The 57,671-nt window shown below is 42.7% G+C and carries 58 protein-coding genes and 3 riboswitches (2 of these 61 cut by a window edge); of the genes, 39 read left to right on the forward strand and 19 right to left on the reverse strand.

Annotated features, from left to right (window positions below; translation table 11 throughout):
* Positions 1-241: the end of an ABC transporter permease gene (locus CU633_RS13320; protein WP_101661087.1), read on the forward strand. It extends 704 nt beyond the left edge of the window; 241 of the gene's 945 nt are visible here — the last part of the coding sequence; its start codon lies off the left edge, out of view; its stop codon occupies positions 239-241.
* Positions 242-347: 106 nt separating this feature from the next.
* Here CU633_RS13320 and CU633_RS13325 read toward each other — a convergent pair whose 3' ends face one another.
* Positions 348-1,562 (reverse strand): MFS transporter, encoded by a 1,215-nt coding sequence (locus CU633_RS13325; protein WP_101661088.1) that lies wholly within the window; start codon positions 1,560-1,562, stop codon positions 348-350.
* A 327-nt stretch (positions 1,563-1,889) separates the two neighbouring features.
* Here CU633_RS13325 and CU633_RS13330 point away from each other — a divergent pair, with 327 nt between their 5' ends.
* The 4 genes from CU633_RS13330 to CU633_RS13340 all read left to right on the forward strand — a co-directional run bounded on the left by CU633_RS13330 (position 1,890) and on the right by CU633_RS13340 (position 5,447).
* On the forward strand, positions 1,890-3,152 hold the full coding sequence (locus tag CU633_RS13330) for a S8 family peptidase (protein ID WP_101661089.1): 1,263 nt from the start codon (positions 1,890-1,892) through the stop codon (positions 3,150-3,152).
* Between the two features lie 240 nt (positions 3,153-3,392).
* Entirely contained in the window at positions 3,393-4,613 is a 1,221-nt protein-coding gene (locus CU633_RS13335; RefSeq protein WP_101661090.1) for a helix-turn-helix transcriptional regulator, read from the forward strand.
* Positions 4,614-4,627: 14 nt separating this feature from the next.
* A complete protein-coding gene (locus tag CU633_RS22875; RefSeq protein ID WP_180954960.1) occupies positions 4,628-4,774 on the forward strand; it encodes a hypothetical protein in 147 nt (48 codons plus the stop codon).
* A gap of 202 nt (positions 4,775-4,976) precedes the next feature.
* Positions 4,977-5,059, forward strand: a riboswitch (cyclic di-GMP riboswitch).
* Positions 5,060-5,195: 136 nt separating this feature from the next.
* The gene (locus CU633_RS13340; protein ID WP_257958743.1) at positions 5,196-5,447 is read left to right on the forward strand and encodes a hypothetical protein; all 252 of its coding nucleotides are present in this window, start codon (positions 5,196-5,198) and stop codon (positions 5,445-5,447) included.
* Between the two features lie 72 nt (positions 5,448-5,519).
* Here the strand turns inward: CU633_RS13340 and CU633_RS13345 are convergent, their stop codons facing one another.
* Positions 5,520-6,497 (reverse strand): LacI family DNA-binding transcriptional regulator, encoded by a 978-nt coding sequence (locus tag CU633_RS13345; RefSeq protein ID WP_101661091.1) that lies wholly within the window; start codon positions 6,495-6,497, stop codon positions 5,520-5,522.
* A gap of 333 nt (positions 6,498-6,830) precedes the next feature.
* Between CU633_RS13345 and CU633_RS13350 the strand changes: the two genes are divergently transcribed.
* The 8 genes from CU633_RS13350 to CU633_RS13380 all read left to right on the forward strand — a co-directional run bounded on the left by CU633_RS13350 (position 6,831) and on the right by CU633_RS13380 (position 15,880).
* The gene (locus tag CU633_RS13350) at positions 6,831-8,696 is read left to right on the forward strand and encodes a GAF domain-containing sensor histidine kinase (protein WP_101661092.1); all 1,866 of its coding nucleotides are present in this window, start codon (positions 6,831-6,833) and stop codon (positions 8,694-8,696) included.
* Complete coding sequence (locus CU633_RS13355) at positions 8,671-9,318, forward strand: response regulator (RefSeq protein WP_101661093.1); 648 nt, start codon at positions 8,671-8,673, stop codon at positions 9,316-9,318. Before CU633_RS13350 ends, CU633_RS13355 begins: the two co-directional genes overlap by 26 nt.
* Positions 9,319-9,593: 275 nt before the next feature.
* On the forward strand, positions 9,594-11,018 hold the full coding sequence (locus CU633_RS13360) for a S8 family serine peptidase (RefSeq protein ID WP_101661094.1): 1,425 nt from the start codon (positions 9,594-9,596) through the stop codon (positions 11,016-11,018).
* Between the two features lie 220 nt (positions 11,019-11,238).
* Entirely contained in the window at positions 11,239-13,713 is a 2,475-nt protein-coding gene (locus CU633_RS13365) for a S8 family serine peptidase (protein ID WP_101661095.1), read from the forward strand.
* Positions 13,714-13,825: 112 nt separating this feature from the next.
* Complete coding sequence (locus CU633_RS13370) at positions 13,826-14,611, forward strand: AraC family transcriptional regulator (protein WP_308314761.1); 786 nt, start codon at positions 13,826-13,828, stop codon at positions 14,609-14,611.
* 55 nt (positions 14,612-14,666) lie between these two features.
* The gene (locus tag CU633_RS13375) at positions 14,667-14,921 is read left to right on the forward strand and encodes a VOC family protein (RefSeq protein WP_101661097.1); all 255 of its coding nucleotides are present in this window, start codon (positions 14,667-14,669) and stop codon (positions 14,919-14,921) included.
* Positions 14,893-15,021, forward strand: coding sequence for a VOC family protein (locus CU633_RS23650; RefSeq protein WP_374703373.1), 129 nt, complete (start codon positions 14,893-14,895; stop codon positions 15,019-15,021). Before CU633_RS13375 ends, CU633_RS23650 begins: the two co-directional genes overlap by 29 nt.
* 427 nt (positions 15,022-15,448) lie before the next feature.
* A complete protein-coding gene (locus tag CU633_RS13380; RefSeq protein WP_101661098.1) occupies positions 15,449-15,880 on the forward strand; it encodes a VOC family protein in 432 nt (143 codons plus the stop codon).
* Between the two features lie 267 nt (positions 15,881-16,147).
* Here CU633_RS13380 and CU633_RS13385 read toward each other — a convergent pair whose 3' ends face one another.
* Positions 16,148-17,065, reverse strand: a complete 918-nt coding sequence (locus CU633_RS13385) for a DMT family transporter (RefSeq protein ID WP_180954961.1) — start codon at positions 17,063-17,065, stop codon at positions 16,148-16,150.
* A gap of 165 nt (positions 17,066-17,230) precedes the next feature.
* Here CU633_RS13385 and shc point away from each other — a divergent pair, with 165 nt between their 5' ends.
* The 6 genes from shc (at position 17,231) to CU633_RS13415 (ending at position 22,942) form a co-directional block, all read left to right on the forward strand.
* Positions 17,231-19,126 (forward strand): squalene--hopene cyclase, encoded by a 1,896-nt coding sequence (gene shc / locus CU633_RS13390; RefSeq protein WP_101661099.1) that lies wholly within the window; start codon positions 17,231-17,233, stop codon positions 19,124-19,126.
* Positions 19,127-19,421: 295 nt separating this feature from the next.
* The gene (locus tag CU633_RS13395) at positions 19,422-19,766 is read left to right on the forward strand and encodes a lmo0954 family membrane protein (protein ID WP_101661100.1); all 345 of its coding nucleotides are present in this window, start codon (positions 19,422-19,424) and stop codon (positions 19,764-19,766) included.
* A 21-nt stretch (positions 19,767-19,787) separates the two neighbouring features.
* Positions 19,788-20,435, forward strand: coding sequence for a PspA/IM30 family protein (locus CU633_RS13400; protein WP_101661101.1), 648 nt, complete (start codon positions 19,788-19,790; stop codon positions 20,433-20,435).
* A gap of 101 nt (positions 20,436-20,536) precedes the next feature.
* Positions 20,537-21,277: a cell wall-active antibiotics response protein LiaF gene (gene liaF / locus CU633_RS13405; protein ID WP_101661102.1), complete on the forward strand. Its 741-nt coding sequence runs from the start codon at positions 20,537-20,539 to the stop codon at positions 21,275-21,277.
* Positions 21,274-22,317: a sensor histidine kinase gene (locus tag CU633_RS13410; RefSeq protein WP_101661103.1), complete on the forward strand. Its 1,044-nt coding sequence runs from the start codon at positions 21,274-21,276 to the stop codon at positions 22,315-22,317. Before liaF ends, CU633_RS13410 begins: the two co-directional genes overlap by 4 nt.
* Entirely contained in the window at positions 22,310-22,942 is a 633-nt protein-coding gene (locus CU633_RS13415; protein WP_101661104.1) for a response regulator transcription factor, read from the forward strand. Before CU633_RS13410 ends, CU633_RS13415 begins: the two co-directional genes overlap by 8 nt.
* A gap of 73 nt (positions 22,943-23,015) precedes the next feature.
* Here CU633_RS13415 and CU633_RS13420 read toward each other — a convergent pair whose 3' ends face one another.
* Positions 23,016-24,509 (reverse strand): peptide MFS transporter, encoded by a 1,494-nt coding sequence (locus tag CU633_RS13420; protein WP_101661105.1) that lies wholly within the window; start codon positions 24,507-24,509, stop codon positions 23,016-23,018.
* A gap of 221 nt (positions 24,510-24,730) precedes the next feature.
* On the opposite strand from CU633_RS13420, the gene CU633_RS13425 reads away from it, so the two are divergent.
* Both CU633_RS13425 and CU633_RS13430 read left to right on the forward strand, forming a co-directional pair.
* Positions 24,731-26,062 carry a polysaccharide biosynthesis protein gene (locus CU633_RS13425; protein ID WP_101661106.1) on the forward strand — a complete coding sequence of 444 codons (1,332 nt, stop codon included), beginning with the start codon at positions 24,731-24,733 and terminating at the stop codon, positions 26,060-26,062.
* 165 nt (positions 26,063-26,227) lie between these two features.
* Entirely contained in the window at positions 26,228-26,746 is a 519-nt protein-coding gene (locus tag CU633_RS13430) for an RNA polymerase sigma factor (protein WP_101661107.1), read from the forward strand.
* A 38-nt stretch (positions 26,747-26,784) separates the two neighbouring features.
* Here the strand turns inward: CU633_RS13430 and CU633_RS13435 are convergent, their stop codons facing one another.
* Both CU633_RS13435 and CU633_RS13440 read right to left on the reverse strand, forming a co-directional pair.
* A complete protein-coding gene (locus tag CU633_RS13435; protein ID WP_101661108.1) occupies positions 26,785-27,492 on the reverse strand; it encodes a TrkA C-terminal domain-containing protein in 708 nt (235 codons plus the stop codon).
* A 156-nt stretch (positions 27,493-27,648) separates the two neighbouring features.
* On the reverse strand, positions 27,649-27,921 hold the full coding sequence (locus CU633_RS13440; RefSeq protein WP_101661109.1) for a hypothetical protein: 273 nt from the start codon (positions 27,919-27,921) through the stop codon (positions 27,649-27,651).
* Between the two features lie 279 nt (positions 27,922-28,200).
* On the opposite strand from CU633_RS13440, the gene CU633_RS13445 reads away from it, so the two are divergent.
* Entirely contained in the window at positions 28,201-29,142 is a 942-nt protein-coding gene (locus tag CU633_RS13445; protein ID WP_101661110.1) for a magnesium transporter CorA family protein, read from the forward strand.
* Between the two features lie 92 nt (positions 29,143-29,234).
* Here the strand turns inward: CU633_RS13445 and CU633_RS13450 are convergent, their stop codons facing one another.
* From CU633_RS13450 to mscL, 4 genes are all read right to left on the reverse strand, one after another.
* Positions 29,235-30,923 carry an HD domain-containing phosphohydrolase gene (locus CU633_RS13450; RefSeq protein ID WP_101661111.1) on the reverse strand — a complete coding sequence of 563 codons (1,689 nt, stop codon included), beginning with the start codon at positions 30,921-30,923 and terminating at the stop codon, positions 29,235-29,237.
* 158 nt (positions 30,924-31,081) lie between these two features.
* A complete protein-coding gene (locus CU633_RS13455; protein ID WP_101661112.1) occupies positions 31,082-31,576 on the reverse strand; it encodes a helix-turn-helix domain-containing protein in 495 nt (164 codons plus the stop codon).
* Between the two features lie 379 nt (positions 31,577-31,955).
* Positions 31,956-32,043: riboswitch (cyclic di-GMP riboswitch) on the reverse strand.
* Between the two features lie 922 nt (positions 32,044-32,965).
* Positions 32,966-33,109: a hypothetical protein gene (locus tag CU633_RS22880; RefSeq protein ID WP_180954963.1), complete on the reverse strand. Its 144-nt coding sequence runs from the start codon at positions 33,107-33,109 to the stop codon at positions 32,966-32,968.
* 79 nt (positions 33,110-33,188) lie between these two features.
* Positions 33,189-33,578, reverse strand: coding sequence for a large-conductance mechanosensitive channel protein MscL (gene mscL, locus CU633_RS13460; RefSeq protein ID WP_101661113.1), 390 nt, complete (start codon positions 33,576-33,578; stop codon positions 33,189-33,191).
* A 298-nt stretch (positions 33,579-33,876) separates the two neighbouring features.
* Here mscL and queF point away from each other — a divergent pair, with 298 nt between their 5' ends.
* Positions 33,877-34,374, forward strand: coding sequence for a preQ(1) synthase (gene queF / locus CU633_RS13465; RefSeq protein WP_101661114.1), 498 nt, complete (start codon positions 33,877-33,879; stop codon positions 34,372-34,374).
* Between the two features lie 92 nt (positions 34,375-34,466).
* Here the strand turns inward: queF and CU633_RS13470 are convergent, their stop codons facing one another.
* Positions 34,467-34,739 (reverse strand): acylphosphatase, encoded by a 273-nt coding sequence (locus CU633_RS13470; protein WP_101661115.1) that lies wholly within the window; start codon positions 34,737-34,739, stop codon positions 34,467-34,469.
* Positions 34,740-34,876: 137 nt separating this feature from the next.
* Positions 34,877-36,109, reverse strand: coding sequence for an aminopeptidase (locus CU633_RS13475; protein ID WP_101661116.1), 1,233 nt, complete (start codon positions 36,107-36,109; stop codon positions 34,877-34,879).
* A gap of 237 nt (positions 36,110-36,346) precedes the next feature.
* On the opposite strand from CU633_RS13475, the gene CU633_RS13480 reads away from it, so the two are divergent.
* Positions 36,347-37,699, forward strand: a complete 1,353-nt coding sequence (locus CU633_RS13480; protein WP_101661117.1) for a hypothetical protein — start codon at positions 36,347-36,349, stop codon at positions 37,697-37,699.
* A gap of 38 nt (positions 37,700-37,737) precedes the next feature.
* On the opposite strand, the gene CU633_RS13485 is transcribed toward CU633_RS13480, so the two are convergent.
* Positions 37,738-39,828 carry a DNA topoisomerase III gene (locus CU633_RS13485; RefSeq protein WP_101661118.1) on the reverse strand — a complete coding sequence of 697 codons (2,091 nt, stop codon included), beginning with the start codon at positions 39,826-39,828 and terminating at the stop codon, positions 37,738-37,740.
* A gap of 603 nt (positions 39,829-40,431) precedes the next feature.
* Between CU633_RS13485 and hutH the strand changes: the two genes are divergently transcribed.
* Positions 40,432-41,949, forward strand: coding sequence for a histidine ammonia-lyase (gene hutH, locus CU633_RS13490; RefSeq protein ID WP_101661119.1), 1,518 nt, complete (start codon positions 40,432-40,434; stop codon positions 41,947-41,949).
* 29 nt (positions 41,950-41,978) lie between these two features.
* Here the strand turns inward: hutH and CU633_RS22885 are convergent, their stop codons facing one another.
* Entirely contained in the window at positions 41,979-42,134 is a 156-nt protein-coding gene (locus CU633_RS22885) for a hypothetical protein (protein ID WP_180954964.1), read from the reverse strand.
* Positions 42,135-42,251: 117 nt separating this feature from the next.
* On the opposite strand from CU633_RS22885, the gene CU633_RS23350 reads away from it, so the two are divergent.
* Both CU633_RS23350 and CU633_RS13510 read left to right on the forward strand, forming a co-directional pair.
* Positions 42,252-42,863, forward strand: coding sequence for a peroxiredoxin (locus tag CU633_RS23350; RefSeq protein ID WP_257958755.1), 612 nt, complete (start codon positions 42,252-42,254; stop codon positions 42,861-42,863).
* Positions 42,864-43,016: 153 nt separating this feature from the next.
* Positions 43,017-43,391 carry a DnaJ family domain-containing protein gene (locus tag CU633_RS13510; RefSeq protein WP_101661123.1) on the forward strand — a complete coding sequence of 125 codons (375 nt, stop codon included), beginning with the start codon at positions 43,017-43,019 and terminating at the stop codon, positions 43,389-43,391.
* A gap of 84 nt (positions 43,392-43,475) precedes the next feature.
* Here the strand turns inward: CU633_RS13510 and CU633_RS13515 are convergent, their stop codons facing one another.
* Positions 43,476-43,856: a hypothetical protein gene (locus CU633_RS13515; protein WP_101661124.1), complete on the reverse strand. Its 381-nt coding sequence runs from the start codon at positions 43,854-43,856 to the stop codon at positions 43,476-43,478.
* Positions 43,857-43,944: 88 nt separating this feature from the next.
* Here CU633_RS13515 and CU633_RS13520 point away from each other — a divergent pair, with 88 nt between their 5' ends.
* The 6 genes from CU633_RS13520 (at position 43,945) to CU633_RS13545 (ending at position 48,530) form a co-directional block, all read left to right on the forward strand.
* Positions 43,945-44,190, forward strand: coding sequence for a hypothetical protein (locus CU633_RS13520; RefSeq protein ID WP_101661125.1), 246 nt, complete (start codon positions 43,945-43,947; stop codon positions 44,188-44,190).
* A gap of 40 nt (positions 44,191-44,230) precedes the next feature.
* Positions 44,231-45,025 (forward strand): flagellar motor stator protein MotA, encoded by a 795-nt coding sequence (gene motA / locus CU633_RS13525; protein ID WP_101661126.1) that lies wholly within the window; start codon positions 44,231-44,233, stop codon positions 45,023-45,025.
* Positions 45,018-45,782, forward strand: coding sequence for a flagellar motor protein MotB (motB, locus tag CU633_RS13530; protein ID WP_101661127.1), 765 nt, complete (start codon positions 45,018-45,020; stop codon positions 45,780-45,782). The genes motA and motB overlap by 8 nt, the downstream gene beginning before the upstream one ends.
* 114 nt (positions 45,783-45,896) lie before the next feature.
* Entirely contained in the window at positions 45,897-46,994 is a 1,098-nt protein-coding gene (locus CU633_RS13535; protein ID WP_101661128.1) for a carbohydrate kinase, read from the forward strand.
* 15 nt (positions 46,995-47,009) lie between these two features.
* Complete coding sequence (locus CU633_RS13540) at positions 47,010-47,921, forward strand: pseudouridine-5'-phosphate glycosidase (RefSeq protein ID WP_101661129.1); 912 nt, start codon at positions 47,010-47,012, stop codon at positions 47,919-47,921.
* A 333-nt stretch (positions 47,922-48,254) separates the two neighbouring features.
* A riboswitch (cyclic di-GMP riboswitch) is annotated at positions 48,255-48,350 on the forward strand.
* A 30-nt stretch (positions 48,351-48,380) separates the two neighbouring features.
* Positions 48,381-48,530: an anti-repressor SinI family protein gene (locus tag CU633_RS13545; RefSeq protein WP_257958758.1), complete on the forward strand. Its 150-nt coding sequence runs from the start codon at positions 48,381-48,383 to the stop codon at positions 48,528-48,530.
* 113 nt (positions 48,531-48,643) lie between these two features.
* On the opposite strand, the gene CU633_RS13550 is transcribed toward CU633_RS13545, so the two are convergent.
* Positions 48,644-48,964 carry a helix-turn-helix domain-containing protein gene (locus CU633_RS13550; RefSeq protein ID WP_101661131.1) on the reverse strand — a complete coding sequence of 107 codons (321 nt, stop codon included), beginning with the start codon at positions 48,962-48,964 and terminating at the stop codon, positions 48,644-48,646.
* A gap of 304 nt (positions 48,965-49,268) precedes the next feature.
* Here CU633_RS13550 and CU633_RS13555 point away from each other — a divergent pair, with 304 nt between their 5' ends.
* Both CU633_RS13555 and map read left to right on the forward strand, forming a co-directional pair.
* Positions 49,269-49,784, forward strand: a complete 516-nt coding sequence (locus CU633_RS13555) for a type 1 glutamine amidotransferase domain-containing protein (protein WP_101661132.1) — start codon at positions 49,269-49,271, stop codon at positions 49,782-49,784.
* Between the two features lie 134 nt (positions 49,785-49,918).
* Positions 49,919-50,680 (forward strand): type I methionyl aminopeptidase, encoded by a 762-nt coding sequence (map, locus tag CU633_RS13560; protein WP_101661133.1) that lies wholly within the window; start codon positions 49,919-49,921, stop codon positions 50,678-50,680.
* Positions 50,681-50,754: 74 nt separating this feature from the next.
* Here the strand turns inward: map and CU633_RS13565 are convergent, their stop codons facing one another.
* On the reverse strand, positions 50,755-50,982 hold the full coding sequence (locus CU633_RS13565; RefSeq protein WP_101661134.1) for a DUF1128 domain-containing protein: 228 nt from the start codon (positions 50,980-50,982) through the stop codon (positions 50,755-50,757).
* Between the two features lie 361 nt (positions 50,983-51,343).
* Here CU633_RS13565 and CU633_RS13570 point away from each other — a divergent pair, with 361 nt between their 5' ends.
* Positions 51,344-51,748, forward strand: coding sequence for a YtxH domain-containing protein (locus CU633_RS13570; protein WP_180954965.1), 405 nt, complete (start codon positions 51,344-51,346; stop codon positions 51,746-51,748).
* Between the two features lie 25 nt (positions 51,749-51,773).
* Positions 51,774-52,589, forward strand: a complete 816-nt coding sequence (locus CU633_RS13575) for a YihY/virulence factor BrkB family protein (protein WP_257958759.1) — start codon at positions 51,774-51,776, stop codon at positions 52,587-52,589.
* A gap of 89 nt (positions 52,590-52,678) precedes the next feature.
* Here CU633_RS13575 and CU633_RS13580 read toward each other — a convergent pair whose 3' ends face one another.
* Together CU633_RS13580 and CU633_RS13585 are read right to left on the reverse strand one after the other, a co-directional pair.
* Complete coding sequence (locus CU633_RS13580; RefSeq protein ID WP_101661148.1) at positions 52,679-54,601, reverse strand: heavy metal translocating P-type ATPase; 1,923 nt, start codon at positions 54,599-54,601, stop codon at positions 52,679-52,681.
* A gap of 217 nt (positions 54,602-54,818) precedes the next feature.
* On the reverse strand, positions 54,819-56,009 hold the full coding sequence (locus CU633_RS13585; protein ID WP_101661136.1) for an MFS transporter: 1,191 nt from the start codon (positions 56,007-56,009) through the stop codon (positions 54,819-54,821).
* Between the two features lie 166 nt (positions 56,010-56,175).
* On the opposite strand from CU633_RS13585, the gene CU633_RS13590 reads away from it, so the two are divergent.
* Together CU633_RS13590 and CU633_RS13595 are read left to right on the forward strand one after the other, a co-directional pair.
* Entirely contained in the window at positions 56,176-56,559 is a 384-nt protein-coding gene (locus tag CU633_RS13590; RefSeq protein WP_101661137.1) for an OsmC family protein, read from the forward strand.
* Between the two features lie 390 nt (positions 56,560-56,949).
* A protein-coding gene (locus CU633_RS13595) for a YfkD famly protein (protein ID WP_101661138.1) crosses the window boundary here: on the forward strand, positions 56,950-57,671 show its 5' portion. It continues 100 nt past the right edge of the window; only the first 722 of its 822 coding nucleotides appear in the window; it begins with the start codon at positions 56,950-56,952; the stop codon falls past the right edge of the window.

Below are 57,671 nucleotides of genomic sequence, written 5' to 3' on the forward strand. Positions count from 1 at the left end.
CGGAATTTTTGTGTTGTTCTTTTCTTCATCGATCGGTGGGATCCTGATCGTTCTTGCCGGAAAATATGAATGGGTCAAATTCTTGATCTTCCCGCATTTGGATTTAACGATATACACCCTTCAGGATACGATTTTGGACAATATCACACTGCCAATATCACTGGCAATTCTCGCCGTTTATTACGTGATTTTCTTGGTGATCACATTTGCCTTTTTCCAGAAACGGGATATAAGTATATAACCATATAGTAAAAGCCGGCTCCTGATTTTGGGCCGGTTTTTACTATCATAGTGAAAGGCCAAATCACACACGATTTGGCCTTCATTTTGAAACTCTATAAAGTTCTTTATTCCCTGACTGGCTCCGGATGTGCCAGACCCCGGCTGCGGTCCTTCCAGCTTAACAGCATGAAAAAGCTCATCAACAGGATGATCGCTCCTGCCACATAAGGATAGTCGATATTGACATCAAACAAAATCCCGGCAAGAGCAGGGCCAAGCATATTTCCGATACTCATATACATATTGTTCATCCCGGCCACAAAGCCTTGTTCGTTTCCGGCCATTTTCGACAGCAATGTATTCAGGGCAGGCCGGACGAGCGATGTGGCTGTGAAGAATATGAGAGTGACAGCCAATATAGACCAGAAAGAACCAGCAAACAGAAGCAACAGCATGGACACCGCGGAGATCAGGAATGTCCAGTACATGACGTTCCTTTCGCCAAACCTGGTCAGCATAATATCAACAAATACAGATTGGATAATAACACCTATTAATGCCCCGATCGTAATGATGATTGAAATATCTTTAGGGGTAAACCCGAATTTATCATCAACATAAAGCCCGAAAATTGCTTCAAAGTTGGCAAGTCCGAATGTCATCGTAAAAATCAGGATGAGCAGCATAAAATAAGGTGCTTTAAACGATTTTCTCAGTTGTTTAAGCATGCTCTCTTTTTCGCGAACCGCAGATCTGGCCTTTTGCTGTTCTTCAATTGGCAATGTTTCCGGTAAAAAGAACAGCGATAAAACAGTCGCAATGCCGGCAATAACGGTTGCTGTATAAAAAGGAACTCTTATGCCAATTTCAGCAAGGAACCCGCCAATTCCGGGGCCAATGACAAATCCCAGTGACATGCAGGCACCGAGTAAACCCATCCCTTTTCCCCGTTCTCTTTCTGTTGTGATGTCGGCTACGTACGCCATCATCGGCGGAACCATAAAGGCAGCTCCTACACCGCCAAGAAGCCTCGAGACAAACAGCATCCAAATCTCTGTACCGACTGCAAAAATCAGCTGTGAAATCGTGAAGGCAGCAAGTCCGACGATGATCGGAAGTCTCCGTCCGTATTTATCCGACATTTCCCCGGCTAACGGAGAGAACAGGAATTGGGTTAATGCAAAAACGGCAACCAAATAACCCATAGCCTGGCCGCCGACACCAAATTCATCAAGAAACATTGGCAATACAGGGATGATTAACCCGATACCAACCATGGCGATAAACATATTAATCATTAAAAGCGCCAGCGGTGTCCGATTTTCTTTTAACGATGACATCTATTTCCCCCTTTTCAATGTTGATTCATTTATTTTTTGTTATCGAAACAAAAAAATCCAATTATTAATTTAACGATGACCAGACAGTCACATCAAACAATTTTACTATGCCTGATTGCATTTTTCAAGAAGATTTTGATTGGAAGACCGCTTCGAATTGTTCTGACGTCCGATTAGATTAAGGAAATATTTAGAAAATACTCGGTTCGACAAAAATTTTCCCAACTTTTAATGAGTAAAAATAGGTTGATTTATTCAGAATATTTTAAATATACTTAAATCGCAGCAACAAAATGCTGCCATTAAAATTCGAGAGGAGTATTCGGTATGAAAAAAAGAAGAATTCTAGGCTCGGCATTTTTAAGTTTAGCGATGGGTTTTTCAATGTTTTCATCGGCGGCTTTAGGACAAGCTACAGAAAAAGCAGAAAGCCAGCAATCTTATCGAGTTTTAATTCATGCTCCTGCCGCCCAAAAAGCCCGGGTTAATCAAATGAAAGAGAAACACGGTGCACGGTGGGATTTTGGCGGCGAGGGCTTTACAACTACTGTAAATGCCCAGCAATATCAAGCATTGCAAAAAATTAAGAACTTAAAAGTTGAGCTTGTCCCGGAAGTCGAAGTTCAGGCTACTGCACCGATCAAAGCAGCAGCAACAGTGCCAAGCGACCAGACACCTTGGGGAATTCAAGCAATCTATAACGACAGCGCCATCCAGAGAACAAGCGGCGGAAATGGAATCAAAGTGGCGGTTCTTGATACAGGTGTTAATCGAAACCATATTGATTTGGTCCAAAACGTTGAGCAATGTAAAGATTTCACGCAGACTTCACCATTAGTAAATGGAAGCTGTACAGACCGGAATGGCCATGGTACACATGTCGCCGGAACAGCACTGGCAAACGGAGGAAGTGACGGGCTTGGCATTTACGGTGTCGCGCCGGAGGCCGAGCTTTGGGCATATAAAGTGCTTTCCGACAGCGGTTCAGGATACTCTGATGACATAGCCGCAGCGATTCGCCATGTTGCAGATGAAGCAGCCCGGACAGGCTCAAAGGCAGTGATCAACATGTCACTTGGTTCAAGCGTTAAAGATACACTTATTGCAAATGCAGTTGATTATGCATACAGCAAAGGTGTCCTTATTGTTGCTGCTGCAGGGAACTCCGGTCCGGGCAGCAATACAATCGGTTACCCGGGCGCACTCGTAAACGCGGTTGCAGTTGCTGCTCTTGAAAATGTCCAGCAGAATGGCACTTACCGTGTTGCCAACTTCTCATCCCGCGGGAACCCGAACACAGATGGAGACTATGTCATTCAGGAACGTGATGTTGAAATTTCATCACCGGGAAGCGGCATCGAATCTACCTGGTATGATGGCAACTATAATACAATCAGCGGAACTTCAATGGCGACACCGCATGTCGCCGGACTTGCAGCGAAAATCTGGTCTGCCAGCCCAACCTTAAGCAATGTCCAGCTTCGTGCCCAGTTGCAAAACCGCGCCAAGCAGTACGACATTAAAGGCGGAACCGGCGCCACCACAGGTGATGACTATGCATCGGGATTTGGATTTGCACGGGTGAGATAACAAAAAAATAAGCTGGTCCTGCTTTTGCAGGATTACTGGCTCCACATTAAATTTACGATAAAAAACGCCTGGATACTCTGCTATCCGGGCGTTTTTTTATGGTGTTATCAACGATGCGGTATTCGGCTATTCTTTAAATCGGTAATTTTTCCACTTTTTTAGTGAAAATTTTGAAAATTTTGTTATAATTCATATTAATAATAATAAAAGAAATGATCACAATGAAAAGGTGGTGGCTGGATGGAATACGGGCCTTTGATTAAATTTTACCGTACGCAAAAAAAGCTGACGCTCAAGGATCTTGCCAAAGGAATTTGTTCTGTTTCGCATCTAAGCAAAATTGAACATAATTCTAAAGATGCGAACACGGAAACAATTATGCTGCTGTTAAACAGATTAAATATTAGCATCGAAGAAATATGTGAGCAGGAAGAGTTAATCGGTACCCTCCTGAATGAACTTAAGGATAAAATTGATTTTTATCTTAAAGACGATGCCCAGAAGCTTTTTGAACAGCTCTCCGGTCTGGAAAATATCATTCCTTTTTCGTCATACTTATATAAGTATGAGCTTATTAAATACAGATACCAACTATTTCAGCGATTCCTCGCGGAAGCAGAGCAGCAGCGTGAAATGTTAAAGAAACAAACAAAAAATTTTTCCCAATATGAGAGCTATTTATATCAAAGCTATAATGCGTTATTGTTAATTTTAAAGGGGCAGTTTAAGAAAGCAGATGAGGCATTTGACCAGCTGTTTACAGACGCGAATCCCGAGGCTGCCACAGGTGAACTTCTATACCACCGGGCACTCGTAAAAAGCTCGCTGGAGCAATCGAGCTATGCGATCCATTATGGCAAGCAGGCACTGCAACAATTCATGAACCAGCATAATTTTAAAAGGATTCTTCATTCGTTAATGCTGCTTGGCATCAATTATACGCATTCAAAAATCTATGAAGAGGCATTATGCTGCTTCAAGCATCTGATTCGGAATGCCGAAATATTGAATGACCAGCAGCTTCTTTCGCAGATCTATCATAATATGGGGTTTCTCCAGCGGAAAATGGGCAACTTGGTGGAAGCCTTAAATTATTATAAAAAAAGCTTATCTCTCCAGCATAAACAATCCAGCCATTACTTGATCACTTTGTATTCAGTCGGGGAAATTTATTTCTCTTTAATAGAGATGGAGAAAGCACGCCTTGTGTTTGATGAGCTGTCGCAGATGTCGACCCATTTAGGTATGAAAAAGTATCAGATACTGGCACGATATTATTTAACTGCGATTGATTCGAAGGAAAAATCGATCGAATATTTAGAAACCAGAGTAATTCCATACTTAGAACAGAGCAGCGAACATCTGGATGATCTGAGCCATTTTTACCATCTGCTTTCCGTGCATTACCGAGAAATCGGCATGCACAAAAAAGCTGTTAAATATTTAGAAAAAACCAGTTAAGGGGGAAAAAGTGAATGAAAAAAATGTTGGTTACTGTTTATTCTGTTGGATTATTTTCTTTGTTGAGTCTAGGTGTAGTCAGTTTAAGTGAAACCCAATTGTCACAGGCTTCTGCTGAAGAGCCGGCAGGACATCCAATTCAGCCGCCTGCCATGAAGTAATAATAGGTGTATGCCCTGGAAAAACAGCCTGAAGCGAATGCTTTAAGGCTGTTTTTTTTGCGTGCGGGTTTTCTTTTCGTAAAAAAGCTACTTTATTGCTATCAAAAATCTAGTAAAATATGACTAAATTTGAGCGAAAATGTAAAAAAATTGCCGAAAAAGATTGAAAAAAGGCATAATTGGTTTTAGTATAAAAGTAATGGAATGTTAAAGGCAAACTTATTGAAAAATAAGGACGCAAAGCCGCGAGTCTAAGGCGTAAGCTATGATAGTCGGGTTGCCAAAAAGGAACGGGTATTGCTGCTGATGTTAAAGGATTGTTTCCTTTAATAAAAGCGTCCACCATCTTTTTTGGATGGTTTTTTTTGTTCGCCCATCTTGCGGCGGCACCAACGGTAATGAATTTATAAGGAAGGCGGAGATGAAGTTGACTGTTTTGTTCGGTACGGTTGAATATTTTGAAAGAGAGCTGCTTGAATACACAGCGGTAAAAAGCTTGCAAGAAATGGGCAAGGACTATATTTCTGCAGCTTATTCAAGGCTGGAAGACGAGCTATTAAACGATTTTATCTGTGACGATAAGGTCAAGGCCGAATGTTTGCGAAATTTGTCGGTGGCAAAGGACAGATTGGAAGACAAAATTTTTCAAACACCAATCAAGAAGATTGTGTGAATATGACGCACTGCACGACTATCACCGAAAGAAGACTGTAAACCACTTGCGATGGAAACAGTCTTCTTTTTTTTAAGCGGTTGAACGGACGATCAGCTGATATGGAAGTTCGACCTTTTCCACTTTATTGTTGTTGTCGGCAATTAGTGAGAAAGCGAGATTAAAAGCGTTTTTTCCAAGCGAAACACTGTGGTGCTCAATCGTAGTAATATCAAGTACTTTGGAAATCGGGTGGTTGTCAAAACCAATCACAGCCAGATCCTCCGGCACTCTAATTCCGCGTTTTCGCGCTTCCGTTACAATCCCTGCTGCTACCTGATCACAGGCGACGAGCAATGCAGACGGGCGGTCCTTCATGTTAAGAAGCTCGTGCACGACTCTTATGCCATCCTCGATAAAGATGCATTGGTCAAACATCCAATCATTGTGAATGCTCGCGCCGATTTCTCCTAAAGCATCCAGATAGGCTTTTTTTCGCTGGCGGCTGTTGAAGCTATAGCCTCTTGCGATGCAGTAGCCAATCTTTCGATGCCCTTTCGAAATAAGATGGTCCATTCCGAGCTTGAAGCCTCCATAATGATCTATAAACACAGAAGAAATAGCTGCTCCGCGCGTATCTTCACAGGCTACGATCGGGCCAAATTCCGAAAATGGTTCAATTTCGTCCCAGCTGCTCGTTTTAGAGCAAATGATAACCCCGTCAATTTGCTTCATTTTTAACAGTTGCAGAAATTTAAGCTCCTCTTCCGCTTTATAATCTGTCTGGCACATAATAAACCGGTAATTATGCTCGAGTGCGGCACTGGCAATGCCCTGGACAATATCACCAAAATGTGGGTGGTTGATAAAAGGAAGTATTACGCCAACCGTGTAGCTTTTCCCTTTTGCCAGATTAACCGCGTTCAAATTTTGGATATAATCAAGCTTTTCAATTGCGTCTAAAACCGACTTCCGTTTGTCTTCCTTCACATAAGGGTGGTTATTCAAGACGCGGGAAACGGTCGTGACTGAAACACCGGCCATTTTTGCTACTTCCTTAATATTGGCCATTTTCCGTCCTCCTCACTATAAAAAGTCATGAATTTTCCCGAATAATATCCTTTACATTAAATTTATCATAATCACTTGCAATTCAGGAACTATTCTTATACCAAGTCCCGGTTAGTGATATAACTTTTGTACTATAAAAGATAACCCGTTCGTTGAATAGTAAAGAGGATCATTCTTTGCCATAATGAACAGCAACAAAATCCTTTCGAGGATTTGGCCCAGCATTGGTCAGCGGCTCTGCCATTCGACCAGTCTGGGTTTTTTGTTTGAGTTTTTGTAGAACTACCTATAAAATCAATTTAACAGAATATTCATGATAAAGGAGGTGTCGGAGTGAGTAGCCTTGTTCGTTTTGAAAAAAGGGAAAGTTATTCGAAGCTGTATCTTTTGGCCATTTCGATTGTGGGCTGGCTCACCGTTGTTTGCCAGTTGTTTTATTTTGACAAAATCGCAGACTTCGTTCCGATGCTGCTGCTGATTGTTTTTTTATTCATCAGCGAATACTATCCGATGCCTGTTTGGAGAGGCTTCACGGCGATCACCTTCCCGCTCGTTTACATGCTTTATCTGCTCTACGGACTTCCTTACACACTTGTGATCTACGCTGTTGTTGTATTGTCGGTCAATATCCTGCAGCGCCGCCCTTTAAGAATCATTTTTTTCAATCCGGCCCAGCTTGTTCTCAGCTTATTTTTAGCGGAGCAACTTTGGTCGTTCCTCAGCGGTTTTTTACAAAATGGCATTGAATCAGATACACTTTTGGGAATCATTGAATATTGCACTTTATTAATCTTGTTTTTTCTTATTAATAATACGATTGTTGATTTCGTCCTAATGATTCGCCCGCAGCCATATCCGCTCAAGGATTGGAATCAAAAAATGCTGACAGAGCTTATTAGTATCATGCTCTCGCTGGTATATGGCTTGCTTTTGTATGTGCTTGGCAGCCAAAACCGCGGCGAAATTGATTTCTTTTCCTACTTTTTCTTTTTTTCACCCCTGGTCGGCATTGCCCTGTTAAGCTCAACGATCGTTAGGCTCAAAAAAGAGAAGCGGCGGTTGAAGGCGCTGTTTTCCATCACAACGGAGTTAAATCAACAGCTGCCTGCAAAAGAATGGCTGTCAACGTTAAAAAACAGTTTTAATGAGTTTATTAATGTTGAAGCCAGTCTTCTTTGGATGAAAGAGGACGAAGAGTGGAAACTGGAAATCGAGGACGGTAGAGTAGTAAATGGTCATCTTGCATTGTCACCTGAAATGATTGCCGGTTTTGAGGAGATAAAAAAACCTCGGATTTACGCCAATCGCAAAAAGCAGGGCGGAATGGCGGATTCGTTTTTCGATCGGGATATTAAAGCGCTCATGTACTCCCCGCTCGTTGTCGAGGATGAAACAGTCGGCATGTTCATTGTTGGAAAAAGCAGGACGAAAAGCTTCGAGGATGACGATGTCCAATCGATTGCAACGCTATCCAACCAGCTTGCTGTTATTATGAAGACAAAAATGCTTTTTTCTGAAAAAGAAAAACGGATTGTTCTCGAAGAACGCAACCGGATCGCCCGCGATATTCACGACGGGCTCGCACAGACGCTTGCCGGTGCTGTCATGAAGCTTGAAACAGCCGAAAAAAAATTCGACAAGAACCCGGATGAGACGAAAAGATTAGTATCAGACAGTGTTATGAGGCTGCGCCAAAGTTTAAAGGAAGTTCGCGAATCGATCTATGCTTTGCGGCCATACCCTACAGAGCGGGTTGGGCTTGCCACTGCGATCACGAGAAAAATTGAAGCTGTCCGGCAGGAACATGGGCAGAATATCCAATTTGAGATTAGGGGGAAAGAACTCGAGCTTAGCCCGATGGTGGAGAAGGTATTATTTGATACGTTTCGGGAGAGCCTGCAAAACAGCATAAAACATGCAGGTGCATCAAGCATCGAGATTTTACTGAGCTATCAAACAGAACATATATTGTTGAAAGTAAAAGATGATGGTAACGGTTTTTCGCTTTTCCAGGCAATGCTTAAAGCGAGAAACCAACCGCATTTCGGCATCTTGCAAATGAACGATGCCGCGGATAAAATCAATGCTTCGCTGCAAATAGACAGCAAGGAAGGAGAGGGGACAGAAGTTACACTTACAGTGCCAAAAATGGGGTTTGAAGGGGGAGATTTAGTTGATCAGGCTCATGCTAGTGGATGACCATGCTGTGTTAAGAGACGGGCTCCGCAACATTTTAGGAATGGAAGACGATATCGAAGTGGTTGGCGAAGCGGTTTCCGGGGACGAGGCTCTAGAGAAAATTGGCATCATTAAGCCGGATATCGTCGTAATGGATATCAACATGCCAAACAAAAATGGGGTAGAAGTAACCGGGATTATTAAAAGACAATATCCAAATATAAAAGTTTTGGTTTTGACGATGCACAGCCATGACGAGTTTTTCATGTCTGCCATCCGCGAAGGCGCCGACGGCTATTTATTAAAAGATGCACCCTCCGATCAAGTTGTCGCGGCAATCCGAACGGTGGCGAAGGGAGAGTCAGTCATTCACCCGTCCATGACAAAAAAGCTGCTTTCTTTCCACCAGCAAAAGCAAACCGAAACAGAAGATTCCAGCTTAACGGAAAGAGAGAAGGAAGTTCTGCTGTGTCTTGTCGAAGGATTAAGCAATAAAGAAATTGCACAGCGCCTGTTTATCAGTGACAAAACTGTGAAAATTCATGTCAGCAAGATTTTCAAAAAGTTAAACGTGAAAAGCCGGTCCCAGGTTGTGATTTACGCGGTCCAGAACCAGCTTGTGCCAATGCCGCCGGGCTCCTGAATGTACAGGGGCCTTTTTCTATTGGTTTTTAAAATACCATCAACTTCGCTAATTTTATCGTCGACTTTGCAGCCTTTATCATCAACTTCGCACCATTTATCATCAACAATTAAAATCTATCACCAACTCCCATTTTTAATAGTGCCCTACTACCTTAGTAGTAAGTAAGTTAATACTACAGGGCATCGAATTTACCCCTTCTGCACAATAGTGGAGTGGCCCGGCACATGAGATAATTTTAAAAATGCTTAAAATTCAAACTGGGAGTGAAATGGATGAAGATTAGAGCAGCCTTATTATCGTTTCTTTTGTTTGCGGCAGTTATTTTCGGTGCGATCATGCAGGGAACTTCCTCAAAAGCAACCGGATTAAACTCAACTAAAATCGATTCCAGCTTGGCAGAGGCTCTATCGAATGCAACTGGACCGGTTGAAGTGATTGTCACCTTTAAGGGCGCAAGCGGTCCAACTGCGGGTCAGCTCGACTTTTTGAAAAATGCCGGGGTTACGAAAGGGATTGCTTTCAAGAGCCTGCCGATCGCAGGTGTTCTCGCTACAAAAGGGCAGGTTGAAAAGCTTGCTGAAAGCGATCAGGTTCTATCGATCTATTATAATAAAAAACTGGCATACGAAAATGCGGCAGCAACCGATTTAACCGGGGTAGATAAGGTTCGCACAGATGACAAGATGAGAAAGCTGAACGGCGGGCTTCCAGTATCCGGTAAAGGGATCGGAGTTGTCATCAATGACAGCGGCGTAGATGGACTCCATAAAGACATTAAATTTGGCGATCATCTTGTCCAAAATGTATTGGGTTCCACGAATCTTCATGCTGTTGATGCCTTATTGCCTATTACGTATGCGGAAAATGTTCCATCCACTGATCATAATTCCGGACATGGTACACATGTCGCCGGCATTGTTGGCGGGACCGGTGCTATGTCGGGAAGTAAGTATGAAGGAGTTGCACCGGGCGCAAACCTAATTGGTTATGGGTCCGGTGCCGGACTGGCGATCCTTGATACGCTTGGCGGCTTTGACTACGCTCTCACACATCAGCAGGAATACAATATTCGCATCATTACCAATTCATGGGGAGATACAGGAGATGCTGGTACCGATTTTGATCCGAATCATCCAATCAATGTAGCCACAAAAAGGTTATATGACCGCGGCATTGTCACAGTTTTTTCTGCCGGAAACTCAGGTCCTGAACAAAAAACAATCTCGGGAAATTATAAAAAAGCGCCATGGGTTGTCGCGGTCGCAGCCGGAACCAAGTCAGGAGCTTTGGCTGATTTTTCATCGCGCGGTGAAAAGGGAAATGGCGGTACAGTTACAGTTGATGGGGAAACCTGGACTTGGGAAGACCGTCCAACGGTTACCGCGCCGGGTGTCGACATCATTTCGACCAGGGTGATTTCGCCAATAGCATCACTTGGCGCGACAGACGATGTGCAATATATCGAGCCGGCTTACATTCCTTATTATACGACGATGAGCGGAACGTCGATGGCGGCCCCGCACGCTGCCGGAATCATTGCGTTAATGCTTGACGCCAACCCGCTCCTGTCTGCAAAAGAAGTGAAGGATATTTTGCAGAAAACAGCAACCCCAATGGAAGGATATGAAAACTGGGAAGTTGGAGCAGGTTATATTAATGCTTATAAAGCAGTGCAAGCTTCTTTTTATAAAAAATAATCTGATGAAGGTGCCTTCGATGCCGAATCCGGTATTAAGGCGCTTTCTTGTAATTTGACCATAGGGGGAACACATCCGGCAACTATTGGTCTACAACTTTTGTACGATAGGAGAATACTCCTTCCGGGTTTCAATTTTATAACCTTTGTGGAATATCCACTTTTCCGCCTTTAATAGATAATAAAATTAGTATTTTATTAATTTTGAGAGGAGCACGAAAATGAAACGATGGCTTATTGTTTTTTTTGCGTTAATACTGTTCTTTCCTTCGTTTGCCGGACAGAATAGGGCTGTTCAAGCAAACACGGAACGCACAGCCGTTCTTGATCCGCTTCTTGAAAAAGCAATGGAAACCGAAAGCAGCCTGCAAGTCATTGTCAGCTTTGACGGGGACGGGCCACCGACATCATCGCAGCTTAACCTTTTGAAAGGACTTGGCATTGACACAGGCATCACAATGAAGTCGCTGCCAATCGCTGGTGTGTTGGCTACAAAAGCACAAATCGAAAAATTGGCAACGCACGATCAAGTCCGATCTATTTATTTAAATAAGAAACTTACTTATTTTAACGAAGAAGCTACTGATGTGACGGGTGTTGATAAAGTTAGAACAGATGATTCCTTCCGAAAAGCCAATAACGGGCTGCCTGTTTCCGGAAAAGGAATCGGGGTTGTCATTAATGACAGCGGCGTCGATGGCACGCACAAAGACCATGAACTGGGCAGAAATTTAGTGCAAAACGTCATGGCTTCGACAAACTTGAATAGTCTTGCTCCAGAACTGCTGCCGATTACTTACCAGGAAAACGTTCCGAATACCGATACTAATTCAGGCCATGGAACCCATGTGGCCGGGACGGTCGGGGGAACAGGCGCAATGTCGTCAGGAAAATATGAAGGTGTTGCTCCGGGCGCTGACTTAATCGGTTACGGCTCAGGTGCCGCCCTGTTTATTTTGGATGGAATCGGCGGTTTTGACTATGCGATCACCCATCAGCAGCAATACAATATCCGGGTTATTACAAATTCATGGGGATCTACAGGCGATTTTGATCCGAACGATCCAATTAATATTGCCAGCAAAAAAGCGTACGACCGCGGTATTACAGTCCTTTTTGCCGCCGGAAATGAAGGTCCTGGCGAGAACACGCATAACCCTTATGCAAAAGCGCCTTGGGTTATTTCGGTTGCAGCAGGTGTTAAAGACGGTACGTTAGCCGACTTTTCTTCACGGGGAACAAAAGGAGCTGGCGGAAAGTTTACGATCGACGGCCAGGAATGGACATGGAAGGATGAACCGGCGATCACTGCACCTGGTGTTGATATTATTTCGACACGCGTCATCGCACCGGTATCAAGTCTGTCTGCTGATCAAGATGCTGCAGTGCTCAGTCCGGCCCATTTGCCGTACTACACGCATATGAGCGGAACTTCGATGGCGACTCCGCATGTTGCCGGAATCACCGCGCTCATTCTTGAAGTAAATCCCGAGCTTTCGCCTGCGGAAGTCAAACAAATTTTACAAGAAACAGCTACCAACATGCCGGGCTATGAGTCATGGGAGGCCGGTGCCGGCTATGTCAATGCTTATGCAGCTGTTGACAAAGCCTTCAACGGCAAAGCTTACGGAAAAACCGTCAACATGTTCCAGAAATTTAACAGCAATGTTAACTCATCTACAGAACGGACTGAATTTGAAGTAGATTATAATCCATTGACACTTGTTTCGACCAATCAATACGAATTTACTGTAAAAGAAGGGCTAACAAGCCTTACAGCAAAAGTAGATGGAAAAGGATTGTTGGAAGAAACGGGGAATCCGATTAATCTCGTGTTAATTGCACCTGATGGAACGGAATACAGCTCGGGCGTGAGTTTGTTGTTCCCGCTCTACTACGATCGAACTGTATCTGTCAATTCCCCGGCAGCCGGTACATGGAAAGCTGAAATAAGAGGACTGAGGGGCAACGAAGTGAATCCAGTCGGGGCAGCGCTTCCTGAGACTGTCAAAGGTACTTTGGCATTTACAAAGGTGAGCGGTTTTACCGGATTGAATGACATTAACGCCCATCCGGCTGCGGCGGCGATTCAAATCGGTGTCAACGAAAGATTGTTTGATGGTTACGCAAATGGAGCATTCAAACCAGATTCAGCCTTGATGAGAAAAGAGCTGGCAAAATACCTCGTGATGGGTGCGGAAATCCGCCAGTCGCTGCCAGCCGTGGGACAAAAAACATTTTTTGATGTTGCCAGTGAGGACCTGTCTTTTGTCGAAGCAACCGCTGCAAAAGGTGCCGCGTTTGCGGATAAAAAGCACATCCAAAATGGCGTCATCCTGCCAAAGGCAAGCGGGAAGTTCGCACCAAAGGATGCTGTGACCCGTGCGGAACTTGCCTACTCGTTGGTCCAGAGCCTTGGGTTGCAAAACGAGGCAAAAGCCTTTGAAGGAGACCTGACTGTGCAGTATAAAGACGAAAGAATCGCCATCCAGGATGCGGCGGACATTCCAGCCGAATTAAAAGGATATGTCCAGCTCGCTTTAGACTTAAATATCCTGAATGCCAAGTTCTCCATCTCCCAGGGACCGTACGACTTAAAACCAACCGTCACAGCTACGTTTAGCCCGAAGCAAACCGTAACACGCGGCGATTTTGCCGTGGCAATGACGAGGTATTACAACGCTTTTCTAAAATAAAAAAATAGGAGCCGGCCAGCGTCATATGCTGGCAGGCTCTTTTGATATTTTAAAGGAATTTTCGATATTTTGGGAGAACTATATATCTTATAAAATTGGCAAGGAGGTTGTTGTGAGGTTGGATCCCGAGCATAAGAAAGCGGCAGAGGAAGCAATTAAGTATATGCAAAAGCATTTAGACCAGGACATAACAACTGTTGAACTTGCAACGCATGTGGGCTATAGTACATACCATTTTATCCGGATTTTCAAAGAGATCACCGGAGTAACTCCAAGGCATTATCTTTCCGCCCTGAGAATAGAGTCGGGCAAACAAATTCTCCTCGATTCTTCGGCTTCGAATCTTAAAACCCTGCTAGCAATCGGGTTTCGCAGCATGGGGTCATTTTCTTCCCGTTTCAAGCAGCTCGTCGGCCTGTCACCGAAAGGGTTTCGGCTCGAATCGGAAGCTCTTGTAAACTATGTGAATCAGTATAAACATAAAGAAATAGTCGCACCGGTTGATGTGTCAAACCAGTCCCCTTGTATCCATTGCCATATGCAGGTACCGTCTTCTTTTAAAGGATTAATTTTTGTTGGGTTGTTTCCCCGCCCGATTCCGGATCAACGGCCGGTTGCGGGAACGGCGCTTCATCATACAAAAAGGATTCACAGCTTTGCAAATGTTCCGCCCGGACAATATTATGTTTTAGCTGCCGGTATTCCATGGAGTTTAAATCCGAAAAACTACTTTGTATATGACAAGGCATTGCGGGGAAAATCAGAGCCGGTTACTGTACAGGAAGATTCTATTTTAGAAGTGAATGTGGAACTGAGGGAGCCGTTGCCATATGACCCGCCCATTTTGGTCAATTTGCCGTTGTTGTTATTTGAAAAGGATAACGATGAAGCAAACTAGAAGAATTTTAGCTTACTTATTTCCAATATATTTAGAGTAAGAAAGGGGAGAAAGTATGTTAAATCAAATCGGGGTATTAACGATCCGTGTCAACAACTTAAAAGAAGCGATCACGTTTTATACTGAGGCATTAGGTTTTGAGGTGGCCAGGCATTACGGCGAAAAGCTTGTCAGCCTAAAGCATGATGGACTGCCGCTTGTTTTGGAAGAAACCGGGGGCATTCGCAAATTCGCAGAACAATGTCCTGCCTGGACTCATCGCCAAGAATTTAGACGAGGAGATAGAGGTATTAAAATCTCAAGGCTTTAAATTTTTATTCGATGAACCGAAACCATGCCCACCTGGCCGGTATACGATTATCGAAGATCCAAGCGGCAATCAAATTGAACTGGTTGAGTTTTCAAATTAGGAAACTTTCTTATGGATTGCATTGGTGAATCTTTGATACAGTACCGCTGTCCAATTTTCCACATGAGTTTTGTCCTTCATGCGGGCTATGAAGACCACTTTTCCAATTTTCCGAATGAGATTTGTCCTTCATGCGGGCTATGAAGACCACTTTTCCTATTTTCCAAATGAGATTTGTCCTTCAAGCACGCTATGAAACCCGCCTTTCCTATTTCGAATGAGAATTGTCCTTCATGCGCCATAATAGCATCCACTCTCTTAGCTCATCGACACATCGCTGAGTTAATATAGTCATAATAAATAAGAATGAAAATCTGAGTCTACCACAGCTTTAGAAGCTGTGGTATTTTTAACTAAAAAGTAACAGAACATTGTCTATTTTTGGTATTATTATAGCATAGTTAAGTAAATTTAAAGGAGTGGCAGGGATGGTACCGCAAAGAGTTAGTTTGATCACGATAGGTGCAGTGGATTTGCCGAAATTAAGGGCTTTTTATCAGCGGTTAGGGTGGGAAGAAACGGACATCAGCTCTGATCATTATGCTGTGTTCAAGACGGCTGGGGTTCTGCTCTCATTGTTTCCGATTGGGGATTTGCAAAAAGACGCAGGGGTAGAAATTACTAAACCATCTGCCTCTTATTCTGCTATTACATTCGCAATCAACGTTGACGAACCAGAACAAGTGGACTTGACAATCGAATTAATACGCGAAGCCGGCGGGAAAATCCTTCGCGGACCAAGCGGGGCTGTTTGGGGAGGAAGAACCGCCTATTTCGCTGATCCGGAAAATAATCTCTGGGAATTGGCATGGAATCCCGATTCAGTATTTGACGAGCGCGGAGCAATGATTTCGTTTTAATTTTGCTAAGAAAGGGTCCTTTATGATTCAGTTGCCTGATAGTTTTATTGAAATCATCAAATTTGTACATAAGGAAAGGGGAGCCGAATGGATTCGGAATTTCAACAGTTTGTTCTCTTATTGCGAAAATAGGTGGTCAATGAAAATTCATTCTCCATACGAATTATCCTTTAATTTTGTCGCTCCAGCTGAATCGGCAGATGGAACGGAAATTGTTGCAATTAAATGCGGCTCCCTGCAAATCGCAGGCAGCCGCATTCTCTGGTTCTATGAAACTTTGACACGCCGTCGTCTTTTTCTTATTAAATCCTCCAATGCCCCCGATCCAAACACAACCCCTGACACGATCAGAACAAGGCCGGCAAAATGAGAAGGATAGAGCTGTTCCCCGAGGAACATCGCTGATCCAAGCAATGAAAAAAATGTACTTAAATTGAGAAAAATGGCTGCTTCAGCCGGGCCGGTTTGGCCGATTGCATAGTTGTAGATATAATGTCCAACAGCAGTAGCGAGGATCGCCGAAGCGAAAAATGCACCCCACACATAAGCAGGTGCCCCACCTAGTGATTTAAGACCATCACGCTCTATCACGATACTGAGCAAAAAGAGAATGAAGGACCCAATTATAAGCATATACCCGGTCAAAAGGCGCGGATCCAAGGTTGCAGAAGCCTTTTTAATTAAAATAAAGCTCATACCCTGAGCTAAAATCGATAGAAACACATAAAAATCACCAAGATTAATATCGCCTATTTCTTTATTACCAGCAAGTACGGTACAGCTTATTCCAATCCCGCCCAGCACAAATCCAATCAGTTGGAGACGTGTTGGAAATCTCTTTAAAAAGATCAACGCAAAGCAGGCGGTAAGAAGCGGACCAAGTCCTAGAATTAATCCTCCGTTTGTAGCCGTGGTTCTTGCCAGGCCTGTCGCTAAAAATAAATGATGGGCAACAACATTCAATAAACCTCCGACAATGATATACCCAAGCTCCTGCCGCGACGGCTTACGTATTTTCTTGGAGATTGCCAGAATCAACAATACGCATACTCCAGCAGTGAAAATTCGCAACGCTGTAATCGTCACGGGCATAAAATGCTCGACAAGAATCTTAAGTACCGACACATTTAGTCCCCAAATTAGCATAACACCAGTCAGAACTAAATAAATCTGATAGTTTTTCAAGCTGTCATCTTCTTTCTGTGCAAAAGGGAGCTATCCTTTAAAATTATCTTCCTATTATAATATTTTCCAGTCAGATACTCAAAGGATAATGACCTGAGCATGTATGGGAAATCGACATCGTGAATATACATGGGGTGACTATTTGTTTTAAGGAGGGGAGCGGTTGTGCACGAAGTTAATCAGGAAATCGAGCGAATTATCCGTGTGTTGAAAGAGGATCAAATCGAGGACGGATCCTGGCGATATCCTTTTGAGACAGGAATCATTACAGATGCATACATGATCATCCTGCTTAGGTCATTAAAAATCGATAACGAGGAAGAGCTGATAAAAGCCCTTGTTAAGCGAATTGAACGGAAACAGGAACAAAGCGGAGCGTGGAAGCTGTTTAAAGATGAACAGGGAAATGGCAATCTTTCTTTGACGATTGAGGCTTACTACGCACTGCTTTATTCGGGCTATCGAAATGATCATGACCAAACCATGCTTTCAGCACGAAAATTTATTTATGAAAATGGCGGATTAAAGAAAGCAGGAATGTATACAAAAATTATGCTCGCGACAACAGGACAATACCGTTGGCCCGCTTTTTTCCCCATTCCGCTTGAGATTGTACTGCTCCCGGCTTCTTTCCCGATAAATAAATTCGACATTTCGGTGTTTGGCAGGGCCAATCTGGTGCCGATTCTCCTTCTTGCAAATGCAAAGTATCAACGGAAAACAAGGAAGAGCCCCAATCTGGAAAGTTTATATTTTCGAATTAACAATGAAGATGACTGGGAGGAATTTCAATCACGGGAGTGGCGGGTTTGCTATTCTTCTTTAAAAAATGCGATAAACAACTTATTAAGTTTCCCCGCCCAGCTCCATAAACAGGCACTGAAGCAGACGGAAAGTTTTATGCTGGAACGGATTGAACCTGATGGAACACTGTTAAGCTATTTCAGCTCAACCTTCTATATGATTTTTGCTCTTCTCGCCCTCGGTTATTCGAAAAACGACCGGATCATCAAAAAAGCTGTAAACGGATTGAAAAAGATGGCGTGTCGTATTGATGATGATATACATATCCAATATACGACTGCAAGCGTCTGGAATACATCACTAATCGGTTATGCATTGCAAGAAGCGGGCCTGTCGCAGCAAGACGAAAGTGTGACCCGGGCAAACCGCTACCTGCTCTCGCGCCAGCATCATAAATATGGCGACTGGCGCATTTATAATCCAAATGCCAGGCCAGGAGGCTGGGGTTTTTCCGATGTGAATACAATCAATCCTGATATTGATGATACAACTGCATCGCTTCGGGCCCTATATGACTCTACTAAACGAGACCAGACTGCAAGAAACTCGTGGCAGAAGGGGCTTGACTGGACATTGACGATGCAAAATGATGACGGGGGCTGGGCGGCTTTTGAAAGAAACGTTGATAAAAAGCTGCTTCATTTGCTGCCGGTTCAGGGCGCGGAATTTATTTTAACCGACCCGTCAACGCCCGATTTAACAGGAAGAACCCTTGAATTTCTCGGCCGTTACGTCAGCCTCAACAGCCCTGAACTAACAGCAGGACGCGCAATAAATTGGCTATTAAACAATCAAAGACTCGATGGATCGTGGTATGGAAGGTGGGGCATCTGCTATATTTACGGGACGTGGGCAGCGGTTACCGGCTTAGTGTCAGCCGGAGTTCCAAACGGACATCAGGCGATCAAAAAAGCAGAACGCTGGCTGATCAGTATCCAAAATGAGGACGGAGGCTGGGGAGAATCGTGCAACAGCGACATTCAGAAGAAATATGTGCCACTCGGTACAAGCACGCTTACCCATACAGCATGGGCCGCGGATGCACTCCTGTCCATTTCAGACGAGGAGATACCTGAAATCAAAAAAGCGATCGCTTATCTGACGCGTGAAGGAAACAAACAGGACTGGACCATTCATTATCCAACCGGACAGGGAATGGCCTCATTTTTCTATATTCACTATCACAGCTACAAATATATCTGGCCGCTGCTGACATTGAGTAAGTATAGAAACAAATTCATATCTTCGTTATCTTGATTAAAAGGTTTTTATATTTTTCTTGGTTTTATTGGGAAATAAAATTCTGAAACAAGCTTGGGATGAATGAGTTAAATTATGTTATAACGGCCGCACGTTTAACGTGAGGCCGTTTCTTCATCCTGAGAGTGACCAATTTATCCGCAAAAAATCTATTATATCCGCGAAAGCACTATTGGGACAAGCCGGACTTACTTCTGCTACGCCTCAAGTCTGATGTGAAAATAAAGCTGAGGCTCGTTATAGAAGGTTTGGGATAAAGGTAAGATGAAATCAAGAAAGGAGGAAACGGAAAATGAAAAAATTCGGTTTGCTTTTAATAGGAGGAATTGCAGCGCTGGTGCTGATCTCGCAACTCGGTCCAATGATCGGTTTGGCGGTGAGTCTGCTCGTCCTGTATCTCGTCGTCAAGCAGTTTATAAAGACGGAATCGACGTGGGCGAAGATCGGCTGGGCTGCGATCGGTTTTATGGCGCTGATGGCATCAGCTTCAAATGTTCCAGCCATCCTTGGAGTTGCCGCAGCTTATATCCTCTATGTTGTCTACAAAAAATGGAACGGCGCGAAAGTGACTTTTAAAGAAGAGAAGGATCCGTTCGTTAACTTTGAAAAAGAGTGGTCCAACCTAAAAAATTATTAAGAAGAGAAGGAGCGTTTGATCATGACAAACCTATTTACCCGGATCAAAAATACAATCGCCGCTGATTTACATGAGGCATTAGACCAGAAGGAACAAAAAAATCCAATTGCCATGCTCAATCAACATTTACGCGAATATGAGCAGGAAACCGAGAAAGTTCGCAAGCTGCTTGAAAGGCAATTTCGCTTAAAGGAACAGTTTACCCGTGAATACCATCAGGCGCGCGAGCTTGCGGCAAAAAGAAAGCGTCAGGCGGAGATAGCCTTAAAGGCAGAGGAAACCGAGCTGTATGAATTCGCTTCACAAGAGCAGCGCCAATACGAGGAGCGTGCAGCACGCCTTGACGAAGCGTTGCAAAATGCTGACGGCCAACTTGCCGAGCTGGAACGAAAATACGAAGAAATGAATCATAAGCTAAAGGATATGAACATTCGCCGCATGGAGCTGATGGGCCGGGAAAACGTCACGCGTGCTAATTACCGAATGAACCAGGTTCTTGATAATACCGCTTATTCGAACCAAGCTTATTCCCGCTTTCAAGAAATTGAAACGTATCTTGACCGTTTGGAGCACCAGGTAAACAGTTCTTATTACCGGAGCACGATCGATGCCCGGATTGCCAAACTTGAAAAAGATGTGAAAAAAGAAGAAACCCATTCTATTTCGTGACAGAAACATGGTATTCTTAAAAGGCGTAGGCTTTCTGCGCCTTTTTGCACTTATCATCCAGTCTATCATCCTATTTTTTAAACGCCGCAGGAAGGGAGGAAATGCCTGTGCTCGATAAAATCAAAAGTGATTATATTAGCTGGTTCCTATTAATCGGCTGTATATTGCTTCTTCTTGAAGTGACATTCTTTAATAAAGGGCTTATCTTTTCCCTTCTTGTGGCTGTTGGCATGATTTATTTCGGGCGCAAAGCAATGCCAGGGTCTTTTGGGAAAATCCTGTTTTGGAGCGGTATTATTTTTTTCTGTGCCAGCATTATTGGCATGATGACATTCAGGTTCTTCCTGCTCGCGATTCTTGTCCACTTTGTCATTCAATACTCGCAGTCAAAACGAAAGCCGGAACATATCAATCCAGTGTTAAAAGAGCCGGTCCTGCATAAAAGCGAGGAAGATGTGATCAGAAAAAAGCCGCTTTTTGATAATGTCCTGTTTGGCCAGCATAAAACACCCGAGCGTGTATATGAATGGAATGATATTAATATCCAGGCAGGGTTTGGCGATACAGTCATTGATTTAAGCTATACCGTTCTGCCTCCTGGAGAAACCGTTGTTTTTATTCGCAACTTTATCGGCAATGTCCAGATCCTGGTACCATATGATCTGGAGGTCAGCATTCATCACTCGGTCGTTGCCGGTTCAATAAAAGTCTTCAATTTTCAGGAACCAAAAGCGTTCAACCGTACATTCCAGCTCCAGACACCAGGATACGAAACGCAAGAACAGAAGATTAAGATATTCACCTCATTGATCGTTGGAGATATTGAGGTGAAAAGGGTATGAGTACAGTACAGCGCCAAATCCTCTGGGGAACTGTTGTCGCTTTAATTGTTTTTTTATTGTCCACAGCTGCTTTTTTGGCCGCATACCCTTTAGCTGATTGGTCGGAGCTGTGGAAGCGTGAGTTGATGGATATTCCGTTTATTGTATTTCTGCCAAGTGTCAGTGCGGCAATCGGCATCATTTTTGGGTTTGCGTCAGGCTTTACAAGGCGCAAGCAGCTGCAGGTAATCGAAGACTATCTTCGCCAGCTTGAAGAGGGGCGGCAATTAGACATTAGCGGAGCCGAAAACGATCCGGACCTGTCCGCGATTACAAGCAGAATTGCAAAAGTCCAAAAGCAAATCGCGGAACAGACAAAGCTTTCACAGAGGCTGGCTACCGAAAAAGCCGAGGACCAGGAGACAAGAATTCAGGAAATTATTTCTCAGGAACGAAACCGGCTGGCCAGGGAGCTCCATGATTCTGTCAGCCAGCAATTATTTGCGGCTTCAATGCTGATGTCCGCGATCAATGAGGCGAAACCAGGCTCAGATGATCGTGAAACAAAACAGTTGAAAATTGTCGAAGAAATGATTCACCAGTCCCAGCTTGAAATGAGGGCTCTTCTTCTCCATCTCCGCCCTGCTGCCTTGAAGGGAAAATCTCTTCAGGAAGGAATTGCCGAGCTGCTTATTGAATTATCACAAAAGGTAACGATGGAGATCGTCTGGAAGGTAGAGGAATTTCCACTCGATAAAGGGGTGGAGGACCATCTGTTTCGGATTTTACAAGAAAGTGCATCCAACACACTTCGCCATTCAAAAGCAACAAAGCTTGAAGTTCTGCTTATTAAAAGGGATGAGTTTATCATTTTGCGAATATCCGATGATGGCATCGGTTTTGATGTAGAAGAAGAAAAAGCCGGTTCATACGGGCTGCAAAACATGTATGAGCGGGCATTGGAAATAGGTGCAACCCTTAAAATAGTGAGCATAAAAAATAAAGGAACACGTCTCGAAGTAAAAGTTCCGATAATGAGTGAAGGTGAAATCGATGATTAAAGTATTGTTTGTTGACGATCACGAAATGGTCCGAATCGGGGTTTCCTCGTATTTGTCTGCCCAGCCTGACATCGATGTCATAGGAGAAGCGGATAATGGCCGGACCGGGGTTGAGCTCGCACTTCAGCTCCGCCCTGATATCATTTTAATGGATCTTGTCATGAAGGAAATGGACGGAATTGAAGCGACAAGAAAAATCATCGAAAGTTGGCCGGATGCGAAAATCATTATTGTAACAAGCTTTCTTGACGATGAAAAGGTCTATCCTGCTCTCGAGGCAGGTGCAACCAGTTATATGCTGAAAACATCAAAGGCAAGTGAAATAGCCAATGCTGTCCGCGCAACCTATCACGGCCAACCAGTACTGGAGCCGGAAGTCACGGGCAAAATGATGATGAAGATGCGAAAGCAAAACCAGCATGCTCCACATGAGGAGCTGACAGCCCGGGAAATGGAAATATTGTTATTGATGGCAGAGGGAAAGTCAAACCAGGAAATGGCGGATGAATTATTTATCGCACTCAAGACCGTTAAAACGCACGTCAGCAATATTTTAAGCAAGCTCCAGGTCCAGGACAGAACCCAGGCCGTTATTTATGCTTTTAAACATTCACTCGTCAAGTAAACGGTATTTTAAATTGTTCAAAAAAAAAATCGCCTCCCTCCTTTCGGAGAAAAGGCGATTTTTTTTCTAAGAATTAACGTACACCCTTCATATAATCTTGAATTTTCGGAGAAAGAATTAATAGAATGGCTCCAAGCAAAATTGCGACCGCTCCGATTGCTCCAAAATAAATGATTTCGGTATCCGGGCGGTATAATTTAACGATTTGTGCGTTAATGGCCTGTGCCGATGCGTTTGACAGGAACCATAAACTCATCGTTTGAGCCGAAAAAGCAGCTGGTGCCAATTTCGTAGTCGCAGACAATCCGACAGGTGACAGCAGCAATTCCCCGAGTACGACCAGGAAGAAGCTGAGCACAAGCCAGAGTGGGCTTACGAGTGTTTCAGTTCCATTCATGGCTGCAGGAATGATCATGACGAGGAACGAAAGCCCTGCAAAAAATAAACCATAAGCAAACTTTTTAGAAGTGGATGGCTGCCTATTGCCAAGCTTCACCCACAGCCATGCAAACACCGGTGCTAAAAAGATGATAAATAACGGGTTTAAATACTGGAACCAGGAAGGTGTAATATCCATTCCAGCAAAAGATAGCTGTGTCCGATTGTCAGCGTACAAAGCCAGAATAATTGAGCCCTGTTCCTGAATAGCCCAAAAGATCATTGCAGCAATAAACAAAGGAATGTAAGCAATGATGCGTGATCGCTCTACCTCGGTTGTCTTTGGACTGTTATACATCACCATAAAGTATAGGGTTGGAATAATGATTCCGAGAATACTGATCAGGAATACAAATCGTTCAATATTTAAGAGACCTGTTTGAATAGAGATAGCACCTAAAATGATAATGATTGCCGTGCTAATTCCAATAATACCAAATACCTTTTTTCTTTCTTCCTTTGTTAATGGGTTTGGAACATGCGTACCTGCTAAACCAAGGTTTTTCTTTTTAGTTACAACAAAAGTGATCAGTCCGAGCAGCATACCGATTGCAGCAAGGCTAAAACCAAGATGATAATTATACTCTTGTCCGACTGTACCAACAATCAGTGGTGCAAGAAAGCCACCTAAGTTAATGCCCATGTAAAAAATGCTGAAACCTGAATCACGGCGGGTATCCTCATCGCTATATAAATCACCGACAACACTGGAAACGTTGGGCTTTAATAGGCCTGTCCCAATTACGATTAAGGCCATGGATATGAATAATGCTGTAACACCGGCTGGTAAAGCCAGGACGATGTGGCCGAACATGATCAAAATACCGCCAAAAAACACGGTTTTGGATGTCCCCAACAGCCGGTCCGCGATCCAGCCGCCGATAATACCAGACATATAGACGAGTGATCCATAAATCGCCATAATTGAAGCGGCAGTAGTTTGGTCAAGCCCCAATCCACCTTCTGACACTTCATAGTACATATAATAAAGTAGAATTGCTCTCATCCCATAGTAAGAAAAACGCTCCCAGAATTCTGTGAAAAAGAGAGTGAATAATCCTTTAGGATGTCCGAAAAAACCTTTTTGCGGAATACTTTGGATTCTTGCGTTTTTATCCATAGTTGACATAATATAACCTCCTATTTCCTCATACTATAATACTACTAATAAATTTATATTGTCAAAAGATTGCCATAAACATAAAAGAAGAGTAACAAACTTCCTGTATTAAAGATTTTTACCGATATATAAAAATATTTGGCCAACTTGTCTCATACCTTTATAAAAGGGTTATCCTTACAGCGTTTAAACATGTATCCGCGCAAGGGATATATACGGGGAGAGACAATATGAATAAGTTTCTTAAAGGAACACTATTATTAATTGGTGCGGCGTTTTTGGGAGAGTGCATTGAATTTATTGTCAATATGGTGCTTGCAAATGAACTTGGGGAGAGAGGGATGGGCCTGTACATGTCCATTTTGCCTTCTGTTTTTTTTATTGTGCTGCTTGCAAGCCTTGAATTGCCAATTTCTATTTCAAAGTTTGTTGCCGAGAAGGATGAGAGATTCCACCGCAGTATGCTTCAGCATGCCATTGAGATCACGATTATTTTTACTGCAGTTTCTTTATTGGCAGCGGCGGTTATCATCCCGAACGTTCCGGTTTTCGATAAATATCATCCAATATTCAAGTGGGCGGTGCTGTTGTTAATTCCGATGGTGTCCTTTTCATCGATTGCCAGAGGATTTTTTATGGGCAAGCACCAAATGGGAAAAATCGCCCTATCTAATTTTTTAAGAAAGCTGTTACAGCTCGGGATGCTGGTCGTCGTCTATCAGATTTTTGATTTTAACCTTGATACAGCCGTGCTGATCGCTTTCTGTACGCTTGTCGGCAGTGAATTCGTCGTTTTTTTATACTTAATTCATATTTTTATCGTTCAATTTATGCAGCTAAAGAAAAGGCCGTATAACACGCTCAACAGGAGTACCGTTCTGCAAAGCCTGATGGAAGTGTCGATTCCAACAACCGGAATGCGCGTCTTTCATGCATTTACACATGCGGTCCAGCCGTTCTTAATCAAGGCAGCCCTTGTACGTTCCGGTATATCGGAGCCTCTGGCCACCGAGCATTTCGGAATGCTTGCAGGGGTGGCAATGACAATTGGCTTTTTCCCGGCGTTCATCGCCCATTCCCTGCTTATTATGCTGATACCGACTGTCTCAAAAGCCTATTCGCGGAATGAGACAAGCAAGCTGCAAAGGCTTCTGCAAAAAGTTCTGACAGCGACATTCATTTACGGGGTTCCTTCAGTGGTTGTATTTTATATTTTTGCCGAACCGCTGACGAATTTGTTTTTTCATTCACCTGTCGCGGCAAGCTACTTGCAAATGCTCTGGCCGTACTTTCTCTTTCACTTTTTTGTCACGCCGATGCAGGCATATTTGATTGGCCTTGGCTTGATCAAGGATGCTTTCATTCATGTGGTCTGGTCAACATGTATTTCATACGGACTCATTTTTTTGCTCGGTTCGCTTCATGAACTGCAGATGGGCGGGGTGATCATCGGGATGAATACGGGTGCGATTTTACTGACATTCATGCATTACTTAACAATCGTTAAAAAACTAAATATCTCATGGTCATTAAAATTATCGAAGCAGAGCGTTTTAAAATAACGAAGGTTTTTCTCTCACTTTAGCGAATTATAAAAGAAAAATGTTCCGCGTGTTTTTTGATTTGCGGAATGGATTACAGCGGGAGAATGTTAAATAACGGTGTAGGGGTTGATGAATTCCTTTCGTTTATTTATATAGAGAAAGTTTTTGAGGGGAGAAGTGTCAATGAACCGGGAGATCTACTTTGAAAATGAAATTTGTGAGCACGGGGCGTCAGTCTTTCATTATATATATTCGTTGGTCAGGCATAAAGAGCTGGCAGAGGATTTGTACCAGGAGGTTCTTTTGTCCGCCTACCTTGCCCTCGGACAATTTGAACAAAAAGCCAAGCTGAAAAGCTGGATGTACACGATTGCCCTTAATAAATGCCGGGATTACTGGAGAAAAGAGAAAGGAAGGCAGCGGTTTTGGCAGGAAAATGCCTGCATCTATTGCAATGATTATGAAGCAGGTTTATTAACTGAAGAATATGTCATTAAAAAACAAGCTGACGAGGCCATGCAAGCATCGATCAAGGAGCTCCCAGCCCGATATCAAGACCCGCTCCTCCTTTTTTATTTTAAAGGCTGTTCGTTAGCAGAAATTTCCCGTGAAACCGGGCTTCCGTTATCTACAGTCAAAACAAGGATGAAAAGGGGAAAAGAGCAACTGCGCCCGAAACTGAAAATGCTGGCAGTCCAATAGAAGCTTTCGGGCTGTCCGCCAGCCATAATAAAATGATCTCAATTCTCGCTTAGTTCTTCTTTTTTTCGGTTTTCTGCAATTTCGATATCCTTTTTAAACCTTTTTTCGATGTGATGCTTGTTTCCGTATAAAATGATATCATCGCCGGGCTGGAGCTCTTCTTTACTGCAATGATTCCGCATGATTTTAATTTCACCTCTTTGAATAAACAAAATCATAATATCGTCATCAGGGTCAAGGATATCATCGATCTTTTTTTGGGCAGCAGGTGAGTCCTCATAAAGGGCGAGCTCAAAAATTTGGTCATCCTCGTTTGTTAAAAGCACTTCTTGAATGGGAAGCTCTGATATATGGTAATGTTCTTCTAAATCATGTTCAAATATCCTTTCCAGTTTTCTTTGCAGCAAAGGTATTCTTAAAATAAAGTAAATAAAAATGAGGACACCAACTACATAAGCAGCTTCCATCGCGTAAAAATTATCGGATAAAATATTGCTGATCGTTGAAATGATTACCGCCAGTGAAAAGACGCCGAAGAGAATTAAAAAAGTACTAAGCTTTCTCCTGATCGGATGGTCAATAATCAGTTCCGATTCCCCAGTCGTAAAGCCTGTTGCGGTTAGCATCGATATAACCTGGAACCTTGCGACTCTGGGCTTAAGGCCGGTGAGAATAAATAATGTAACGTTGATTTCAATAACGGCAAGAATAATCGCGATATAAATTAAAATAAAGAGGAAGCCCACTTATGATCACCCTTCTTTTTTCTATTAATGAATTAAAATCACTTAAATAAAAGAACCCGAGGAGACCTTGCCCGCTCAGGTTCTTTTTGTATGAAATTCTACTGTTGCCATCCGATCCGACAAACAAGTGCTCCGACGACAAACTCGGCATTATTGTTATCGTGACTGCTTCACTTCGTTGTAATAATTAACAGAGTACATCGCACCTTCACTGACCATCTTATTGTCTTCAATATCCTCCGGATCGGGGTGTCCTGCTTTTTCTAATGGAGGCAGAGCGTCCTGCTGCTGCTTTCCTGGCATGAATTTTTTTCTTAATTTTGTAGAATAGAACTCAATTTTATTTAAATTAGGTTTTAAAGCGAGCCATAATGCTGTGATGCCAACACCAAGCAACACGTAAGATTTAACCGAATTAGACTGGATCATGTTTCCGTTCCTCCCTGTCGTTTTTAATAAAGTTAACATCTAAGGAGTTTTTTTCTTTAAGGTATCCCGCCTTATTGAATAATATGTACCCGTTTTTATAACAGGAGAAACACAATCGAAAAATTTTTATTTTTCATTATATGGGTGATATTGCTGTCAAGGCTAAAAAAAGTATCCTGAATCGAAAGAATGGAAATTTTGAGAGAGTCTACTAGTTTCAGCATTGATCAGAAGGGGAAGAAGGTTAATAATGGAAGTGGATTTTGGGGAGGAGAAAATATGGAGCATGTATTCCGGCACCATAATTGGAAGTGGTACCAGCTAAAAAACGAAGAAGCTGATCTGGTGCACGAAATTACCCAGGATTATCAGCCTTGCGATGACTGGTTGCAAGGCATTAAAGAAAAAAAATCAAATTTATTACAAATTGATGTAACCAAATTAAATAAGGAATTTTTAAGAGGTTCGATTGTTTATCAGCAAAATGTCGAAGATAAAGAAGACCATCATCTTTTCCATTTTTACGTTACAAGAGAATTTTTTATTACAGTCGGCCTCGACTTTGAGATTCTGAAATCGGCAAACGTCCCGGCAATGCTCGATCAGATGGAAAGGGCAACTTCTCCTATTGAAGGTTTTTCCGTTTTGCTGGCCGAAATTTTAAATAATTTTCTAAGAAGAATTGACGAATTTGAAATGAGACTGCGGAAATTAATGTGGAGAATTCAGGAGAATAACAATACAAGCATATTGGATAATATCTATAACAGCCGGCACGAATTGTTGATCAGGAAAAACCTGATGATGCCGATTATGGAGATTCAAATGGGCCTTGAGGAAACCTTTAGTGGCAGCCTTATTGAAGGTCCTGAATATCAGCGCTTGAGCAAGAGGCTGAAAAGGGGATTGCGGTTAGTCAGCGAATATCAGCAGGAGATTGATACAATGATTAATCTTGAGGAAGTCGTTTCCACGCACAGGGGAAATGAAATTATGAAAACATTGACTGTATTTACCGTTCTTTTTACACCATTAATGGCATTGGGAGCGCTATGGGGGATGAATTTTGAATTTATGCCCGAGCTTAAATGGAAATTTGGATATTTATATGCCATTATTTTAATCGTTGTATCGACCGTGGCCATTTATCTCTATTTAAGATTAAAAGGATGGATGGGAGACATATTGACACCAAAAGAAAAGGACTCATTTTTCAAATAGGATATTCCAAACAGCCCTGTCGATAAACGGCAGGGCTGTTTTTGATAGCTTCCTTAGTGAGATGCGGAATGTTCTTACCGTCATCGAGCATGCTATCCATTCATTCGGGCCCGTTTTTTCGTATTTAGTTGATCCAGCATGTCCGCAAGAGTCGCTGCATGGATGTCAGCCTTCAGTGCTGACTTGTCCTTAATTGTAAAGCCTGCGGACACGATAATTAGATGGCGGTGCTGTTCCTTCAACCATTGAATCGTCTGGAGCATTTCAGGAAGCTTTTCTTCTGCAGGCGGGGTGAACCCCAAGTATTTTAATTTCTTTTTTTGGATAAAAGCGAGCAGCTCTTCTTTCGGCAGTGAAAGCCCCAAATTATAAACTTTCCAGCGATTAATTGTCAAAACATCCGCTACGATTTGAAGCGGGAACAACTGCTCTTCATTTCCAATCGAAGTCAAAACAATGTTCTCACGAGTATCAGCGACGTCAGGCATAAATTGATCAAGAGCTTTATGCATGATATTTTTTGTTAATTCTTCGGCAATCCTTAACTCTGAGGTGGCAATTTCACCACGTTTATACTGGGTATAAAGCTTGGTGATCGAACTGTAAATAATCTTCGAGTAAATCTCTTCAATTCTCATCCCGTCAATAATCGTCTGAAAAAGCTCAAGTGCCTGTTTGCTATCTCCGTTTTTCAAGGCTTCTACATAAGAATCAAAGTTTTTGCAAGGATCATATTCTGACCACTCGACCAAATTGCTGACGGTGATCGAGTAATTGGCTGGAAGCTCGACAGGTTCAAGTTGATCAAACATTTTAACAACCGGCAATGTTGGATTGGCTTCTTTTATTAACACAATTTTGGCTTCTTTATTGTTTGATAATTTAACGACTGATTCTGCCGGATAGATTTTCAGCAATTCGATAAATTGAACTAAACACTCTTTTTCAAATTTAGAAACATCACTGATCAAAAACTGAATAGCTTGCGCAGCATGAAACGGTTCCCTGTAAGGCCTTTTTAAAGTGAGAGCAGAGTAGACATCGACGATCATCAATATTTTCAGCTCCAATGAAAGCTGTTCACCGGTTTTCCCCTCCGGATATCCTGAACCATCAATTCGTTCATGGTGGGACTTTGCCAGCATTGCTACAGCTTCATTGAATCCCAGGTTTTTTAATATTTTGTACCCTTCAATTGCATGATTTTGGACGATCTGAAACTCTTCAATTGTTAACTTTGTTTCTTTCTGCAAAATATCTCTCGGCACATTAATTTTTCCGATATCATGAAGGATGTAACCGATCGCCAATTCTTCCAGGTTTTGAACTTCCATTTTGCGGGCGAGTAAAATACCCATCACAAACACGTCGAATGAATGATAATAGCTGTATGCATCCCAGTTTCGTAACGCTGCCAGCAAGCTCTCGATTTTCTCATCCATTAAAGTAGAGACAAATAAGTCTTCTACAAACATCAAGTCTTCCAATTCATATAAAAGCTTTCCGTAACGATACTCGTTCGCAAAATGCGTCAAGTTAGTAAAAAAGGTTTCTTTTATAAATTGAATTTGAAAGCTGTTTAACCGGGATGATTTTCCCTGGCCAGAGTCAGTCAATATCCCGCTTTTAATAGCGATCTGTTTTAAGCCGAGCGACTTTAGCTTCGTAATAAGCTGTTCATTTAACAGCGTGTCTCTTTTGATAACGAGTGTATTTTCCTGATAGATATCCTTTTCGAGAATATCCCCGCTTTTGACCATGTCGATGTCTTTTAAAATCATTTACTTTCCCTCCAACCTTTCACCCTGGATCGAACTAAGAACTGGTTCTGAAATTATGCTGCAAACTGGATAGATACAATTACCTTTTATCCTTATTAATTCTTTGATATTTTCTGGACACACTCATCGGGCTTCGGCCCAGATGTTTGCCTATCGTTTCAAAGGAATGCCCCTTTGAGATGAGACATAACATTTGCTGAATCTCTTTGGTTGTCCACTTTTTGTAGGAGACAAAATTCTCGTTTTTTTTTTCGTTCATTCTCAACCCACTTGGGCTCGGGTAAGATCGCGTGTGCGTCTATTTTTTGAAAATTGATTTTCGATTTGTGTTCGCTTGCCCATTCCCAAAAATCCTCAGGGTTAATAAACGTAAACTTTCTCGTTGTCCTTGTGATTTTTACACTGCTTTTTAAATGGTGATTATCAATCCAGTTTTTAACTGTGTTCGGATCAACATGGAGATGCTTGGCCAGTTCATTCATTGTAAGCATCCCTGTATGCGATTTCGTCTGCGAGATTCCCAACCTTTTCATTTTCGCAATAACTGCTTTTTCGGTCCTCCTTAACTGATTGGCGATAACAGGTACTTTTTTATTTCCGACACTCACCTTTAGATAATCCACTTCCTCTGTAGTCCATCGTTTGTATAACATTTTTCCATGCACCTTACTTTACCTTTACTATTAAGATAAGATGAACACTTTAAGCTAAGTATTGTACTGTATGGCCGGTCTGGGAGTTTATCATATTGAAAGACTTGCTTCAGTATTCAAAGGTGTGGAAAATGAGAGTATGGCTTAAATACTGAAACAATTGTTCAATAGCAAACTGAAATTGGGTACGCCGAGATAAATTCTGCCGGTAAGCGCATACTTTTGCTGGTAATTGCGCTATCGCAAATTCCTGTGAGGCTTGAACAGTACAATTGTTGTTTATATAGCATGAAAAATATGCTGTTTACATCTTTAGCTTATCGTTCGCCCCCCGAGCTATAAAAATAAACCTATTTGCAATAAACAGGTTTAAGAAACCTAAAGCAGCTGGCTGACCTGGCAATGTTCCTGCGTTAGTCCCTGTAGCTTTGCGTCACCACTTTTCAGTGATTTTGCCTTTATAGAGGTAGTAATAGTTATCACATATGCCATTCTAAACCAATATGTGCGGAAATTCGACAGCATTTTACGCAATGGAATGGCATATGTGGTAAACAGAAAAGTCGTTAACAAAGAAAAAAGTTATTTCTAAAAAATATTAAAAGTGGGAAATTGCTACATTTCTATCAAAAGTCTTTTTGTTTTTTTAAAGAATCCAACTTTTGTAGGCCTTTTATCCTATAAAGAACGAATTATATATGTTTTTTCGATATATTAGTAACTGTATTTTTTAAAACAATAAATTTTAAATTTTCTATTTACTTTTTATTTACCATCTCATAAAAAGGAACAATTTCTGTGCCCTTTTAATTTGGAGCCATTCGATAATCATACTGTTAAATCATCAGGGACTGTGATGCTTTGCATTATTGTTTTTAATGGGAAAATATAAAGCGTTAAGCCGTTCAAGTCCTGGATAGTGCTAAATGAGAGTTTGCGATATAAAAAGGTTTTGAAGAGGTGCTTTTTCATGATGGAGCGCAAAAGTGGGTGAGCTATAAATGGGGAGCGAAGATGGGAGAAGGTTATTGTTATGAAGCTCTGGATTATGCCGATTCCTTTTTGGGGATTTTACAAGGGAAGCTAAAATTATAAAAAAGCGCCAGTCCGGGATTGTTCTTTCATTTTCGAAAAGGGAGAGGGGCATCATTTTTTGGGGTTCATTGTCCCATGAAGTCATCTTCTATTTTAACAGATTACAGGGCATGGCGATAGCAGAAAAATAATTTCACAAAAAGAAAGAAGGACATACCCATTATTGGTTAGCCTTTTCATTAAGAATTAAAACCTGAGGCATTAAAAAAGGTGCAAACCACTGGTTCTGCACCTTTTTTAAGTCCTATAGAGGACTAAACTGTAAAGATAGATTTCCTGCGGGGCCAATCGATTCTAAATATATCGATTAAAGGCGAGCGTGCCTTTGGCCAGCTCAGCAAATCCCTCTTTACGAGCAATGCCAATTCCGGACATCGAAGTCGCTGTTACGGTTTTCATCGTTAACCAGTCCCTTCTGTTTTGGTATTGGCCTTGCATTATATATTTACCACCCCGGTTTTTTAAAAAACGTTTATATACGCATAAAAATATGGTAACAGAGGAATTTTAAGAGCGATTATAATGGCTTTGATCTTTCTTTTAAGATGTCCCTTATTTCAACAAGCAGCTCCTCTTGTCTGTCGGCAACCACTTCAGGCGCCTTTTCTTCCTCTTTTTTCTTAAAACGTCCAATTAAGCGAACCATGATAAAAATCGAAAAGGCAATAATCATAAAATCTGCAATTGTTTGAATAAACGAACCGATCATGACATCATCCGCTCCGTTCGGCAAAGGAAATACAAGCTTTGAAAAATTAATTCCGCCGATTAGCAAACCAACTAATGGCATAATAATATCTTTTACAAGGGAAGTAACTATTTTTCCAAAAGCAGTGCCGATGACAACCCCGGTTGCGAGGTCAATGACATTCCCTTTTATCGCAAATTTCTTAAATTCATTCCACAAACAAAACCCTCCCTGCAGACATTCAATATAATGCTACTTTACCATAATCGTTGTTTCGGCAGACATTCCTTATTGTGGATGCTACAAGGGTATTTTCTGGCAGACAAAACTATCCGTTGACATGTACGGTCTTTTTATCTATATTTACAATGACAACTCGATAATCCCGTGCTCAGGCGGGAGAGGTTCATAGCATGCAACCCTCTATAAAAAACTATCGCTTTAAAAGTTTAAGCCCGGTTAAAGATGCGGCCTCTCTTTACGTGAATGCGGATTATGATAAGGGAGGCTTTTGCTTATGCCTGGAAGAAAAAATGAAGAATTAACAGAGATTACTTTGCTCGGAAATCAAGGGACAAAATATGTATTTGAATATGCGCCTGAAATACTTGAGTCATTTGACAATAAGCATCCAAACCGTGATTATTTTGTAAAATTTAATTGCCCGGAGTTTACAAGCTTATGCCCGATCACAGGCCAGCCTGACTTCGCGACCATTTATATCAGCTATATACCCGACAAAAAAATGGTCGAAAGCAAATCGCTGAAGCTGTACTTGTTCAGCTTCCGCAATCATGGCGATTTCCATGAAGATTGCATGAACATCATCATGAATGACTTAATCGAGTTAATGGATCCGCGATACATCGAAGTGTGGGGAAAATTCACACCACGGGGCGGCATCTCCATCGACCCTTACACAAACTACGGAAAGCCCGGCACAAAGTATGAGCAGATGGCTGAATACAGGCTGATGAATCATGATCTTTATCCGGAAAAAATTGATAATCGTTAACGATTATAAAAATCGAGACCTGTTCGCAATGGTGAACAGGTCTCGATTTTTATCAAAAGCCCCATGCCAATCTTGGGCATAGGGTTGCGTCATTAATATTTAATCGTAAAGGATTTAAAGCCCTGCAAGCGGCTGCTTTCTGTTTTTTCGATACTGGTCACCCGGGAAAATGGATTGCCTTCCTTGATGCTGTTTTCAAAGAGGATCAGATCATCCTCGGAACCTTCCGCTAAAATCTCGACCTGATCATCCGGGAGATTTCTTACCCAGCCAGTGATGTTATACGTATTTGCCTTCATTTGTGTGAAATAGCGAAAACCGACACCATGGACCCTTCCGTTAACAATCAGATGATATTGCCGCAAGAACTTTCCCCTCCCCAGAGAAAATAAAAAGCACTTATATTTTTATAATTTTATTATATGCTAATCATGTAATAAAACATAGTGATGATATCGTAAAAAAAGCAGGCTCCGATCGAAGGAGTCTGCTCTTGCTGTTATTAAAATGCCCAGCTTCCGTTCCGGAAGACAGGTTCTGTTTTGCCGTCAGCGGTAATTCCGTCAATATCCATTTCAGCTGAGCCGACCATAAAGTCAACATGGATGATGCTCTGGTTTAAGCCTTTTTCTTTCAACTCATCGGAAGACATTTGTTTGCCGCCTTCAATGCAGAAAGCATAGGCGCTGCCAATTGCAAAATGATTTGAAGCATTTTCATCAAAGAGTGTATTGAAAAACAAAATCTCCGACTGCGAAATCGGTGAATTATGAGGAACAAGGGCAACTTCTCCAAGATAGTGTGAGCCTTCGTCCGTTTCAACCAACCGCTTTAGAACTTCTTCACCCTCTTTTGCCTCAACATTCACAATTCGTCCATTTTCGAAGCTGATTTTGAATTGGTCAATGATATTGCCGCCGTAGCTTAAAGGCTTGGTACTTGATACATAACCATCTACACCTTCCCGGTATGGTACGGTAAAAACCTCTTCCGTCGGCATGTTGGCCATGAATTCAATCCCTTTTTCATTCGTGCTTCCGGCTCCGACCCAAATATGGCCTTCAGGCAATTCTACTGTTAAATCTGTGCCGGATGCTTTGTAGTGAAGCTTTTTAAAACGCTTGCTGTTTAAATGCTCAACCTTCTCGTTTAAGTTTTTATCATGTTCCTTCCAAGCCTCGACGGGATTATCGAGATCGCTGCGGGTTGCTTTAAAAATAGCTTCCCATAGCTTATGTACACGGCTTTCCGCTGGTTCTTCAGGGAATACTTTGGCTGCCCATTCATCTGAAGGCACGGCAATGACAGTCCAGCTGACTTTATCTGATTGCACGTATTGGCGGTACTTGGCAAGCGCTTTTCCGGCAGCTTTTTGGAAGTTGGCGATTCGTTCAGGTTTAATCCCTTTCAGCAAATCAGGACTTGAAGAGACGATCGCCATAAAGGCAGCCCCATTTTCAGCAAGCTCCTCCATTTCCTTTGCCCGCCATTCGGGATACTCCAAAAAAGCTTCGTCAGGTGCGAGCTCGTATTTCGTTCGAGAAACAACGTCATCAGTCCAATTTACGATGACATTATGCGCACCGGTCTCATATGCCTTTTTCACGACAATCCTTACAAATTCCGCCGCATCAAGAGTCGTGTTAATAACGAGAGTTTGCCCTTTCTGGACATTCACGCCCACTTTGACAGCGAGGTCTGCATATTTCTCTAATTTTGCGTTAAAATCACTCATCTTTTACTCTCCTTTTCAAATTCTCCTTTATATTTTAGCTTTAATAATTGCAAAAAGAAACTGGATGCCATTCCGGCCTGGAATTTCCAATCCTTATATACATAGCTATAAAGTACCGGCTAATTCCAAATTAAAGAATAATCATATGGTTCATTTCTCACAAACGGGGGAAAGGTTGAAAAAACAATCCTTCTTTATCATAGAATCGTGTTATCCTATTTACGAGGGGGAAACAATTTGCGTAAGTTTTATTATTTGATGATCAGTGCAGCTATATTAGCGGGCTGCCAAACAGAAGCACAGACAAAGACAATAGAAAAGCCTCAGCAAGAGGCTCCGCATACAAAGGAAGACTGGATTAAAGAGAGCGGGATAAAAACAGAGATAGCATCCGCTGAAGATCCGATCATTGAAGTAATCCATATAAGGGGCAGGAAACAGCCGGAAATATTGGCCTCATATACAAAATCCAATCCGGAAACGAGTGAACAAGCCGGGATCTTGACAGGCAAAAGCTTTGACGAGAAAACGCACAAATGGAAAGTGTTTTTTCGAGAAGAAGTACCAGCTGTTGCTGATTTCAGAATAGCCGGACCGATAACCGTTGAGAACGAAGGGAAACAAACAACTCGAATAGTTATCGAACATCAGTCTCCAGGGGCATCAATGGTGCATACTTCTGCATGGCTCTATGGCTTCGCCGACAGCCAATTTAAAAAATTAGGCGAATTAACGAGCGAATATGTGGAGACAGGAAAAGTTGCCGTTGAAGATAATTTAATTGTATTTAAAGGAGAAGAACAGCAGGATAGCTTCCAGTGGGACCAATCGCAATTTGTATCAAGTCCCGAACTGCTCAACTCAAGAAAAGAACTCGGCAAATACGCGAATATCTTGCTTGAATATGAAGCGCAGGCTGGTGAACTTACTGTTACCGGTGATAAAGAAGGTGTGATTTATGCCCAGCCTGGCGGGACAATCGGCATACGCCAATCCGGTCTTGTTAAGGGGAGTACCCGTATTTTTCACGGATTGAAACAGGCAGATCAGCCCGGTTTATACGCCATCACCGAAGATGATCATAATCGTGAGATAATCTTTGACTTTCAGTACGGCCAAACTGTAAAAAAAGTGACGATATTACTGGAATCTGAAATGAAGAATATAATAAGCAGCGCCGGTTATTTTGATCAAGCTTTTGTTGAAGAGATTCGCCAGAATAAACTAAAGGGAATCCCTTATCCACTTGGTACAATGGTCGATCAAATTAAAACAGAAAAAGGGAAACCGGACTTTGAGGAAAACTGGAGCGGCTCTCTCGTCTTTGGATATAAAGACCATGCCTTTGGTTACTTGGAAACTGAAAACGCCAAATCCATTCACTATGTCAGCTATTTTCCTCGAGAACAACAGCTGTTTTTCAAAGAGGCAGAAAAAGTACTTGGAGTACCAGGTGCTGAAGGTGTAAGCGATAAGGACGGAACCTACTTTCAGCTTTACGACGCAGGGAATGGGAAAGAATTATGGCTGGAAGGCACCACTGAACAGAAGGAGAGCCCAATCAGGGAAATCCGGTTAGTACAGAAATAGAAGGTAAAAGAAAAGAGCGGGATTTCCCGCTCTTTTCTTTAGTCTTTCTCCTCCAATGCCTGCTTCAGCAAGTCCCCAAGGCTTGTTCCGAATGATTCGTTTTGTGAATACTTTTCGACGAGCTTCCGTTCTTCTCTTTTTGATGCTGATTTTTTCTTTTCTTCTGCCTTTTCGACGACATTGCAGCGGCGGCACTGAAAATACAAGCCTGCTTTCCCTTCATGCATTTCCATGCGTTTTTTGCACTGCGGACAGCGCCGTTTTGAAAGCTTGGGGTCTTTATGCTTCCGGTAGCGGCAATCCAGATTGGAGCAGACTAAAATTTTTCCTTCTTTCGTGTTTCGTTCTTTTAAGAAGGAATTGCACTCCGGGCATTTGGAGCCGGTTAAATTATGGGCACGGTATGCACGGTCGCTCGTTTTGATTTCGAAAACAAGATTCTCCGTCTTTTTGCGGATATTTTGCAAAAACACCTTCGGGTTTCCTTTTCCACGCGGAATCGCTTCCAGTTCTTTCTCCCAGTGCGCCGTCAGCTCGGGGGATTTCAGTTCGTCGTTAACCAGTTCAATGAGCTGCTTTCCTTTGTTTGTCGGGTAAAGCCGGCCATTTTGCCGTTCGACAACTTCGGTTTCGATCAGCCTTTCAATAATCTCGGCGCGCGTTGCCGGAGTACCGAGGCCGTACTTTTCCATTTGGGCCAGAATATCTGCCTCAGAATAGCGGAGCGGAGGCTCGGTGAATTTTTTCTCCATCTCGATATTCTTAATCAAAAACTCCTGTCCTTTTGTGAAGTTGGCAAGGCTCTGGTTGCCTTCATCTTCTTCACTTTTTCCGGCAATTTTCCGGAAGCCCGGATCAACGATAACGGTTTCCTTTACCTTGAAGGTTTCGCCGTTCACATCAAAGCTGGCGAGAACCGTTTCGAACTGGTAGGGTGGATAAAACAGCGCGAGAAAACGGCGGACAATGATGTCGTAAAGCTTGCGCTCGTCAGCGGATAGATCGCTTAAATGAAGCCGTTCTTCGGTCGGAATAATCGCATGGTGATCGGTAACTTTTGCATTGTTAAAAACCTTTTTTGCGAGGACACGTCCTTTACTTGCCAGAAGCGGCCGCACTTCATCCTTGTATCCGGAGCTTATCGCCTCCAGACGGTCAAGCATCGTCGCCTCCATATCAGTGGTCAAGTAGCGCGAATCGGTCCGGGGATAAGTAACAAGCTTATGCTGTTCATATAACCCTTGCAGAACAGACGATGTTTTTTTCGCTGAAAAACCGAATCGTTTGTTGGCATCGCGCTGCAATTCAGTCAAGTCATAGGGAAGCGGCTGCTGTTCACTTTTCGGCTTGCGCTCAATCGAAGTCAGCGTTGCTTTTGCACCGGTTAGTTTCTGTTTGATCTTCTCGGCACTTTCCCTTGAGAAAATCCTCTTTTCGCCATTCTTTTCCCAGACAGCTTTCAACGGGCCGATATTTGCCTCGAGTGTCCAGTATTCGGTTGGAACGAACGATTGAATTATTTTTTCCCGTTCGATGACCATCGCTAAAGTCGGTGTCTGCACCCGTCCTGCGGAGAGCGGATCATTATACTTGGTTGTCAGTGCTCTCGTAACATTGAGGCCGATCAGCCAGTCTGCTTCGGCGCGGCAGACAGCAGAGTCAAATAACGGTTCAAATTGCTTGCCAGGCTTTAGATGCTGAAAGCCTTCTTTAATTGCCCGGTCTGTCTGCGAAGAGATCCAGAGGCGCTGAATCGGCTTTTTCCAGCGGATTTTATGCAAGATCCATCTTGCGACAAGCTCGCCTTCCCGGCCGGCATCTGTCGCGATGATGCAATCTTTAATATCCGGACGTTTTGCAAGGTTTTCGATCCCGCGAAACTGGTGGCTTGTTTGTTTCATTACATTCAAGCCCATTTTGTCGGGAATAATCGGCAAGTCTTCCAATCGCCACGTTTTATATTTGGTATCATAATGCTCCGGCATTTTTAATTCGATCAGATGCCCGAGAGCCCATGTGACAATGTACTTATTTCCTTCGAAATAATGCTTGTTTTTCTGATTGCAGCCAAGCACGCGTGCGAGTTCACGGGCAACGCTTGGTTTCTCTGCAAGAACGAGAGATTTCATAAAAACTCCTTCCATGAGTTTGCAGTAAAGCTGTCACGCGCAGGTGAAGCCGCAAACCAATACCTTTAAAATGATCTTATCCTATAAGTATAACGGAAAAAGCGGGATTTTAACATTGAGATAGTCGGGATGATATTGTGCACATCATCTTAGTTAATAGAAAAACCAAGGATCATGCCGCTAATCCTTGGTTCTGTAATAACTGTTCAGATATATCTTCGACTTCAGACGCTATATCATCAACTTTTGAGATATATCATCGGCCTCATTCCGATTATCATCAACTTTTTAAATATATCATCAACTTCATCCCATTTATCATCAACTTTTGGAATATATCATCAACTTCCCATCTCTCATTTCTTTAATAAATTATCACATTACTTCACTAACAAACTAAAATTTTCCAAAAGGATTGACGTCAATGGCTTGTAAATCATAGAATAAAATTATAATTCGGAAAATATATTTTAAGAAGGCAGGGGAACAATGTGAAATATAGATGTTCTTCTATAAAAAAAGAAATGAAAGAGGCTGAACTTAACCGGATCGGATAAGGGCAGCCTCTTTCTTTATTTTGCTAAAGCGATGGAGGGAAACAGGATGGTGATTTTGACGGGCCATGCTTTGACATTGGAGGAAGTGAGGCGGGTCGTATATTTGAAAGAAAGAGTTGAAGCATCAGGGGAAAGTATTGCAGCTGCAGAACAAAGCCGCAGGGCTGTGAACCGGATCGTTACCGACGGCAAAATTGTTTACGGAATTAATACTGGTTTCGGCAAATTCAGCGATGTCATGATCGATGCTGACCATGTCCGCGATTTGCAGCTTAACCTGATCCGTTCACATGCATGCGGGGTAGGAGACTCGTTTCCGGAAGAGGTATCGAGGGCGATGTTGTTGCTTAGGGCAAATGCCCTGTTGAAAGGCTATTCAGGAATACGGCCGTTGATCATCGAAAGGCTGATCGAATTCCTGAATAGACATATCCATCCTCTTATTCCGCAGCAGGGGTCTCTGGGTGCGAGCGGTGACCTGGCTCCATTATCACATCTGGCACTCACCATCGTTGGCGAAGGCAAGGTCATCTATAAAGGGCGCGTCGTTGACACGGCTGAAGCGCTCCATGAAGAAGGATTATGCCCTCTTGAGCTTGAGGCAAAAGAAGGATTGGCATTAATCAACGGGACACAGGCGATGACCGCGATGGGAGCAGTTGCCTATTTGGAAGCGGAACGGCTTGCGACCGCCAGTGAAATGATTGCGGCGATGACGATGGAAGGTTTAAATGGAATTATCGATGCTTTTGATGAGGATGTCCACGTGGCACGGGGGTATAAGCAGCAAATCGAGACAGCAAGCAGGATGAGAGCTTACCTGGAGGGGAGCAGGCTAACAACGAGGCAGGGTGAACTGCGGGTGCAGGATGCCTATTCGCTGCGCTGCATACCACAGGTCCACGGTGCTTCCTGGCAGGCATTGGACTATGTCAAAGAAAAGCTCGAGATTGAAATCAATGCGGCTACAGACAATCCGCTTATCTTTGATGATGGTGAGAAAGTGATCTCGGGCGGCAATTTTCACGGACAGCCGATTGCGCTGGCAATGGATTTTATGAAAATCGCGGTTGCCGAACTGGCCAATATTTCGGAACGGCGCATCGAAAGGCTTGTCAATCCGCAGCTCAATGATTTACCGCCGTTTCTGAGCCCGGAACCGGGTCTGCAATCCGGTGCGATGATTATGCAATATTGTGCTGCTTCTCTCGTTTCTGAAAATAAAACACTTGCCCACCCGGCCAGTGTCGATTCGATTCCGTCATCAGCAAACCAGGAGGATCATGTCAGCATGGGGACGATCGCTGCCAGGCACGCTTATCAAATCATCCAGAATGCAATGAAGGTTATTGCAATTGAATGGATTTGTGCAATGGAAGCAGTAGAGCACAGGGGAACGGAAAAAATGGCTGTTTTTACAAGCAAGCTTTATAAAACAGGACGGGAACTGGTTCCGTCCATTCAGAAGGATAGAGTTTTTTCAAAGGATATCGAAACGGCTGCACAATGGCTGAGGGAAATACAAAATAATCATCTGCTGAACTTAAAGAAGAACCTTGCTTGAGCGAGTAAGGTTCTTCCTCTATTTATGATTCAAGGTCTGTCAATGCGGTTTTTAAATGCCTCATATGTGACAATTAGTTGCTCATCATCGTCACGTTCATGCGCATGCTTTTCAGTCAGGCTATCTTTCGGAAAGTCACCGGGGTGGCCTTTTTTCTTATGTTTAAATTCCTTGCCTCGTGACATTCTGATCACTCCTTTCATTTCATCAGTAGCTTTTCCAAACAGCATGAAAATATGTTCCTGTCCTTTTGCATATGTATAGAAGGACAGTTCATAAAGACAAGATGAAAGGAGCTTCCGATGCAAAATAAGCTGTACGCCAAAGACCTTGCTGCTTATCCATCCTACTTTTATGCAACAAGAGACGATCCGGCCCCTCTCTTTACGGCTGCTGCATTTTTCGGCGGGCAGATTAAACAAATCAGCCTTGAAGATTATAAGGGAAACTGGGTTGTCCTCTTTTTTTATCCGAGCGATTTTACATTTGTCTGACCGACAGAATTAGCAGCGGTCGCTGCTGTTCATGATGATCTGAAAGCGCTGAAAACGGAAGTGATCGCGATTAGCACTGATAGTGTCTATGCCCATAAAGTGTTTAGAGAAACCTCAGCATCTTTGCGGAATGTCAGCTATCCGCTTGTAAGTGACCGTACTCAGGAGATTAGCCGTGCTTACCGTGTTTTGGATGAACAGACGGGAGCGTCATTTCGGGCAACTTTTATTATTAGCCCTGAACAAATCATTTTTTCAAAGCATATATATCCGAAAGAAGTGGGCAGAAACGTTCCGGAAATTGTCCGGCTAATTCAGGGAATTCAGTTTACGCAGCAAACAGGCCAGGGGGTGCCTGCAAATTGGGTGCCCGGAAATAAAGGTATTCAGCATAAGGATGAAGAGACCGGCAGGATATAAGAGCAAAATTTCGCAGGTCGGGCCATTTTATTGCGATCATTAGAATTGGAAAACAAATAGGTGCCAGCTTCAGTGCGAATTTTTGCTCATTCGGTTATAATGAAATTATCTTACCACTTGACCATGAGAATGCCATTAAGAAGGGATGGTATAATGGACTTCGCTTCGATCGTGTCAGAAGATAAGATTCGCAAAGCTTACGAAAACGGGGAATTTGATCATCTGCCCGGTTTTGGCAAACCGCTGCCGCAGGATGATGCCGCCGGAGTGCCACCCGGGCTGCGGATGGCATACAGAATGCTGAAGAATGCCGGCTATTCCGCGGAAGAAAATCGCCTCAAGCAGGAAATGCTGTCAATTGAAGACCTCATAAAAATCTGTGAAAGCGACGAAGAGAAAATCCAGCTGCAAAAAAAGCTGAATGAGAAAATGCTTCGCTTCAACAGCATGATGTCAAAACGAAGAGCCAATACAAACTCAAGCATGTTCAAAAATTATCAAGAGAAGATCAACAGCAAGCTTTTTTAGCTTAATGGCGAAACAGTCAGGTCTCAATGGCCTGGCTGTTTTTAAATTGTTTATCAGAAAATCAATAAGTATTAAACGAATCATTTACAAATGCTCTTTTTTTACATTTCTTACGATAAACTGTCCGTTATCGGAATCATTATTAAAGGTAATCGTTAACTTTTCGCGCCTGCCTGTCTGAAGCGGGACTTCGACTCGAACGACAACCTCATAGATCATCCCCGGTTTCATTTCTTCCGATGATTCAGGAATGGCGTCTTTATGAATGCTGACAATTTCCGCATTCTCATATTGTGGAAATCTGATTTGATAAGCCTTGATAATCGATTTGGAAATTTGTTCATGAAATTGTTTAATTAAAACTTCTTCCATAAGCTGATGGTTTGCTTCTTCGCCAACAGCAGTGGTCTCTGCAAAAATATTGATCAAGGCCGCTATCAGAAAAACGTACATAAGCTTTCTCATCCAGATTCATTCCTTCTGATTTCAATTTTTTGTTCATATCGTTTCACAAAAAGATGCGATTATTCCCCGGATTTAAAAGATGTCTCAGATGAAATCAATTCTGATTTCACGTATCGCGGGTAAATATGCTTTTGCGCGGATAAATCAAAATTTTCCGCAGATCGCGTTAAACCCAACAATGAAGCGCTTGCATAATCTGCAACAAAGTTTCCTGAACGCAGGTGCTAAAAAAATTAATGTTTATTTGCCCTTTAAAAACAAGAAAAAATGTCGAAATAAAGGGAAATGGCTAAATTCTAATCTTTTGAAACAGATATTGGCAGCAAAGATTTAGCACAATTCAAAAAGTATGAGATAAGACAGGTGAACGGTTCATGGACAAAACGTCGTTAATTGGTGTTGTATTGGGTATTATTGCGGTAGGGGTCGGAATGGTATTGAAGGGTGTAAGTATTACAGCACTTGCCAACCCTGCCGCTATTTTAATTATTTTGCTTGGAACGGTTGCAGCAGTTACTATTGCTTTTCCAACTGCTGAAATTAAGCGCGTCCCGAAGCTTTTCGGAGTGTTGTTTAAAGAACAAACTCTTCTAAATACGGTTGATCTAATCCGGATGTTTTCTGATTGGGCTCAGCTTGCCAGGAAGGAAGGCTTGCTTGCTCTTGAAGCAAAAACAAATGAAGTAGAGGATTCATTTCTAAGAAGCGGCCTTTCGCTTGCCGTTGACGGGCAAAGTGCTGATTATATTAGAGATGTGTTATCAGAAGAAATAGAAGCAATGGAAGAACGGCACCAGGCCGGAGCCGCTATTTTTACTCAGGCGGGTACTTACGCGCCCACGCTCGGAGTTTTGGGAGCGGTTGTTGGGTTAATCGCGGCCTTGAGCAACATGGATAATACAGATGAGCTTGGAAGGGCGATCAGTGCAGCGTTTGTTGCGACATTGCTCGGGATCTTTACGGGTTATGTTTTATGGCATCCATTTGCGAATAAATTAAAACGCAAGTCAAAGCAGGAAGCTAAGTTAAAATATATGATGATTGAAGGAATTTTGTCGATTTTAGAAGGCGAAGCACCGAGGGTCATCGAGCAGAAGCTTGCCTCCTTTCTTCCAGCCGGGGAAAGGAAGAAATTTCTGGAAGAGAGCAGTGTGAAGGCGGATGAGTAAGCGCAAAAAAAAGCATCATCATGAAGATCATATGGATGAAAGCTGGTTGATTCCTTATTCAGACCTGCTTACCCTTTTACTCGCGTTGTTTATCGTTTTGTTTGCGTCCAGTTCTATTGATGTGAAAAAGTTTGAGGCACTGTCCAAAACCTTTAATGAGGTTTTCACAGGCGGAACGGGAGTTATGGAGTATGAAAGTCAGAGTCCGGTTCCTGAAGGGCGAATGGACCCGGCTGATCAGCCGGAAAAGGATCAACAGGAAAAAGATAAAAGCAGCGATGCCAATTTAGATCAACAGGAATTGGAAGAAATTCTCCAGAAAGTAAATGCTTATATCGAGGCAAACAATCTCACAGAAGTATTACAAGCTTCGCTGACAGATGAAGGCCTGCTCGTTTCGATTCGCGACAATGTTTTTTTTAGCTCGGGAAGTGCAGATGTAAGGGCGGAGGACAGGCAGATTGCAAACGAAATTGCCGCTTTGCTGGTGATGGATCCGCCCCGCAATATTATTATCAGCGGCCATACGGATAATATTCCGATTCGGAATTCACAGTTCTCATCCAACTGGGAGCTAAGTGTCATGCGGGCTGTTAATTTCATGAAAATTGTTTTAGAAAATAAACAACTGGATCCGCGCTGGTTTAGTGCAAAAGGATTCGGTGAGTTCCAACCCGTAGCGCCAAACGATTCTGACGAAGGCAGGGCCAAGAACCGGCGTGTTGAAATTCTAATTTTACCAAGAAATGCAGGTTAAGCCTGTTAGCTTAACCTGCATTTCTGTTTATCCGGGCTTAAAAGGTATTGTAAAGTTGCAAAACAAATGTTTATAATGAAAACAAAAGTCTGAAAGGGATGAGAGGGAAGCAAAGTGAATGAAAAGGAATCGCTTATTCTGCATTTAATAAAACAAGACCCGTTTATCTCGCAAATCGACCTTGCTGAAAAGACGGGACTATCACGCTCGGCTGCAGCCGGTTATGTTTCTTCTTTAATAAAGCAAGGAAAAATTCTCGGCAGGGCGTATGTTTTACCGACTGAAAAAGAGGTTATCTGCATTGGCGGCGCAAATGTGGACAGGAAGATTCAGGTGCTGGACAAGCTGGAATACGGCACCTCCAATCCAGGATACAGCTCGCAGTCATGCGGTGGTGTGGCCCGAAATATTGCCGAGAATCTGGGCCGGCTCGGAATTGATGCGGCGCTTATGACGGTCGTCGGTGACGACCATGAGGGGCAATGGCTTTTGGACTGCACAAAAGCGTTTGTTGATATTAGCCCCTCTCAACAAATATCAAAAATGACGACCGGAACGTATACCGCTGTTCTCGATAAGGATGGAGAAATGGCTGTCGCGCTTGCCGACATGTCCATTTATGACTCAGTGAGCATAGAAATGATCGAGAAGAAATGGGGCTATCTTGCCTCTGCTGGACTGGCCATCCTTGATACCAATTTTCCGGCAGAAGTATTGGCCCATATTATTAAACGTTGCGAAGAAGAGTCGATTCCACTTTGCATTACACCAGTGTCATCAGCAAAGGTAAAAAAGCTTCCCCCAAATTTAAGCGGAGTAACCTGGCTTATTGCCAACCAGCGTGAGGCGGCGACTTTATCCGGTGTGAAAATTCAAAATGAAGGCGACTTTTTTAAGTCGGCAGAAGCGATCCTGGAAAAAGGGGTTGAAAAGGCGGTTATTACCCGGGGAGACAAAGGACTTATCTATTTTTCCAAGCACGGTGAAGCGGGCGTGCTTTTACCGCCAAAAGTCGCGGTCGAAGATGTAACAGGTGCGGGAGACTCGCTCGTGGCCGGGATCGCATATGCCCATTTGAAGGGATTGAACATAGAAGACGCCTGTAAAATAGGAATGACCTGTTCGCAGATTACATTGCAATCCCATGAAACGGTTAATCCCGCTTTAAATCATATACGTCTTCAGGAAGCGTTCAAACAATTTTTTAAATAAGGGAGAATGTACACCATGTTAGAAAACGTCCTTGAATATTCAGCAGAAGTGTTGGAAGCAAAAAACCGCAACCTGCCAATTGTAGCATTGGAGTCAACGATTATTTCACACGGAATGCCGTATCCGCAAAATGTGGAAACAGCGAAAGAGGTAGAAAGTATTATCAGGAAAAACGGCGCTGTTCCTGCTACGATTGCGATACTAAATGGAAAAATTAAAATCGGTTTATCAGATGATGAGCTTGAGTTTCTGGCAAAAAGCAGGGATTTGGCCAAGGCAAGCCGGCGCGACCTTCCATATCTGGTATCCCAGAATAAAAATGGTGCAACGACAGTGGCTGCAACGATGATTTGTGCAAACATGGCTGGAATCGAAGTATTCGTCACGGGCGGCATTGGCGGTGTACATCGCGAAGCGGAGACGACGATGGATATTTCGGCGGATCTTCAGGAGCTTGCCCGGACGAATGTTGCTGTCGTCTGCGCGGGGGCCAAGTCGATTCTCGATATCGGACTTACACTTGAATACCTGGAAACGTTCGGGGTTCCCGTTGTCGGTTACCAGACTGACCGTTTGCCGGCCTTCTATACTCGAACAAGCCCTTATAGCGTAAATTTCCGTGTTGACGATCCGGATCAGGCAGCACAATTGATTCGTACCAAATGGGAGCTTGGGCTGGATGGCGGGATTGTGGTCGCAAATCCGATTCCGGAACAGGATGCTTTAGATGAAGCCTTTATTCAAGAGGTGATTGAAACGGCGCTCGCGGAAGCAAAGAAAAATAACGTGGCAGGCAAGGATGTAACTCCATTTCTTTTAGGGAAAGTAAAGGAGTTAACAAAAGGTTCAAGCCTTGATGCCAACATTGCACTCGTCAAACATAATGCGGATATCGGCTCCCGAATTGCGGTAAGTCTATCGAAATAATTGATTCAAAACAGCTCAGGTGAAGAGCTGTTTTTTATTAATGAACAAAAAGATCGTTTTAGAACAAAAAATCAGGAAAAATCTTCATACATAAATTGTCGGGAAAATAATTCGACTTTACTTTTGTTAATATTACAGAAATCCAGTTCGAATACTGCAATAAGTGGGCATTTTTTTAAAAGCCGGCGCAGAAATAGAGGAAAACTGAAGAATAATCGGGTTTTTTAAACAAATATGAGTACAGCCCTGCATGTTTCAGGTGACAAAAAATAACACCGTAATATTAAAGAAGTAGATACAATAATACCTAAGTATTAAGAGGATGGATGCACGGCCAGAAAAAGGCAAACCTATTGAAAGATGGGGACGCAAAGTCACGGGTCTAAGGTCTTGAAAACAGTTTCAGGCTAGGACGGCTGGATTGCCTGGAATACGAAATGTATTTTAGGGGGAGTTATGTTGGCAGGCGTAAAACAAAGCTTTGATGAAATCGATCTGGAATGGATGCTGCTGATGATTGAAGCGAAGGAACTGGGGCTCAAACAAGAAGAAATCAGGAATTTTCTTAATGATCATATTATGAAGGAAGTTGCTGTTGAAAATCGCTAAGACTTTTGAAGCAGAAGATGCCGGAACAAAACCAGCCATATACTAATAATCAAACCCGAATGGATGCTCTCTATAAAATACATAATAAAAAAACCTGTTAGGAAAAAACAGGTTTATTTTTTATTTATTCTCCATTTATTAAACTCCAAAAATTCACGGAATTGATCCTTCGTAACCCCGGAGTTCATGGCCTCCTTGACGAGGTTCATCCAATCTGAATCAAGCTCTTCTTTATTAGGCTGTTCATTGATTAATGTATCAACAGAAACTCCCAGTACAGACGAGATTTTTTCAAGAAACTGTATGGACGGGTTTCTTTGTAAATTGCGTTCCAAGGAGCTTAAATAGGATTTAGCAACACCTGCTTGATCAGCCAGTTCAGAAAGCGACATCTTCTTTTCCTGACGGATTTTTTTTACCCGATCACCAATCATCCAGTCTCACTCACCTTACATAAGTGTTCTATCATAATAAACCCCTGTATTGCTTGGTTTCATATAAAGAACAACCTGTATTTTATATTTACCACTATATATTATCATATATTATAACGGCTAATTCGAAATGGACAACATATTGTAAGAAAAAACGAGAAAAAATTTTTGAATAGCTGACGGTACTATAACCAAATGCGTTAGAAAGATGGAGGTATATACTCAATTTTAATGTTTAGCTGAAGAACAAACAGGGAAACCTCTAAGTGGGTCCAGATCATTACTTTAAGGGGATGAATATTTTATGGGTAAGAAAATTGCTTGTCTCGTGACAGATATGTTTGAGGACTCTGAATACACGGAACCTGCCAAGTCTTTTAAGGAAGCGGGCCATGAGGTCATAACAATCGAAAAGGAAAAAGGAAAAACAGTAAAAGGAAAACAAGGGCAAGCTTCAGTTACAATCGACCGGGGAATTGATGAGGTAAGCCCGGGCGAATTTGATGCCTTATTTCTGCCGGGAGGGTTTTCTCCAGACCAGTTGCGGGCTGACGAACGTTTTGTTTCTTTTGCAAAAGCATTTATGGATGACAAAAAACCGGTTTTTGCGATATGCCATGGACCGCAGCTGTTGATTACGGCAAAAGCATTGGAAGGGAGAAAAGCAACCGGTTATAAGTCAATAAAAGTTGATATGGAGTATGCAGGAGCCGAATATCATGATGCTGAGGTAGTAGTTTGCGGCAACCAGCTCGTAACGAGCCGTGATCCTAATGATATTCCCGCATTCAACCGGGAATCGCTGAACCTGCTTAAATAAAACGGCGACAAAAAGTTTAAATCCTTCTCCTGTTCCATCGGAGAAGGATTTTTTGATATTGGCAGGTTTCAGAGGTAATATAAGAAGGACCCCGTCATAGTATATGGGGGAGAGTGTTGAAAGGCGGCTAAAGAATGATTAATTTAAGGTCACAAAGAGAGATAGAGAAAATGAAAAAAGCCGGTGCTGTCCTGGCATCTTGCCATCAAGAGCTGGCCAACCTAATCCGCCCTGGCATTTCAAGCTGGGACATTGACCAGTTTGTAGAAGCATTTTTAAAAAAGCATGGAGCAACCCCGGAGCAGAAGGGTTATAAAGGATATGAGTATGCGACATGTTCAAGTATTAATGATGAGGTTTGCCATGGATTTCCCCGCAAACAGCCGTTGAAAAATGGCGATATTGTGACTGTGGATATGGTAGTCAGTTTAAATGGCGCACTTGCAGACTCAGCCTGGACATTTCCTGTCGGAAAGATCGATGAGGAGACGGAACGGCTTTTAAAAGTAACAAAGAATGCTCTTTATATAGGAATTGAAGCGGCGCAAAAAGGCAATCGGATCGGGGATATTGGACATGCGATCCAAACATGGGTAGAAGCTGAAGGATTTTCGGTTGTAAGGGACTTTATCGGCCACGGAATAGGTGACGTGATTCATGAAAAACCGGATGTTCCTCATTTTGGGCTTCCGGGCAAAGGGCCGCGGATAAAAGAAGGCATGGTGTTTACGATTGAACCGATGGTCAACGCTGGCAGTTACCATACGCAAATGGATGCAAATGGCTGGACAGCCAGAACCGCGGATGGCAAATACTCAGCCCAATATGAACATACGATTGCGATTACAAGCAACGGCCCGATTATCTTAACTGACCAGGATAATATTTCGATTTGATCCCGCCAAGCGCAATTTTTATATTTTATAGGGAAAATCCGCTACCTTAGTTGGTGAGCGGATTTTTTTACGGTTTACACTTGCTTGCGAAGATTTCCGAGTTCTTCTGCAAGAGCTTGCATTTCATTCGGGCTGAAGTTATTTTTTTTCATAACCAATTCATAAATTTCCTTTAATTCTTCATACATTTCTTCGTCAAAGTGGGAAGGTTTTATCGCCCCAAAATTTAAAACCTTCAGCTTTTCCTTGATTTTTTCAATCATATACTCAACGTTTTCAACCGTCTTTTCTGAAAGATCCACTGCCGTTCATCCTTTCAAGATTGGTCTTTTCATCTTTTCATGTCCTTTTAAAATTGTCAAATGAAATTCCATAACAAGGCAAACCTTTTGTCTGTTAACAATCCTGCAAAATCAACGGTTATACAATAATTCTCTTGCATGAACAAAGAAAGATGGTGGAAAATGAAAGTAGAGGAGAAATAATCGGATCAAGTGATGTCAAAAAAGGAGAAAACGGTTTTGTTCGCAGGAAAAAGGGGAAGGATTAAATCAAAATAAGCCTGTTTCCTTTTCGAAAGAGTGCATCATCGTTCTTTCATCAGGGCAGCAGAGCTTGGAGTATATTTCCCGATTTAAATCATATTTTAAAGGAGAGGATCATATGACAGACTCAAACAGGTTCTGGAAAGGAATGCTGTATGGTGCCCTTGCAGGCGGAGTGATCAGCTTGTTTAACAGGCAAACGAGGAACGCGTTTATGTCTGACTGCCGAAGCGCATTTGGCGGCGTGGCAAATATGGTTAAACATCCAGGCGCAGCCGCCGGCCAAATTAAGGAGGTAACATCAAAGCTTCGTTCAACGGTGGAAGAAATCAGTAATGATGTTGCCTTTATCAGCCAGAAGGTTGAAGAAATGCGCGAAATTACCCCGCAGGTTGCAGGCATTGTCAAGGAAACAAAGGAAGCGTTCACCGGCAATGATAAAAATCTGCAGGATGGGGCGGCTGCAACATCTGCTGTTGTTGCGAAAGAAAAGAGTTTAACAAGACAAGTTCCAATTCATTAAGCGACTAATGAGGTGGGGGATGAGAGTGCCGCAAAATTCTTTATTGAAGCATTTGTGGATAAAAATAGGAGAAGATGATGTGGGAGGCTTGTCTGCCCAACTCGCCTATTTTTTTCTGCTCTCATTGTTTCCCCTCCTAATTTTTTTGGTGACCCTCCTTCCCTATTTGCCGTTAAACAGTGAAGATTTACTTGGCTTTGTTCGGGATTTTGCCCCAGGCAACACGATGGTACTTATTGAAAGAAATATAAACGAAATAATGAACAGGAATGGCAGGCTCCTTTCATTTGGGGCTATTGCGACGCTTTGGTCTGCTTCAACCGGGATTAATGCCATTGTAAAGGCGTTGAACCGCGCTTATGATGTGAAAGAAAACCGCTCTTTTATCGCGGCGAGAGCGATGGCGATCTTCTTGACGATTGCGATGATTATCGTCTTTATTGTCGCGTTGCTTCTTCCTGTTTTCGGAAAGCAAATCGGTCTGTTTTTATTTTCAGAACTCGGGTTATCCCGCGAATTTTTGGCTGTCTGGAACATGCTGCGCTGGGGAGTCAGCACACTGATTTTATTTATCGTGTTTACGGTTCTTTACTGGATTGCCCCCGCGAAAAAAATAAAGTGTGTATCAGCAATCCCGGGCGCTGTTTTTGCTGTGATCGGCTGGATTTTAGCTTCGCTCGCTTTTTCGTACTATGTTGGAAACTTCGGCAACTTTTCGTCAACCTACGGCAGCATAGGTGCGATTATTGTCTTAATGATCTGGTTTTATCTATCAGCATTTATTATCATGATCGGCGGGCAAATCAATGCTTATTACAGCAAGCGAAATGAGGGTTGTTAGAGACCGGCTCCGTAACCAATGGAAAATAGAACAGGTTGACTAAACAATAGGCAGCAAAAAGGCTGGTACAGACACCAGCCTTTTTTAAATTATTTCAACAGCCGTAAGCTGTTCAAGATAACAAGAATCGTGCTGCCTTCATGGCCGATCACGCCAAATGGAAGGTCAAGCACCTGCAAAAAGTTAGAAGAGATTAACAGCATAATCACTGTGATGGAAAAGATGATATTTTGTTTGACAATCGTGTTCATTCTTCTTGAAAGCTCGATCGCTTCTGAAATGCGCGGCAGATCGTTTTTCATCAACACGACATCCGCCGTTTCGAGGGCTACATCGGTCCCTTCTCCCATCGCAATTCCGACGTTTGCTGCTGCCATGGCAGGGGCATCATTTATGCCGTCGCCAACCATGGCGACATTGCCGAATCTTTTTTTCAGCTTTTTCAGTTCTTCTACCTTTCTTTCTGGAAGGCAGTCAGCAATATATTCGTCGACATGGCTTTCCTGGGCAATCGCAACAGCTGTTTTTTCACTGTCCCCGGTAAGCATAATTGTGTAAACTCCGCCTTCTCTCAGGCTGTCGATCGCTGCTTTTGTCTCGGCCCTGACGACATCCTTTAAAGCAAAGGCAGCGACAATTTCTTCTCCGGCTTGAAGAAATACAATCGTTTTCCCCTCGCTTGCAAGCTTGCGGGCTGCACCATCAGCAAAGCTGTCGGCAGCTTCATTGCCGACAAAATCTCTTTTTCCCACTTTCCATTTTGCAGCTTCTATGGAAGCTTTTACACCCCAGCCTGCTACATCCTCAAAACTTTCCGGTTCGATCCACGCGGCTTTATAATATTTGCTGGCGTAGTCGACAATCGATTGTGCCAGTGGGTGGTTAGAGTGTTTTTCAATTGATCCGGCGATCTTCAGAGCTTCCTCTTTGGCAAATCCTTCTTTGACAATAACATCTGTCACCTCAGGCTTTCCTTTTGTCAACGTGCCGGTTTTATCAAAAGCAATTGCTTTCAAATGGCTGAGGTTTTCGAGATGGACTCCGCCTTTGAAAAGAATGCCATGCCGCGCGCCGTTGGAAATCGCCGATAATGTCGCCGGCATGATCGATGCCACAAGTGCGCAAGGGGAGGCAACGACAAGCAAAATCATCGCCCGATAAAAAGTCTCATTCCAGCTCCATCCAAGCAAGAAATGAGGAAGTATCATCATTAAAACAACCACAGCAAGGACGACCTTTACGTACGTACCTTCAAAGCGTTCAATAAATAATTGCGAAGGTGATTTTTCAGTTTGCGCGGATTGAACGAGCTGGATAATTTTTTGGAAGAGCGTCTCATTGCTGGGCTTTGTAATTTCTACCGTGATCGATCCATTTAAGTTAACGGTCCCGGCAAATACTTCATGACCGGGCGTTTTTGTGACAGGAATCGACTCACCGGTAATCGCTGCCTCGTCGATCGTTGTTTGCCCTTTGTGGATTCTTCCGTCCGATGGAATTCGTTCACCCGGCTTTACTAAAATATGGTCCCCGATGTTCAATAACGACACATGGACTTTTTCCTCCGCGCCGTTGGAGATTCTTAAAGCTTCTTCGGGCTGCAGTTCCATTAAAGCGGAAATTTCGTTTTGGCTCTTATTCATCGTATACGTTTCAAGCGCGCCACTCATGGCAAAAATGAAAATCAAGATGGCCCCTTCAGCCCAGTATCCGATGATCGCTGATCCAACAGCCGCAAAAATCATCAGCATTTCCACGTTCAATTCTTTATTGCCGATCGTATCTTCAATGCCTTCCTTCGCCTTTGCAAATCCCCCGATCACAAACGCGAGCAAATAGATCACCGCAGAGGCACTCCCGTTATCAAGGCGCTCGAGCAGCCAGCCTGCACCAATTAGCAATCCGCTAAAAATTGCCGCGATTAATTCAGCATGGGGCTTGATTTTTGTTAAGATGCTTTCCTGTTTTACCTCATATTTATTACCAGTTAAAGCTCGTGCGTCCGGATTCATCATTTCTCACCTTCCTGAGTTCTAATTGAGAAAAATAATCACAATCAATTGCCCTATAAAACGACGAAAGCTGCCATCTTCGCGATGACAGCAGTAATGCTCAAGGTTATATCGAATTATTCTTTTGTGAAAATTACTTTAAATCTATACTATCATACAAGGCATGAGGCTGAAAAGCATTAAGTTTGAAAAATAACAGCAGCGGGCAGCCTATTTTTCAAAGCTTATATTGTGCGTAAAGCGTTTTATGAACAGATTTGGCCGGACGAAAAACAGCCAGCCCGATAAAAATCAACAGCAGCATAAAACTGATTACATAGAAGAAACTTGCACCGGGCAAATATTTGATCGCCAGTCCGCCAATAAACGGACCTGAGACACTGCCAAAGCTGAAGAAAATTCCGCATAAAAGGTTCCCGGCCGGCAGCAGCTCTTTCGGCAACAGATCGGCCATATAGCTGATACCGAGAGAGAAAGTCGAGCCAAGCAACATGCCCGCAATAAAGAAGCAGATAAACAGAGCCGTGATCGATTGTTCAAGCATTCCAGCCGCAGTGAAGCAAATAAACCCGGAAATCATCACAAAATGCAAAACATTTTTCCTGCTGTATTTATCGCTTAAAATGCCGAGCGGCAGCTGGAAGACGATTCCGCCGACTGCAAAAGCGGGCAGGAGAATCGATACAGCGCTGACCTCAATCCCGGATCTTAATGCATAGACCGGGAAGTTCCCGTTAAGCGATGCTTCTAAAAAGCCGTAACCAAAGGTCGGCAGAAAAGCTACCCAGGCATATTTCCATACCTGGCCAAACCGCTTAAACGTACCCAAAAAAGAAGTGGTCCCGATTGCCTGGTCTGGCAGTTCATTTTTAAGCAGCCAGACTGCCAGCCAGGCAACAAAGCTTATCAGAGCTGAAATCATGAAAGGGAGCGATTCGTTCACTTCAATTAATCTTGTCATCAATGGCCCGGCAGCAAAGCCAAGACCAAAAAAAAGACCGTACAAAGATATGTTTCGTCCCCGCTTGTTTTCAGGTGAAAATGAAGTAATCCAGGTTTGGGTGCTAAAGTGAAGCATATGATCACCTATACCAACAACCAGCCGAAGGATAAACCAAAACCAGAAAGATTTCCAGACAGGAAACAAAGCAAGTGACAGCGCCACCGCCAGGCCTCCAACGACAATGAGCGGCTTGTAGCCATATCTTCTCAGCGGGCTTTCCATTAATGGCGAGGCGAGCAGAATCCCGATATACAGGGCGGTTGTATGGAATCCGTTCAAGGAAGATGACATTCCGTCCCGTTCAAAAATAATCGCAATCAGCGGCAGCAGCATGCCCTGGGAAAAGCCTGAAATAGCGACAATTCCAATTAAAATCCAAAAACGCAGTGTTATATTATTTTTCATCATCATATTCTCCAAACTAATAATCAGTTCCTTAAGAAATGTTAACGGGAAAGAGCGTTCTTTGCAACCAAAATAGAACCGGGAATGTGCATTTCTTTTCGTTCATAAAGAAATAGGGTAACCTGTTTATAGGATCTGGCTTTTATCAACGAAACGGGGTGCAAGGATGGAGTTTAACATGAAAGAATCGGGCTTTTACAGTGAATTTGCGTTCGGAAGGCTGGATGTTTCCGGAGATGAGCAGCATGGTTTCCGCCCCTTCCAGTTGATGGTTTCCGCTCTTGCGGTATGCAGCGGGGGAGTTTTGCGAGGAATACTGGAAAAAATGCGCATGCAAGTAGACGATATAAAAATCGAGGCAGATGTGCGGAGAAATGAACAAGAAGCGAATAAAATCGAAGAAGTTCACCTACACTTTCGAATTTACGGTAAAGATTTAAATGAAGACAAAATGAAAAAAGCAATGAAACTAACAGAGAAAAATTGTTCAATGGTGCAATCGGTGAAAGGAAGCATTGTCATCAAAGAAACTTTTGAATTAATAGATTAACGACAAAAAAGACTCCAGACAGGTTAGTGTCCAGAGTCTTTGTTCTTTTCAAATGTATGATTATTGTAAATCACGGTTCTAACGTTAGGAGTAACTCAATCGCTCGATTGTCAGTAAGCATCACCAACCTTCATTTGTTATCGTGTACAAGTGACATCTAACAGCTTCAGTTGTTTTTGCCTCCTTTTTTTAAAATAAGCGAATGATGACTACCCTCCTTTTGTTGTGTTAAGTTGATTATAAGCTTTTATGATAAATTTGTAAATATTCTGATTATTAAAATATGATTACATTTATGAGAAACATTTAAAAAGTCATGGATAATATAAGCCGACTCCGAAAAAACTAACACCATAACTTATGGAGTAATAGCTGAAAGGAGTCGACATCATGAAAAAATACTTATCCCTTCTGTTCATTTTTCTCATTTCGATATCGATTTTTTTACCTACGGCCTTGGCGGAGAAAGAAAAAGGAAAGGCCGCACAGCCCCAGCAAAGTAAATATATTATACCGGGTGCTGTTATGAATATCACAAAAGAAAACACTTACCCCAATCCGGCCCAGGATATGCCTTTTTTGCAGCCAAGTGAACTGACACAGAAATTGGTTCATTCCACAAAAATCAAAATTGAAAATCCTGAGTTGATCAGAATGCTGAATGAAACGACGATCAACAGTACTCCATTCGCGGTTGGTTATCGTGCCGTCATTTACCTTGGCCAGTGGCCGCTAAATTACGAATCCACGGAAACGGCCCCAAACTGGGAGTACCAAAAGATCAATACAAATTACTTTGATAACCGGGGCGGGAATACCCCGTATCAAATGCATTACGTTCAGGAGGCCCAAAAGGTCGTTAAAGGCGGGCTAACAGCAAAAGTGCCAAATGCTGAAGAAGTAAAGGAAATGATGCTCGTGAAGGCAACCAAAAAAACGAATTTGCCGCTTTCTTTTGAAACAATCGTCGGGGCAGGTACAAAAAAGGACCAAATCTACAACATTCCTGCCAACCGGCTTGGCTATCTGTATGCCCATGCTTCGGCTGTCAATGAAAAAGGGAAGGTTACTTACGGAGAAGTTTATATTATGCTTAAAGGCAATAAAAAGAA

This window comes from Bacillus sp. V3-13 (genome assembly GCF_002860165.1).
In the GTDB taxonomy this organism is placed as follows: domain Bacteria; phylum Bacillota; class Bacilli; order Bacillales; family Cytobacillaceae; genus Bacillus_BJ.

Coding starts and splice junctions, on each gene's coding strand:
- CU633_RS13325 (WP_101661088.1), bottom strand. CDS start 1,562: ATGTCATCGTTAAAAGAAAATCGGACACCGCTGGCGCTTTTAATGATT.
- CU633_RS13330 (WP_101661089.1), top strand. CDS start 1,890: ATGAAAAAAAGAAGAATTCTAGGCTCGGCATTTTTAAGTTTAGCGATG.
- CU633_RS13335 (WP_101661090.1), top strand. CDS start 3,393: ATGGAATACGGGCCTTTGATTAAATTTTACCGTACGCAAAAAAAGCTG.
- CU633_RS22875 (WP_180954960.1), top strand. CDS start 4,628: ATGAAAAAAATGTTGGTTACTGTTTATTCTGTTGGATTATTTTCTTTG.
- CU633_RS13340 (WP_257958743.1), top strand. CDS start 5,196: ATGAAGTTGACTGTTTTGTTCGGTACGGTTGAATATTTTGAAAGAGAG.
- CU633_RS13345 (WP_101661091.1), bottom strand. CDS start 6,497: ATGGCCAATATTAAGGAAGTAGCAAAAATGGCCGGTGTTTCAGTCACG.
- CU633_RS13360 (WP_101661094.1), top strand. CDS start 9,594: ATGAAGATTAGAGCAGCCTTATTATCGTTTCTTTTGTTTGCGGCAGTT.
- CU633_RS13365 (WP_101661095.1), top strand. CDS start 11,239: ATGAAACGATGGCTTATTGTTTTTTTTGCGTTAATACTGTTCTTTCCT.
- CU633_RS13375 (WP_101661097.1), top strand. CDS start 14,667: ATGTTAAATCAAATCGGGGTATTAACGATCCGTGTCAACAACTTAAAA.
- CU633_RS13380 (WP_101661098.1), top strand. CDS start 15,449: ATGGTACCGCAAAGAGTTAGTTTGATCACGATAGGTGCAGTGGATTTG.
- CU633_RS13395 (WP_101661100.1), top strand. CDS start 19,422: ATGAAAAAATTCGGTTTGCTTTTAATAGGAGGAATTGCAGCGCTGGTG.
- CU633_RS13400 (WP_101661101.1), top strand. CDS start 19,788: ATGACAAACCTATTTACCCGGATCAAAAATACAATCGCCGCTGATTTA.
- liaF (WP_101661102.1), top strand. CDS start 20,537: ATGCCTGTGCTCGATAAAATCAAAAGTGATTATATTAGCTGGTTCCTA.
- CU633_RS13410 (WP_101661103.1), top strand. CDS start 21,274: ATGAGTACAGTACAGCGCCAAATCCTCTGGGGAACTGTTGTCGCTTTA.
- CU633_RS13415 (WP_101661104.1), top strand. CDS start 22,310: ATGATTAAAGTATTGTTTGTTGACGATCACGAAATGGTCCGAATCGGG.
- CU633_RS13420 (WP_101661105.1), bottom strand. CDS start 24,509: ATGTCAACTATGGATAAAAACGCAAGAATCCAAAGTATTCCGCAAAAA.
- CU633_RS13425 (WP_101661106.1), top strand. CDS start 24,731: ATGAATAAGTTTCTTAAAGGAACACTATTATTAATTGGTGCGGCGTTT.
- CU633_RS13430 (WP_101661107.1), top strand. CDS start 26,228: ATGAACCGGGAGATCTACTTTGAAAATGAAATTTGTGAGCACGGGGCG.
- CU633_RS13440 (WP_101661109.1), bottom strand. CDS start 27,921: ATGATCCAGTCTAATTCGGTTAAATCTTACGTGTTGCTTGGTGTTGGC.
- CU633_RS13445 (WP_101661110.1), top strand. CDS start 28,201: ATGGAGCATGTATTCCGGCACCATAATTGGAAGTGGTACCAGCTAAAA.
- CU633_RS13450 (WP_101661111.1), bottom strand. CDS start 30,923: ATGATTTTAAAAGACATCGACATGGTCAAAAGCGGGGATATTCTCGAA.
- CU633_RS13455 (WP_101661112.1), bottom strand. CDS start 31,576: ATGTTATACAAACGATGGACTACAGAGGAAGTGGATTATCTAAAGGTG.
- CU633_RS22880 (WP_180954963.1), bottom strand. CDS start 33,109: ATGCAAGGCCAATACCAAAACAGAAGGGACTGGTTAACGATGAAAACC.
- queF (WP_101661114.1), top strand. CDS start 33,877: ATGCCTGGAAGAAAAAATGAAGAATTAACAGAGATTACTTTGCTCGGA.
- CU633_RS13475 (WP_101661116.1), bottom strand. CDS start 36,109: ATGAGTGATTTTAACGCAAAATTAGAGAAATATGCAGACCTCGCTGTC.
- CU633_RS13485 (WP_101661118.1), bottom strand. CDS start 39,828: ATGAAATCTCTCGTTCTTGCAGAGAAACCAAGCGTTGCCCGTGAACTC.
- hutH (WP_101661119.1), top strand. CDS start 40,432: ATGGTGATTTTGACGGGCCATGCTTTGACATTGGAGGAAGTGAGGCGG.
- CU633_RS22885 (WP_180954964.1), bottom strand. CDS start 42,134: ATGTCACGAGGCAAGGAATTTAAACATAAGAAAAAAGGCCACCCCGGT.
- CU633_RS13510 (WP_101661123.1), top strand. CDS start 43,017: ATGGACTTCGCTTCGATCGTGTCAGAAGATAAGATTCGCAAAGCTTAC.
- CU633_RS13515 (WP_101661124.1), bottom strand. CDS start 43,856: ATGAGAAAGCTTATGTACGTTTTTCTGATAGCGGCCTTGATCAATATT.
- CU633_RS13520 (WP_101661125.1), top strand. CDS start 43,945: ATGAAATCAATTCTGATTTCACGTATCGCGGGTAAATATGCTTTTGCG.
- motA (WP_101661126.1), top strand. CDS start 44,231: ATGGACAAAACGTCGTTAATTGGTGTTGTATTGGGTATTATTGCGGTA.
- motB (WP_101661127.1), top strand. CDS start 45,018: ATGAGTAAGCGCAAAAAAAAGCATCATCATGAAGATCATATGGATGAA.
- CU633_RS13540 (WP_101661129.1), top strand. CDS start 47,010: ATGTTAGAAAACGTCCTTGAATATTCAGCAGAAGTGTTGGAAGCAAAA.
- CU633_RS13550 (WP_101661131.1), bottom strand. CDS start 48,964: ATGATTGGTGATCGGGTAAAAAAAATCCGTCAGGAAAAGAAGATGTCG.
- CU633_RS13555 (WP_101661132.1), top strand. CDS start 49,269: ATGGGTAAGAAAATTGCTTGTCTCGTGACAGATATGTTTGAGGACTCT.
- map (WP_101661133.1), top strand. CDS start 49,919: ATGATTAATTTAAGGTCACAAAGAGAGATAGAGAAAATGAAAAAAGCC.
- CU633_RS13570 (WP_180954965.1), top strand. CDS start 51,344: ATGACAGACTCAAACAGGTTCTGGAAAGGAATGCTGTATGGTGCCCTT.
- CU633_RS13580 (WP_101661148.1), bottom strand. CDS start 54,601: ATGAATCCGGACGCACGAGCTTTAACTGGTAATAAATATGAGGTAAAA.
- CU633_RS13585 (WP_101661136.1), bottom strand. CDS start 56,009: ATGAAAAATAATATAACACTGCGTTTTTGGATTTTAATTGGAATTGTC.
- CU633_RS13590 (WP_101661137.1), top strand. CDS start 56,176: ATGGAGTTTAACATGAAAGAATCGGGCTTTTACAGTGAATTTGCGTTC.